This is a genomic window from Pseudomonas sp. LBUM1652, from assembly GCF_059716105.1.
This window is the reverse complement of the sequence record NZ_CP166804.1, coordinates 877,229-934,899: the sequence shown is the minus strand read 5'-3', so window position 1 is coordinate 934,899 and position 57,671 is coordinate 877,229. Positions and strand designations below refer to the sequence as shown.

Annotated in this window: 49 protein-coding genes and 3 tRNA genes (2 of these 52 running past the window's edge); 14 read left to right on the top strand and 38 right to left on the bottom strand. The window is 58.8% G+C overall.

What is annotated here, in order from left to right:
• A protein-coding gene (locus ACA069_RS04100) for a PepSY domain-containing protein (protein ID WP_497618189.1) crosses the window boundary here: on the top strand, window positions 1-1,216 show its 3' end. The gene continues 1,313 nt to the left of window position 1, outside the view; the window shows 1,216 of its 2,529 coding nt (coding positions 1,314-2,529); its start codon lies beyond the left edge, outside the window; the stop codon is at window positions 1,214-1,216.
• A gap of 296 nt (window positions 1,217-1,512) precedes the next feature.
• Window positions 1,513-1,881, top strand: a complete 369-nt coding sequence (locus tag ACA069_RS04095) for an endonuclease domain-containing protein (RefSeq protein WP_497616408.1) — start codon at window positions 1,513-1,515, stop codon at window positions 1,879-1,881.
• 262 nt (window positions 1,882-2,143) lie between these two features.
• On the opposite strand, the gene ACA069_RS04090 is transcribed toward ACA069_RS04095, so the two are convergent.
• The 4 genes from ACA069_RS04090 to ptsP all read right to left on the bottom strand — a co-directional run bounded on the left by ACA069_RS04090 (window position 2,144) and on the right by ptsP (window position 9,402).
• Window positions 2,144-3,685, bottom strand: coding sequence for an alkaline phosphatase D family protein (locus tag ACA069_RS04090; protein WP_497616407.1), 1,542 nt, complete (start codon window positions 3,683-3,685; stop codon window positions 2,144-2,146).
• Between the two features lie 169 nt (window positions 3,686-3,854).
• Window positions 3,855-5,588: a PTS fructose-like transporter subunit IIB gene (locus ACA069_RS04085; RefSeq protein WP_497616405.1), complete on the bottom strand. Its 1,734-nt coding sequence runs from the start codon at window positions 5,586-5,588 to the stop codon at window positions 3,855-3,857.
• A gap of 11 nt (window positions 5,589-5,599) precedes the next feature.
• Window positions 5,600-6,541, bottom strand: coding sequence for a 1-phosphofructokinase (gene pfkB / locus ACA069_RS04080; protein ID WP_497616404.1), 942 nt, complete (start codon window positions 6,539-6,541; stop codon window positions 5,600-5,602).
• Window positions 6,541-9,402 carry a phosphoenolpyruvate--protein phosphotransferase gene (ptsP, locus tag ACA069_RS04075; protein ID WP_497616402.1) on the bottom strand — a complete coding sequence of 954 codons (2,862 nt, stop codon included), beginning with the start codon at window positions 9,400-9,402 and terminating at the stop codon, window positions 6,541-6,543. The genes pfkB and ptsP overlap by 1 nt, the downstream gene beginning before the upstream one ends.
• A 305-nt stretch (window positions 9,403-9,707) precedes the next feature.
• Here ptsP and cra point away from each other — a divergent pair, with 305 nt between their 5' ends.
• Together cra and ACA069_RS04065 are read left to right on the top strand one after the other, a co-directional pair.
• The gene (gene cra, locus ACA069_RS04070; protein ID WP_497616400.1) at window positions 9,708-10,703 is read left to right on the top strand and encodes a catabolite repressor/activator; all 996 of its coding nucleotides are present in this window, start codon (window positions 9,708-9,710) and stop codon (window positions 10,701-10,703) included.
• 3 nt (window positions 10,704-10,706) lie between these two features.
• Window positions 10,707-11,483 (top strand): TatD family hydrolase, encoded by a 777-nt coding sequence (locus ACA069_RS04065; protein WP_497616399.1) that lies wholly within the window; start codon window positions 10,707-10,709, stop codon window positions 11,481-11,483.
• A gap of 16 nt (window positions 11,484-11,499) precedes the next feature.
• Here ACA069_RS04065 and ACA069_RS04060 read toward each other — a convergent pair whose 3' ends face one another.
• The 4 genes from ACA069_RS04060 to ACA069_RS04045 form a co-directional block, all read right to left on the bottom strand.
• Window positions 11,500-12,204 (bottom strand): methyl-accepting chemotaxis protein, encoded by a 705-nt coding sequence (locus tag ACA069_RS04060; protein WP_410457990.1) that lies wholly within the window; start codon window positions 12,202-12,204, stop codon window positions 11,500-11,502.
• Window positions 12,205-13,695: 1,491 nt separating this feature from the next.
• Window positions 13,696-14,535, bottom strand: a complete 840-nt coding sequence (ampE, locus tag ACA069_RS04055; protein ID WP_489879257.1) for a regulatory signaling modulator protein AmpE — start codon at window positions 14,533-14,535, stop codon at window positions 13,696-13,698.
• Entirely contained in the window at window positions 14,532-15,092 is a 561-nt protein-coding gene (gene ampD / locus ACA069_RS04050) for a 1,6-anhydro-N-acetylmuramyl-L-alanine amidase AmpD (protein WP_187676726.1), read from the bottom strand. Before ampD ends, ampE begins: the two co-directional genes overlap by 4 nt.
• Window positions 15,093-15,156: 64 nt before the next feature.
• On the bottom strand, window positions 15,157-17,340 hold the full coding sequence (locus tag ACA069_RS04045) for a DUF1631 domain-containing protein (protein ID WP_497616398.1): 2,184 nt from the start codon (window positions 17,338-17,340) through the stop codon (window positions 15,157-15,159).
• Between the two features lie 279 nt (window positions 17,341-17,619).
• Here ACA069_RS04045 and nadC point away from each other — a divergent pair, with 279 nt between their 5' ends.
• Complete coding sequence (nadC, locus tag ACA069_RS04040; protein ID WP_489879259.1) at window positions 17,620-18,468, top strand: carboxylating nicotinate-nucleotide diphosphorylase; 849 nt, start codon at window positions 17,620-17,622, stop codon at window positions 18,466-18,468.
• Between the two features lie 51 nt (window positions 18,469-18,519).
• On the opposite strand, the gene ACA069_RS04035 is transcribed toward nadC, so the two are convergent.
• The 17 genes from ACA069_RS04035 to rlmE form a co-directional block, all read right to left on the bottom strand.
• Window positions 18,520-18,825 carry a DUF6388 family protein gene (locus tag ACA069_RS04035; RefSeq protein WP_497616396.1) on the bottom strand — a complete coding sequence of 102 codons (306 nt, stop codon included), beginning with the start codon at window positions 18,823-18,825 and terminating at the stop codon, window positions 18,520-18,522.
• Between the two features lie 229 nt (window positions 18,826-19,054).
• Window positions 19,055-19,130: transfer RNA gene (locus ACA069_RS04030), tRNA-Thr, on the bottom strand.
• Window positions 19,131-19,261: 131 nt separating this feature from the next.
• Entirely contained in the window at window positions 19,262-21,367 is a 2,106-nt protein-coding gene (gene pnp / locus ACA069_RS04025; protein ID WP_187676722.1) for a polyribonucleotide nucleotidyltransferase, read from the bottom strand.
• A gap of 194 nt (window positions 21,368-21,561) precedes the next feature.
• Window positions 21,562-21,831, bottom strand: a complete 270-nt coding sequence (gene rpsO, locus ACA069_RS04020) for a 30S ribosomal protein S15 (protein ID WP_003177875.1) — start codon at window positions 21,829-21,831, stop codon at window positions 21,562-21,564.
• A 142-nt stretch (window positions 21,832-21,973) separates the two neighbouring features.
• Entirely contained in the window at window positions 21,974-22,891 is a 918-nt protein-coding gene (truB, locus tag ACA069_RS04015; protein WP_187676721.1) for a tRNA pseudouridine(55) synthase TruB, read from the bottom strand.
• Between the two features lie 4 nt (window positions 22,892-22,895).
• Window positions 22,896-23,297: a 30S ribosome-binding factor RbfA gene (gene rbfA / locus ACA069_RS04010; protein ID WP_095191053.1), complete on the bottom strand. Its 402-nt coding sequence runs from the start codon at window positions 23,295-23,297 to the stop codon at window positions 22,896-22,898.
• Window positions 23,298-23,456: 159 nt separating this feature from the next.
• Window positions 23,457-25,985, bottom strand: coding sequence for a translation initiation factor IF-2 (gene infB, locus ACA069_RS04005; RefSeq protein WP_187676720.1), 2,529 nt, complete (start codon window positions 25,983-25,985; stop codon window positions 23,457-23,459).
• A 27-nt stretch (window positions 25,986-26,012) separates the two neighbouring features.
• Window positions 26,013-27,494, bottom strand: a complete 1,482-nt coding sequence (gene nusA, locus ACA069_RS04000) for a transcription termination factor NusA (protein WP_187676719.1) — start codon at window positions 27,492-27,494, stop codon at window positions 26,013-26,015.
• 47 nt (window positions 27,495-27,541) lie between these two features.
• Window positions 27,542-28,000: a ribosome maturation factor RimP gene (rimP, locus tag ACA069_RS03995; RefSeq protein WP_305441326.1), complete on the bottom strand. Its 459-nt coding sequence runs from the start codon at window positions 27,998-28,000 to the stop codon at window positions 27,542-27,544.
• 139 nt (window positions 28,001-28,139) lie between these two features.
• Window positions 28,140-28,216, bottom strand: a tRNA-Met gene (locus ACA069_RS03990).
• 97 nt (window positions 28,217-28,313) lie between these two features.
• Window positions 28,314-28,399 (bottom strand) — tRNA-Leu (locus ACA069_RS03985).
• Between the two features lie 22 nt (window positions 28,400-28,421).
• On the bottom strand, window positions 28,422-28,808 hold the full coding sequence (secG, locus tag ACA069_RS03980; RefSeq protein ID WP_027610782.1) for a preprotein translocase subunit SecG: 387 nt from the start codon (window positions 28,806-28,808) through the stop codon (window positions 28,422-28,424).
• 4 nt (window positions 28,809-28,812) lie between these two features.
• Window positions 28,813-29,568: a triose-phosphate isomerase gene (gene tpiA, locus ACA069_RS03975; RefSeq protein WP_497616392.1), complete on the bottom strand. Its 756-nt coding sequence runs from the start codon at window positions 29,566-29,568 to the stop codon at window positions 28,813-28,815.
• Between the two features lie 65 nt (window positions 29,569-29,633).
• Window positions 29,634-30,971, bottom strand: a complete 1,338-nt coding sequence (gene glmM, locus ACA069_RS03970; protein WP_489879262.1) for a phosphoglucosamine mutase — start codon at window positions 30,969-30,971, stop codon at window positions 29,634-29,636.
• Window positions 30,972-30,987: 16 nt separating this feature from the next.
• Window positions 30,988-31,839: a dihydropteroate synthase gene (gene folP / locus ACA069_RS03965; protein WP_401272057.1), complete on the bottom strand. Its 852-nt coding sequence runs from the start codon at window positions 31,837-31,839 to the stop codon at window positions 30,988-30,990.
• An 8-nt stretch (window positions 31,840-31,847) separates the two neighbouring features.
• Window positions 31,848-33,755 (bottom strand): ATP-dependent zinc metalloprotease FtsH, encoded by a 1,908-nt coding sequence (gene ftsH / locus ACA069_RS03960; protein ID WP_489879283.1) that lies wholly within the window; start codon window positions 33,753-33,755, stop codon window positions 31,848-31,850.
• A gap of 202 nt (window positions 33,756-33,957) precedes the next feature.
• On the bottom strand, window positions 33,958-34,587 hold the full coding sequence (gene rlmE / locus ACA069_RS03955; protein ID WP_401272055.1) for a 23S rRNA (uridine(2552)-2'-O)-methyltransferase RlmE: 630 nt from the start codon (window positions 34,585-34,587) through the stop codon (window positions 33,958-33,960).
• Window positions 34,588-34,688: 101 nt separating this feature from the next.
• Between rlmE and ACA069_RS03950 the strand changes: the two genes are divergently transcribed.
• The gene (locus ACA069_RS03950) at window positions 34,689-34,997 is read left to right on the top strand and encodes a YhbY family RNA-binding protein (protein WP_016771761.1); all 309 of its coding nucleotides are present in this window, start codon (window positions 34,689-34,691) and stop codon (window positions 34,995-34,997) included.
• Between the two features lie 9 nt (window positions 34,998-35,006).
• Here the strand turns inward: ACA069_RS03950 and ACA069_RS03945 are convergent, their stop codons facing one another.
• From ACA069_RS03945 to grpE, 8 genes are all read right to left on the bottom strand, one after another.
• Entirely contained in the window at window positions 35,007-35,411 is a 405-nt protein-coding gene (locus ACA069_RS03945; RefSeq protein ID WP_489879263.1) for an MFS transporter, read from the bottom strand.
• Between the two features lie 28 nt (window positions 35,412-35,439).
• Window positions 35,440-35,916: a transcription elongation factor GreA gene (gene greA / locus ACA069_RS03940; RefSeq protein WP_187676712.1), complete on the bottom strand. Its 477-nt coding sequence runs from the start codon at window positions 35,914-35,916 to the stop codon at window positions 35,440-35,442.
• Window positions 35,913-39,134, bottom strand: a complete 3,222-nt coding sequence (gene carB / locus ACA069_RS03935; RefSeq protein WP_187676711.1) for a carbamoyl-phosphate synthase large subunit — start codon at window positions 39,132-39,134, stop codon at window positions 35,913-35,915. The genes greA and carB overlap by 4 nt, the downstream gene beginning before the upstream one ends.
• A 126-nt stretch (window positions 39,135-39,260) precedes the next feature.
• The gene (gene carA, locus ACA069_RS03930; protein ID WP_187676710.1) at window positions 39,261-40,397 is read right to left on the bottom strand and encodes a glutamine-hydrolyzing carbamoyl-phosphate synthase small subunit; all 1,137 of its coding nucleotides are present in this window, start codon (window positions 40,395-40,397) and stop codon (window positions 39,261-39,263) included.
• Window positions 40,398-40,654: 257 nt separating this feature from the next.
• On the bottom strand, window positions 40,655-41,461 hold the full coding sequence (gene dapB / locus ACA069_RS03925; protein ID WP_497616389.1) for a 4-hydroxy-tetrahydrodipicolinate reductase: 807 nt from the start codon (window positions 41,459-41,461) through the stop codon (window positions 40,655-40,657).
• A 9-nt stretch (window positions 41,462-41,470) separates the two neighbouring features.
• Entirely contained in the window at window positions 41,471-42,595 is a 1,125-nt protein-coding gene (gene dnaJ, locus ACA069_RS03920; RefSeq protein ID WP_038357478.1) for a molecular chaperone DnaJ, read from the bottom strand.
• Window positions 42,596-42,891: 296 nt separating this feature from the next.
• Entirely contained in the window at window positions 42,892-44,808 is a 1,917-nt protein-coding gene (gene dnaK / locus ACA069_RS03915) for a molecular chaperone DnaK (protein WP_401272168.1), read from the bottom strand.
• Between the two features lie 102 nt (window positions 44,809-44,910).
• Complete coding sequence (gene grpE, locus ACA069_RS03910) at window positions 44,911-45,477, bottom strand: nucleotide exchange factor GrpE (protein WP_103303213.1); 567 nt, start codon at window positions 45,475-45,477, stop codon at window positions 44,911-44,913.
• A gap of 240 nt (window positions 45,478-45,717) precedes the next feature.
• Between grpE and recN the strand changes: the two genes are divergently transcribed.
• Window positions 45,718-47,391: a DNA repair protein RecN gene (recN, locus tag ACA069_RS03905; RefSeq protein WP_497616386.1), complete on the top strand. Its 1,674-nt coding sequence runs from the start codon at window positions 45,718-45,720 to the stop codon at window positions 47,389-47,391.
• An 82-nt stretch (window positions 47,392-47,473) separates the two neighbouring features.
• Here recN and fur read toward each other — a convergent pair whose 3' ends face one another.
• Window positions 47,474-47,878, bottom strand: a complete 405-nt coding sequence (gene fur, locus ACA069_RS03900) for a ferric iron uptake transcriptional regulator (protein ID WP_187676705.1) — start codon at window positions 47,876-47,878, stop codon at window positions 47,474-47,476.
• A 97-nt stretch (window positions 47,879-47,975) separates the two neighbouring features.
• On the opposite strand from fur, the gene ACA069_RS03895 reads away from it, so the two are divergent.
• On the top strand, window positions 47,976-48,503 hold the full coding sequence (locus ACA069_RS03895) for an outer membrane protein assembly factor BamE (protein ID WP_187676704.1): 528 nt from the start codon (window positions 47,976-47,978) through the stop codon (window positions 48,501-48,503).
• Window positions 48,504-48,563: 60 nt separating this feature from the next.
• Here ACA069_RS03895 and ACA069_RS03890 read toward each other — a convergent pair whose 3' ends face one another.
• From ACA069_RS03890 to ACA069_RS03880, 3 genes are read right to left on the bottom strand one after another with little or no spacing between them, the layout of a single operon-like run.
• The gene (locus ACA069_RS03890) at window positions 48,564-48,878 is read right to left on the bottom strand and encodes an RnfH family protein (RefSeq protein ID WP_187676703.1); all 315 of its coding nucleotides are present in this window, start codon (window positions 48,876-48,878) and stop codon (window positions 48,564-48,566) included.
• Complete coding sequence (locus tag ACA069_RS03885) at window positions 48,871-49,305, bottom strand: type II toxin-antitoxin system RatA family toxin (protein ID WP_016986510.1); 435 nt, start codon at window positions 49,303-49,305, stop codon at window positions 48,871-48,873. The genes ACA069_RS03890 and ACA069_RS03885 overlap by 8 nt, the downstream gene beginning before the upstream one ends.
• Before the next feature lie 7 nt (window positions 49,306-49,312).
• A complete protein-coding gene (locus ACA069_RS03880) occupies window positions 49,313-50,716 on the bottom strand; it encodes a sodium-dependent transporter (RefSeq protein ID WP_401272163.1) in 1,404 nt (467 codons plus the stop codon).
• A 119-nt stretch (window positions 50,717-50,835) separates the two neighbouring features.
• Between ACA069_RS03880 and smpB the strand changes: the two genes are divergently transcribed.
• Window positions 50,836-51,318, top strand: a complete 483-nt coding sequence (gene smpB / locus ACA069_RS03875) for an SsrA-binding protein SmpB (protein WP_007915208.1) — start codon at window positions 50,836-50,838, stop codon at window positions 51,316-51,318.
• 98 nt (window positions 51,319-51,416) lie between these two features.
• Here the strand turns inward: smpB and ACA069_RS03870 are convergent, their stop codons facing one another.
• Window positions 51,417-52,184 (bottom strand): FCD domain-containing protein, encoded by a 768-nt coding sequence (locus tag ACA069_RS03870; protein ID WP_187676701.1) that lies wholly within the window; start codon window positions 52,182-52,184, stop codon window positions 51,417-51,419.
• A gap of 262 nt (window positions 52,185-52,446) precedes the next feature.
• On the opposite strand from ACA069_RS03870, the gene ACA069_RS03865 reads away from it, so the two are divergent.
• The 5 genes from ACA069_RS03865 to ACA069_RS03845 form a co-directional block, all read left to right on the top strand.
• A complete protein-coding gene (locus ACA069_RS03865; protein WP_497616384.1) occupies window positions 52,447-54,141 on the top strand; it encodes a lactate permease LctP family transporter in 1,695 nt (564 codons plus the stop codon).
• A gap of 150 nt (window positions 54,142-54,291) precedes the next feature.
• Window positions 54,292-55,116 carry a (Fe-S)-binding protein gene (locus ACA069_RS03860; RefSeq protein ID WP_401272165.1) on the top strand — a complete coding sequence of 275 codons (825 nt, stop codon included), beginning with the start codon at window positions 54,292-54,294 and terminating at the stop codon, window positions 55,114-55,116.
• Complete coding sequence (locus ACA069_RS03855; RefSeq protein ID WP_489879268.1) at window positions 55,113-56,567, top strand: LutB/LldF family L-lactate oxidation iron-sulfur protein; 1,455 nt, start codon at window positions 55,113-55,115, stop codon at window positions 56,565-56,567. Before ACA069_RS03860 ends, ACA069_RS03855 begins: the two co-directional genes overlap by 4 nt.
• Entirely contained in the window at window positions 56,567-57,238 is a 672-nt protein-coding gene (locus tag ACA069_RS03850) for a LutC/YkgG family protein (protein WP_187676697.1), read from the top strand. The genes ACA069_RS03855 and ACA069_RS03850 overlap by 1 nt, the downstream gene beginning before the upstream one ends.
• Window positions 57,235-57,671: the 5' portion of an FAD-binding and (Fe-S)-binding domain-containing protein gene (locus ACA069_RS03845; protein WP_497616383.1), read on the top strand. The gene runs 2,374 nt beyond the window's last position; the window shows 437 of its 2,811 coding nt (coding positions 1-437); the start codon lies at window positions 57,235-57,237; the stop codon falls past the right edge of the window. Before ACA069_RS03850 ends, ACA069_RS03845 begins: the two co-directional genes overlap by 4 nt.

The window sequence follows — 57,671 nt, the reverse complement described above, 5'->3', positions numbered from 1 at the left end:
TACCTTCGGCGACGGCGAAGCGCCGGACAGCGCCCGTGGTTTCGAACGCAAGGTGCTGGGCAAAGCCTCGACACTCGACAGCTTGAACTACGCGGTACTGGGCCTCGGTGATCGTCAGTATCAACACTTCTGCGGGTTCGCCCGTCGTCTGCACCAATGGTTGAGCGAGCACGGCGGCAAGACGTTGTTTGCCCCGGTGGAAGTCGACAGCGGCGATCCGTATGCCCTGCGTCACTGGCAAACCCAGCTGGGCCAACTCACCGGGCAAGCACCGGTCGACACCTGGCAGGCGCCGAGCTACGACAACTGGACGCTGGTCCGCCGTGAACTGATGAACCCGGACAGCAGCGGTTCGCCGGTTTATCTGTTGGGCCTGAGCGCACCGAATACCAGCAGTTGGCTGGCCGGTGATCTGGTGGAAGTGCTGCCACGCAACTGCCCGTGGATCATCGAGCACTTCCTAGACGGCCTCGGCATTCGGGGCGAGACCACGGTGAACATCAACGGCCTCGACGAACCGCTGGAAGTGGCATTGGCCTCGCGCCAACTGCCCGAGCACCGCGCGCATCTGGTGGGTCTGCATGCGCAGGCGCTGGTCGATGCCATGGTGCCGCTGGCCATGCGCGAATACTCGATCGCCTCGCTTGCCGCCGACGGCTTGCTGGAGCTGATCGTGCGTCAGGAACAACACAGCGACGGCAGCCTCGGCGTCGGCTCCGGCTGGTTGACCGAGCATGCGCCGGTGGGTGGCAGCATCAGCTTGCGGGTGCGCCGAAACAGCGGTTTCCACCTGCCGAATGAACCGGTGCCGATGATTCTGATCGGTAACGGCACCGGCCTTGCCGGGTTGCGCAGTTTGCTCAAGGCGCGGATTGCCGCCGGTCAACAGCGTCAGTGGTTGCTGTTTGGCGAACGTAATCGTGAATACGATTACCTGTGCCGTGCGGAGCTGGAAGAGTGGTTGATCAATGGTGATCTGGAGCGGCTGGATCTTGCGTTTTCGCGGGATCAGGCCGAGAAGATTTATGTGCAGGATCGGTTGCGTGAGTCGGCTGATGAGTTGAAGAAGTGGCTGGCGGACGGTGCTGTCATCTATATCTGTGGCAGCTTGCAGGGAATGGCATCAGGCGTGGACCAGGCACTCAACAAAATCCTCGGCGCCGCCGAAGTTGAACGGCTGATCGAACAGGGCCGTTATCGCAGGGACGTTTATTGAAATCACTGAAAAGCCCCTCACCCTAACCCTCTCCCGGGGGAGAGGGGACTGATTGGGAGATGCCGGAGAGTTATGCCGACCTGAACGCTCTGTGCCGAATCCATAATCGCCTTCGCGCGCTGTGCCAGATCCATTTCGCCATCCGCGTCTGTACCAAATCCATAATCGACTCGGTCTTTCAGGTCGATGTACAACCTGAAACAACTCCGTAGGCCCCCTCTCCCCATGGGAGAGGGCTGGGGTGAGGGTCGTGAACTACAGTGAAATCTCAAGCCACTTCACAAGGATCGTGAAGCATGCCAAACCGCCCCACACTCGCTCAATTCGCCCGCCATTTACGCACTCACCAAACCGACTGTGAACACCTGCTCTGGCAAAGAATACGTTCGCGCCAAATCGCTAATCTCAAGTTCCGCAGGCAATTCCCCTGCCCGCCCTATGTGCTGGATTTTTATTGTGTTGAGTTGAAACTGGCCATCGAATTGGACGGCGGTCAGCACTATGAAACGGCGGGTGTGATTCACGACCAGCGTCGGACGCTGTTCCTTCAACGTCAGGGCATTGAGGTTGTGCGGTTTAGCAATCTGGAAGTGATTCAGCAGATGGGGGATGTGCTGGAGCAGATCATCAGGATTGCGCAACGTCGAAAAAGCCCCTCACCCTAACCCTCCCGAAACGTCGGACCGCCCAAAGGGAGAGGGGACTGATCGGGGTATGCTCCAGAAATACGCCGACCTGAAAGCTCTGTGCCGAATCCATAATCGCCATTCGCGCGCTATGTCAAATCCATAATCAACCTGAAACTGCTTCACCAAATCCATAATCGACTCGGTCTCTCAGGTCGATGTATAACGCCAGACACCCCGGTCGGCCCCCTCTCCCTCAGGGAGAGGGCTGGGGTGAGGGTAGCTTTTGACTCCCCCCATCTCAAACCGGCTGCAACTTCTTCTCAAACACCGCCACCCCATCCAGATCCCGCAACACCACGCTCATCTCCCCGCTCTGCCCTTCAATATTCACCTCGCCAAAAAACTGAAACCCGGCAAACGGCGAAGTGTTCTGTGCCGGCGGTGCCTTCTCGAACACCACCTCAGGCCCAAACGTCGTATCCAGCGGATTAGGTCCAAAACTCCCGGCGTTCAATGGCCCCGCGACAAATTCCCAGAACGGTTCGAAATCCTGAAACGCCGCGCGATCGGGGTGGTAGTGATGCGCCGCGCAGTAATGCACGTCTGCCGTCAGGAAGACAAAATTGCGCACCTGCTGCGCCCGCAGAAAACCGAGCAATTCGGCGATTTCCAGTTCACGCCCCTGCGCCGGCCCCGGGTCGCCGTTCGCCACTGCTTCCCAGCGCGCCACGCCCGGGCTCACCTCGCCATCAGGCACACCAAGACCAATCGGCATGTCGGCGGCAATCACCTTCCATTGGGCTTTCGATTTCTTCAAGCCACGCTTGAGCCAGTCCAGTTGCTCACGTCCCAAGAACGGTTTCGCCGCCCCGAGGTTGTCGTCGTTGGCCTCACGATAACTGCGCATATCCAGCACAAACACATCAAGCATCGGCCCATAACTGATCTTGCGATAAATCCGCCCGCCACCGTCGGCCGTCTGTAAACGCATCGGCGAATATTCCAGCCAGGCCTTGCGCGCACGCCCGACCAGGGTGTGGATATCTTTTTCCTGATAACGCTCGTCGAGCTGTTTGCCGGGTGACCAGTTGTTGACCACTTCATGGTCGTCCCACTGCCAGATCTGCGGCACTTCGGCGTTGAAGCGGCGGATGTTTTCGTCCAGCAGGTTGTAGCGGTAGTTGCCGCGATAGTCGTCGAGGGTCTGGGCGACTTTGCTCTTGGCTTCGGTGGTGATGTTGCGCCACACCCGACCGTTTTCGGTGGTCAGCTGGGCCGGCACCGGGCCGTCGGCGTAGATGGTGTCGCCGCTGTGGATAAAGAAGTCCGGCAGGCGCAGGCGCATGGCTTCGTAGATGCGCATGCCGCCGATGTCCGGGTTGATGCCGAAGCCCTGGCCGACGGTGTCGCCGCTCCAGACGAAACGAATATTGCGCCGCGCCGTCGGGGCGCTGCGCAAGTGGCCGAGCCACGGTTCGCTGGCCACACCAGTGCGAGCGTCCTTGAAGTACACGCGATAGAAAATCGCCTGATCGGCGGGCAGCCCGGTGAGTTCAACACGGGCGGTGAAATCGCTGTGGGCATCGGCCAGCGCCGAGACGACGCGGCGTGGATTGCGAAACTGGCTGCGGGTGTCCCACTCGACCACCATCCGCGCCGGACGATCGCTGCGGCTCCAGATCATCGCGCGGTCGCCTTGCAGGTCGCCGGACTGCACGCCATCGGTGAGTTGCGGACGATCCTTGACCGACGCAATCACCGCCGGCGCCAGGCTCGGCATCAACAGACCGGCGCCGACGACTTGCATGACACGCCGGCGGCCCACATTGAAATCGCTCATGCTGTTCTCCCTGAAAAAAGGAAAACTAAAGCACGCCTATATGAACTCGCCATGACACCACTAACCATTGTGGGAGCGAGCCTGCTCGCGAAAGCGGTGTGCCAGTCAACATACATGTCGCTGGCAGATTGCATTCGCGAGCAGGCTCGCTCCCACAGTTTTTGTGGTTTCAGGCCTTGGCGGGTTCCATTGCCAGCTCCACGGCTTCAGGCCGTTTGACCGTCGCGTAAACCACCGCCGTCAACAAACTCCCCGCGACAATCGCCAGCAAATACAGCAGCGCATGATTGATCGCATTCGGGATCAGCATGACGAACAAGCCACCGTGCGGCGCCATCAGTTTGCAGCCGAAGTACATCGACAACGCACCGGTCAGCGCACCGCCAGCGATGCTCGCCGGGATCACCCGCAATGGATCTTTCGCGGCAAACGGAATCGCCCCTTCGGAGATAAAGCACAGCCCCAGTACGAAGGCAGCCTTGCCGGCCTCGCGTTCGGTCTGGGCGAACTTGCGCCGGGCGATGAACGTGGCGATGCCCAGACCAATCGGCGGCACCATCCCGGCCGCCATGGTCGCGGCCATCGGCGCGTAACTCTGCGAGGCCAGCAGCCCCACCGAGAACGCATACGCGGCTTTGTTGATCGGCCCACCGAGGTCGACGCACATCATGCCGCCGAGCACGATCCCAAGCAGAATCGCGTTGGTGGTGCCCATGCTGTCGAGAAACTGCGTGAGCGCCGCGAGCATGCCCGCCACCGGTTTGCCGACCACGTAGATCATCACCAGGCCGGTGAACAGGCTGGCGAACAACGGGATGATCAGAATCGGTTTCAGTGCCTCAAGACTTTGCGGCAACGCGACATAACGACTGATCGCCTTGGCCGCATAACCGGCGATAAACCCGGCGACGATCCCACCGATAAACCCGGCGCCCAAGGTGCTCGCCAACAGGCCGCCAATCATCCCCGGCGCCAGGCCTGGACGGTCGGCAATCGAGTAGGCGATGTAACCGGCCAGCAGTGGCACCATCAGCTTGAACGCGGTCTCGCCGCCGATCTGCATCAGTGCCGCCGCCAGCGTACCTTCCTCTTTGAACGCGGTGATACCGAAGACAAACGACAACGCGATCATCAAACCACCCGCCACCACCATCGGCAGCATGTACGACACGCCGGTCAACAGGTGTTTGTAGACGCCAGTTTTCTCCGACTTGGCCGGTGCCTTGCCGTCGCTGGCGGCGCTTTCCTGCTGGCCTTCGGCGAGGGCTTTTTTCAGCGTGGCTTCGGATTGCTTCAACGCAATGCCGGTGCCGCAGCGGTAGATTTTCTTGCCGGCGAATCGCTCGGTGGCGACGTCGATATCCGCCGCCAGCAGCACCACGTCAGCCTCGGCAATCGCTGTCGCGCTCAGCGGAGTTTTCGCACCGACCGAGCCCTGAGTTTCGACCTGCAATTCATAGCCCAGACGCTTGGCCGTTTGCTGCAACGCTTCGGCCGCCATGAAGGTGTGGGCGACGCCGGTCGGGCACGCGGTGATGGCGACGATGCGCGGCGCACGCTGCGCAACGGCAGCCGGGGCGGCTGCGCTGGCGACATAAATTTGGGCTTCTTCGGCACCACGACGCAGCACCGCTTCGACGTCCTGAAGGGCTTGCGCCGGGGCAATCTGAAAGACCCGTTTGCCGACGAAACGCGTCATGTCGACGTTACCGGTGGCGACCAGCAACACCCACTCCGCCGCTTCGATGGTCGCTGCCGACAATTCACGTTCCGGGTGCGCCGCGTCGACCACTTCGACGCTGGTGCTCCAACCCTGACGCTGGGCCGCCGCATCGAGCAAACGGGCGCACAGCACACTGGTGACCATGCCGTTGGGGCAAGCCGTAACAATGGCTAACTTCATGACAAACCCTCTTATTGTTCTGTCAGGGGGCGCACGCGCACGCCCTGTTCGAGCTGCGCCAGTTGCGCGGCGTCGTTGATGCCAAAACCGATCTGGGTCACCGCCATTGCGGCAATCGCCGTGGCCGTGCGCAAGGTTTGCTCCGGCGTGTCGGCACTGAGCAAACCGTGGAGCATGCCGGCCAATAGCGAATCACCGGCACCCACGGTGCTGGCGACGCTGACCTTTGGCGGCGAGGCATGCAGCGCCGAGCCGACGCTGAACCAGTTCACGCCGTCGGCGCCGTGGGAGATCACCACGTGTTCGATGCCTTGCCCGTGCAACTGCGCCGCTGCGTGAGCCTCGGCGGCGTGGGAAACCACTTCGCAACCGAGCGCATCGGCCAACTCTTCCGTATTCGGTTTGATCAGCCACGGACTGGCCTTGAGCGCTTCGCGCAATGCTTCGCCGCTGGAATCGAGGGCGACTTTCAGGCCGAGGGAATTCAGCCGTTCGATCAGGTCACGCAACCACCGTGCAGTCACGCCGCGCGGCAGACTGCCGGCGACCACGACCGCGTCGTGCCCCGGCGCAATCTGCACCAGACGATCGAGCAATGCCTGCTGCGCCGCTGCATCGACCACCGGCCCCGGGCCGTTGATGTCGGTGATACGGCCATCTCGCTCGGCGACTTTGATGTTGCTGCGCGTTTCGCCCGGCACACGGACAAACGCATCGACAAATCCACGCTTGGCGAACAGGGTCTCGAACGCTTGCAGATTGTCTTCGCCGAGAAAGCCGCTGACCGTCAGTTGATGGCCGAGGTCGGCCAGCACCTGCGCGACGTTCACGCCCTTACCGGCAGCATGGGTGTGCATCTCATCGCTGCGGTTGACCTGACCGGCAGCCAGTACCGGCAGCTCGACCGTGAGGTCCAGCGCCGGGTTGAGGGTCAGGGTGAGAATCTTGGCCATTACAGGGCCTCCACTAATGCACGCACTTCATTGGCGCTGCCCACGGTGAGGGCTTGTTGAGCAAGGGTTTGCGCCTGGGTCAGGCTGATTTCGCGGATGCGTGCTTTCACTTCGGCAATGCTGCGGCCGGACACGCTCAGCTCATCGACACCGAGACCGACCAGCACAGGTACTGCCAACGGATCGGCTGCCAGCTCACCGCACACGCCGACCCATTTGCCATGGGCATGGGCCGCACGCACGGTGATGTCGATCAGTTGCAGCACCGCCGGGTGCAAGCCGTCAGCCTGGGCCGACAGCGTCGGGTGACCACGGTCGATGGCCAGGGTGTATTGAGTCAGGTCGTTGGTGCCGACGCTGAAGAAGTCGACTTCCTTGGCCAGCACCGGCGCGAGCAACGCGGCGGACGGCACTTCGATCATGATCCCCAGTTGCAGATCGGCGACCGGGATTTCCAGACGCAGACGTTCGGTCATGTCGCGGGCCTGACGCCACTCTTCGACACTGCCGACCATCGGGAACATGATCCGCAATGGGCGGTTATCCGCCGAACGCAGCAAGGCACGCAATTGCGCTTCCATGATCTGCGGACGCTGCAAGGTCAGGCGAATGCCGCGCACGCCGAGGAACGGGTTTTCTTCCTTGGCAATCGGCCAATAGGGCAGCGGTTTGTCACCGCCGACATCCAGCGTGCGCACCACCAGCGGTCGACCAGCGAGGCCGTCGAGGACGCGGCGGTATTCGGCTTCCTGAGTCGCCTCGTCCGGCGCCTGCGGGTGGGCCATGAAAATCAGTTCGGTGCGCAGCAGACCGATGCCTTCGGCGCCCTGCTCCACCGCACTGATCACACCGGCGCTTTCGCCGATGTTGGCGAACACTTCTACCGCGTGACCGTCGGTGGTGTGCGCCGGTTGATGGCGTTGTTCGGCGGCTGCTTTGAGGCGTTGCTCACGGGTGTCGCGTTCTTCGGTGGCGCGTTGCAGGGTCGCCGCATCGGCGTCGACATGCAGACGACCGCGTTGGCCGTCGAGCAGCAACGGCGTGCCCGGCGCCAGCAGCAACACCGCAGCACCTGCACCGACCAGCGCCGGAATGCCGAGGGCACGGGCGACGATGGCGCTGTGCGCGGTGGCGCCGCCGCGAGCAGTTAGAATCCCTGCCACTCGCGCCGGATCGAGCCGCGCCACGTCGGACGGGCCGACTTCGTCCATCACCAGAATGTACGGTTGCTCAGGCTCGTTCGGCGTCTGCACGCCACACAGTTGCGCCAGCACCCGGCGGCCGATATCACGCAGATCCGCCGCCCGTTCGGCGAGCAAGGCGTCCTGCAGCGATTCCTGCTGTTTGGCTGCGGCTTCAATCACTGCCATCCACGCCGCTTCGGCGCTTTCGCCTTGCTTGAGGCGCGTGTCGACTTCGTCGGTCAGTTCCGGATCGTCGAGCATTTCCTGGTGGGTGATGAAAATCTCGCGAATGGCTTTGGCTTTGCTGCGTTCGATCAAGCCTTGAATGTCGCTGCGCACATCGCTCAGCGCTTGCTTGAGGCGCTCGCGTTCGACGGCGGCGGACTCGCCACGCAGCGGGTATTCGATGGTTTGCTGCACTTGAATGTGCGCCGGGCCGATGGCGATGCCCGGCGCAGCGGGAATCGCTTGCAACTGAGTGCCGGACGCCGGAGCGATCACGACTTCGGCGATATCGGCGATGACTTCGCGTTGCTGACTCACGGCCGGTAATGGCTCGACCTCTTCGCCAAGACCTTCTTCGATGGCCGCAAGCAATGCCGGCAACGCATCGGCAGCGATGCTTGGCTCGGCGATAAGCTCCAGCACCTGACCACGACGGGCGCCGAGGCTGAGCAGTTTGCTCAGGCTCTTCACCGACACGGCGCTGTCCTGACTGTCGACGATGCGTACACGAATCTCGCCGTCAAAACTCTTCGCCAGTTGCGCCAGGATTTTCGCCGGACGCGCGTGCAAACCATGGGCGTTGGCCAGCGCGATGCGTGCGCTCGGCCAGTCGGCAGGCAACTCGCCGCCGAGCACTTCAAGGACTTTGCGGCTGCTGGTGGCGCGGCCCAGTTCATGGCCGCGACCTTCGATCAACAATGCGCAGAGGCGTTCAAGCAGCGCCTGATGGGCTTCGCCAAGGCTGGCCAGGCAGAACAGACCGCTCAGCGGTTGACCGAGGTAGCGTATTGGCTTGTCCGGGGTGACGAAGGCCAGCCCCGGACGCTTCACGGTTTGTTCGCTGTGCAGCCACCACAAACCATCGCCCAGCGGCAGCGCTTCGACTTGCTGCAACACGCCGGCAAAACCGTTGCTCACGCAATCAGCCTGACGCAGCAGACGCGCCCCCCGCCAGACCAACTCTTCGAAATCGTCGGCAGCGACACCGAGGCCGATCATCTGTGCGTCCAGCGCCAATTCCTGCGGCGCGCCTTGCAGCAGTTTCAGCAGCGCTTCGGGGGAACTGGCGCGACGCAGGGCCTGGCCCAGATCGGTCTCGCCGAGGGCACGGGTCAGCAGTTGTAACAGGCGCAGGTGTTCGTCGGATTTGGCGGCGATACCGATGGCCAGATAAACGATCTGGCCGTCGCCCCAATCCACGCCCTCGGGAAACTGCATCAGGCGCACGCCTGTGGCGAACACCTGATCGCGGGTTTCGGGCGTACCGTGGGGAATGGCAATACCTTGACCGAGAAAGGTCGAGCCCTGGGCTTCTCGGGCCTGCAATCCGGCGAGGTATCCGTCGGCGACCAGTCCATCGGCGACCAGATGATTGGCCAGCAATTGCAGAGCAGCGGGTTTATCCACAGCCGATTGGCCCATGGATATCTGCTCTATAGTGAGCTCGAGCATGCGATCTCCTTTTTGGCACATGAAGGCGCCAGGTATTGTTTTGGATGGTTGCAGCTTAGGCGCTTGTCAGCCTCCTTTTCAGGGGCAGTTTTGGCGGTTTCACGGCAGAACCGGCCAAAAGCGTCTAAAACGTAGAAAATACGCTTGCTGAAACGTTTAATCTAGATTGATCGGCACGTTACTCGATAATGTCTCATCGTTGAAGTCCAACTTGTCGGATGCGTTGCGACAATGGTCGTCTGCCCGAATCGGGTAGGATTGGCGAAAATCTCGCCGTACGCTCGAAAAAACAAGGAAATACCGGGTTGAAACTCAGTGATATCGCGCGGTTGGCCGGAGTGTCCGTGACCACCGCCAGCTACGTCATCAATGGCAAGGCCGCACAGCAACGCATCAGCACCGCCACCGTCGAGCGGGTGCGTGCGGTGGTTGAGCAACACGGCTTCACGCCCAATCCACAAGCCGCCGGGTTACGCAGTCGGCATACCCGCACGCTGGGCTTTATCCTGCCGGATCTGGAAAACCCCAGTTACGCGCGGATCGCCAAACTGCTGGAACAAGGTGCGCGGGCGCGCGGCTATCAGTTGCTGATTGCCAGCTCCGACGATGCGCCGGACAGCGAACGCCAACTGCTGCAACTGTTCAAGGCGCGCCGTTGCGATGCGCTGATCGTCGCCAGTTGCCTGCCGGCCGGGGATGACAGTTACCGCCAGTTGCAGGCCAAGGGCCTGCCGATCATCGCCATCGACCGGGTCATGGAACCCGAGCATTTCTGCTCGGTGATCAGCGACGACCGCGAGGCCAGCCTGCACCTGACCCAGAGCCTGCTCGATCCTCAGTTGAAGCAGATCGTCCTGCTTGGCGCCCGCCCTGAGCTGAGTATCAGCCAGGAACGTACCGCCGGCTTCAAACAGGCCCTCGTCGATTTCAAAGGCGAAGTGCTGGTCGAGCATGCCGAATCTTTCAGCCGCGAATGTGGCAAGCAATTGATGGAAGAACTCCTGCAACGTCTGGGGCATTTACCGGACGCGCTGGTGACGACTTCCTACGTGCTGTTGCAGGGCGTGTTCGACGCGTTGCATGACTTCCCGCTCAAATCCCGTCCACTGCGCCTCGGCACGTTCGGCGACACGCAGTTGCTCGACTTCCTGCCGCTGCCGGTCAACGCCATGGCCCAGCAGCACCAGTTGATCGCCGACAAGGCGCTGGAACTGGCACTGGCCGCCGTCGAACAGTCGGAATACAAGCCAGGCGTGCAAGCCATCGCGCGTACCTTCAAGCAGCGTATTCACCGGGACTGAACCGTGGAGCTGATCGACAGCCACACCCACCTGGACTTCCCCGACTTCGACGCCGACCGTTCGCAGTTGCTCGCCGAAAGCCGCGCCCTCGGGGTGCGGCGGATGGTGGTGCTGGGGGTCTGTGAAGGTAATTGGCAGCGGGTGTGGGATCTGGTGCAGAGCGATCCCGAGTTGTACGCGACGTTCGGTCTGCACCCGGTTTACCTCGATCAGCACCGCCCCGAAGATGTAAAGGCACTCGGCGACTGGCTGACGCGGCTGCGCGGTCATCGGCAGTTGTGTGCGGTGGGTGAGATCGGTCTGGACTACTTCATCGAAACCCTTGACCGCGAGCGCCAGCAGGCGCTGTTCGAAGCACAACTGCAACTGGCGGCGGACTTTGCATTACCGGCGCTGATTCATGTGCGCCGCAGCCACGCGGCGGTGATTGCCACGCTCAAACGTTTTCGTTTGAAGCGGGCCGGGATCATCCACGCCTTTGCCGGCAGTCGCGAAGAGGCGCGCGAGTACATCAAACTCGGTTTCAAACTGGGTTTAGGTGGCGCGCCGACCTGGCCGCAGGCACTGCGCATGCATCGGGTACTGGCGGATCTGCCGCTGGATTCGATCGTGCTGGAAACCGATTCACCGGACATGGCGCCCGCGATGTTTCCCGGTCAGCGCAACAGCCCGGCGCATCTGCGAGCGATTTGTGCAGTGCTCGCGCAACTGATGAATATCAGCGCGCAGCAATTGGCTGCTACCAGCACTGCCAACAGCTGCGAAGTGTTCGGCTGGTAAGTTAGCTGCGTACACGCTACACGCGGAAGGCGCTGATCAGCTGTTTCAGTTCCACCACCTGCGCCGACAACGCCCGACTCGCATCTTCAGTCTGATGCGCGCCCTGCGCCGTGCGTTCGCCGGCACGGTTGATCTCGACGATGTTCTGGTCGATGTCATGGGCCACCGCTGTCTGCTGCTCCACCGCAGCGGCAATCTGCTGGTTCTGATCGACGATCATGCCCACCGCGCCAAGGATGTTTTCCAACGCCTGCTGAACCTTCTCCGACTGCCCGACCGTGCCGTTGGCCATCTGATGGCTGATGCCCATGGCCTTCACCGCCGCACCGACGCCGCCGTGGAGCTTGGCGATCATCTGCTCGATTTCTTCGGTCGACTGCTGCGTGCGTTTGGCCAACGTGCGCACTTCATCCGCGACCACGGCAAAACCGCGCCCCTGTTCCCCGGCGCGAGCGGCTTCGATCGCAGCGTTGAGTGCCAGCAGGTTGGTCTGTTCGGCGATGCTCTTGATCACTTCCAGTACGCGGCTGATCGACTGGCTGTCACTCGCGAGTTGATTGATCACCCGCACCGATTGATCGATCTCGCTGGCCAGCGCGGCAATGCTGCCCTGCTGCGACTCCACCAGACCACGACCATTGACGGTCTCGTCATTCACGCTGTGGGCGCTGCTCACCGCCGCTGCGGCACTGCGCGCCACCTCCAGTGAGGTCGCCGACATCTGGTTCATCGCCGTCGCCACTTGTTCTATCTGCGTGCGCTGCCCGGCAACGGCCTGATTGCTTTGCGCCGAGACGTTTTCAACCTGCGCGGCCTGACGTTCGACTTCGCCAACGGTGTGGCCAACGCGCTCGATCAAGTCGTGAATTTTCCTCACCGTGCCATTGAACACTTCGCCCAATTCACCCAGCTCATCGCGGCTGCTGGCCTTGAAGTTGACGGTCATGTCGCCGGCCGCAACCTTGTCCATCATCGCGCCAAGGCGTTTGAGTGTGGTGCGAGTCGAGGCGTAGAAACCGCCGTAGAGATAGAAAATCAGCACAAACACCACCGACAACGCCACAGCTTGCAAGACCATGTGCGTGCGGTTTTGCGCCAGACGCTGCTGCAGTTGCGTGTCGAGGAATTTCAGGGAGGCTTCGTCGAGCTGGTAGGTCTTGTCGATCAGCCCGGTGATCTGGTCGTAAAAGGCCTGCCACGGTGCGTCGAGGGTGTCGGCCATCACCACTTGCTCTTCGAACAATTCGCTGGCCTGTTTAAGCGACGCTTTACTCGTCTCGGCCTGAGCGCTGAGTGTTTCGTGCGCCGCTTTGCTGGAACCGAGGGCGTCTTGAAGCTTCAGGCCATATTCAGCTTGAAGCTTTTCGATCTGCACCAGCAGCTCATCAAAACGGGTGCTCGACGAACTGTTGAGAAAACCCTGCCCCAGCGAATACGACCCCATCGCCCGGCCTTCGCCGAGGGTCTGGGTAACGGCCGGTGTTATCAAGGTAACGAGTTCGCTGAGCTGACGGATGTCACCCTGATTGTCGCGACTCAGGCCAGCCTGACCGGTGATGATCTGGCTGAAAATCTGCGCACTGGCCAGCAACTTGCCGATCAAGGCACTTTTGCTTTGCAGGGAGTTTTCCGCTTGCTGGGCTTTGAACGCGGCAATCATTTCATCGCGTTTACCGTCAAACACTTTGATCTGCTCAGGATCGACGGTCATTGCCGTCAGCCCTTGCAGGCGCGCCAGAACAGCTTGTTCGAGGGTGGTGATCTGCGCTTCGACATTGCCAGCCTTGCCGGACTGGCCGAGGGTGACGTTGATCTGCACCAGGTTGTTGAGGGTTTCCAGATCCCGACGCAGGCTCAGGCTGCTGCCCAGCAGTTCGAGGCTTTGCAGCTCGACGCGGGTGCCCTGAAATTCGCGATAGGAATCGCGCACCAGATAGAAATTGGTCACCAGCATCGGCACCAGGAACAGCACGCTGATCAGGCTGAACTTCATGCCGAAGCTCAGACGGTTCATCAGCGAGACGGCGGGATAGAGCAAGCTCTTCACTGGAAGTCTCCCTTGGTTTTTCTTGTTTTTATTGGCAGGCGCGCAGAGACAGCAGATAGCCACCATCGGGCGCTATCTCTGTATAGCTCAAATCGGAGGGAGGTTTTGTAACTTAAGGTTAACGGTGGCGTGTGCCGAGGGAGTTTGCTCCCTCGGCACCATCAATCAGTGAATCAGCACCGTCCACAAGGCAAACCCGGCATACCACAGCACCGCCGCGCGCAGCAGCAATTCCCACAGGCAATCGAGGGTGTTGATGCCTTCAGGCCCAACGGCAGGAGCCGGGATCTCCCCCGCTGCCAATCCGACCTTGTTGATCAGTTGCGCAGCACTGATGTTCCAGTTCAGCAACTCATGCAGCATCACTCGGCTGACCGCGACGAAGTTGCCGACCAACGCAAAACTCGCCGCCAGCAAGCGCACAGGCACCCAGTCGAAGGCGTGGCGCAGTTGCGCGGCACGCTCGACCAACGCCGGGTTCTGACCGTGCTCTTCGGCCAGCGCCAACAAGCGATAGGCCAGGGCCGCCACCGGGCCGAGCACGAAATACCAGAAGATCACCGCGAAGAAGCTCTGGTAGGCCTGCCACAACAGATGCCCCTGCACCCGGTCGAGCAATTGCTCGCCGCTGTCGGCACAGATATCCAGATCACGCTTGGCCACATGCGCCGCCGCTTGCAGATCCTCGCGCCGCCAGGCATCGCGGAACGGCCCGAGCCCGCCGAGCAAGTCACCACGCCCCAGGCTGTAAATCACCACCAGCAAATGCACCGGCAGGGCCAGCAGGCCGTATGCCACGGGTTCCAGCACAACCAGCAACAGACCCAGCAACGCCAACGGCAGCAACACCAGAATCGTCAGCACCAGCCAGGGCTGTTTGGCCAGACGCTCGCTGCTTTCGAGTTTGTTCAGTTCGCGGATCCATCCGCCATCGCGTTGAACCCGATGGCGCAAGGCCGAGAATTTCTCGATCCAGACCGCCAGCAGTAACACCAGAAAACTCATTGTCCTTCCTCTTGTGCCAGGGCCGCGCGGTAACGCGCCCAGTCGAATGCCGGGCCAGGATCGGTCTTGCGCCCGGGTGCAATGTCGCTGTGTCCGCAAATACGTGCGCCGGTGATGGCCGGAAATGCGCTTTGCAACTGGCGGGTCAGCACGGTCAGCGCCTGATACTGCGCGTCGGTGAACGGCAGATCATCGGTGCCTTCAAGCTCGATGCCCACAGAAAAATCGTTACAGGTTTCGCGCCCCTCGAACATCGACACGCCCGCATGCCACGCCCGCTCAAGACAGGAGACAAACTGGGTGACCTTGCCGTCACGTTCGATCAGAAAATGCGCAGAGACCCGCAGGTCGGCAATCCCTGCAAAGTAGGGATGTTCGGTGACATCCAGACGATTCTGGAAAAATTCCTGCACCTTGCCGGTGGCGAACTGCGCTGGTGGCAGGCTGATGTTGTGGATCACCAACAGGGAAATTTCGCCCGCAGGGCGTTCATTGAAGTTGGGCGATGGGCAGGCCTGCACCCCGTGACACCACCCGCTAGCGGGATCCAACTGCATACCGATTCCTTCAACGCCGACTGTGTTGGCGCCCAGTATGCCGTGATCGGCCCCCGGCGCGCGATCACTTGGCGCGATTGAGTCGTCGCAGATTGCCGAGCACCGACTCCAGCGCGCGGTCGAACAGCAGGGTGTCATCGAGCGCGCGTACCGCACCGCGCTGGAATTCAAGGGCCAATCCGATGCGGCTGCGCTCCAGCACTTTCATCCCGGTGCGGTCGACAAAGACGTATTTGTCGGTGACGTCGATGATCGCCGCGAGTTTGCAGCGCAGGGTGTGTTCATCTTCTTCCTGAAACACTACCCAACTGCCCATACGCAGTTGATCGACCTGTTGCAGGCCTGCTTCGTCGCGGGACGAGCGCGCCGATGCCAGCGCCATCACGCCTTCATCTGAGGTTTGCAACCGGATCTGCTGCGACACCTCGATCAGCGCCGGCGCCGCTTCATCGGCCACAGTTGAAGGTTCAAGCACCCGTACGTGAAGCGCTTCCAGCTCGCTGAAGAATTCGCTGGTGGCAAACGGATCGAATGCCGATCTGCTCAAACCATCACGCAGCGATTTCAGCAACCCCGGTACCAGCGCCAACAAACGCATGCCGGACTCGGTATCGTCATGACGCTGCACACTCCAGATCAGTTGTTCCAGAGTCTGCACATCAGCCTGCCACTCGGCAGACTGCTCGCCATGCTTGAGACCAGTCAGCAGCAGCACTTTGCTCCAGGCGTTCTGGACGAATGTCACCACCGACGGTGGCAGGACTTTGCCCAACAGTGCCTGATTCAAAGCTTGCTCGACCCGTCGACGGGCCAGCTCGGTTTTCGCCCGACCTTCTTCGGCGTCCCGCAGACGCTGTTCGAGCAACTCGCTGCGACGGCGTTCATCACTGGTGAAGGCGAGGAAGTCGGCGAGCAATTCGGAAAAAATCGCCGGATCATCGATAAAGTCTGTGAGCAAGCGCTGCACCACCTGCTCGATTCGCAGGTACAAGCTGTCACGCGTCTCACCGTCGCAATCACCCCAACCCATCGCCGCTTCGGCAATTTCATTGAGCAAGCGACGCGCCGGATGGCTGCTGCGACTGAAGAAACTCTTGTCGAGCACCGCCACCTTGAGCATCGGAATCTGCAAACGGGCGATCAGTGCCTTGAGCGAGTCCGGGACATTGCGATCGTCAAGAATGCAGTCGAACACCATGGCAATCAGGTTGATCACGTCTTCATCAGCGCCGCCGACGATCCGCGATTTGCCACTTTTGACGCTGACCCGCGTAAGCAGTTGTTCAAGTTGGTTACGCAGGTCGAAGTCGTCCTGTGAAGCAAGCGCCGGCACATATTGCTGCAAGTGCGAGAGCAGGCGCAGCAGGTCGCGGGTGGAGATGGGTTGAGCCGCAGCGCTCGACTCCAGAATCGGCGCAACGCTGCCGCGCACGTGCAACAGCAACTCCTGCAACGCGGCAAAGACTTCCTGCACACCTTCGTCTGCTGGCGGCGGATCGTTACTTTCTTCGCTGTTCACGTCGGCCACTGCGCGATCGATAGCGCGGCGCGCGGGCACCGGTTTCAATTCGGGCAACACGCCGGTGGCGCTGAGCAACTGATTGGCTTCGGCATACAACTGTTCGGTGTCCGCCAATACATAGCGTTCGAACAGTTTGAGCAGGATCAGCTTGACCTTGATCTCCACGCCCAGGTTGCGCCCGGCCTGAAGGAAATATTCACAGAGCAGCGCCGGACCGAGCGGGTTGTGCTGGTCGTGGAGGGGATTGCCGAGCAATGCACTGAGACGCGCGGTCAGTTGATCGAGCGCGAAGCCATCACGCTTGAGCACGCGGCCGACCATGGTCTCTACGGCCACATTGCGCTCCATGTCATCGGTGCGCGGCGCGGATTCTTCGTATAGCAAAGTGCGCGGAAGCGCGTTGTGCGCAGAATCGTTTTGAGTGAGGCCGACAAAAGCCTCGAAGAACTGCTCAAGAAAGCCGCGCTCGATGTTTTTGCGCTTGAGGCGCAGGTCGCGCATGGCTTCGAAGAAAATGTTCTGTTCGACGTCGTTGCGCGCCCGGTCGGCCATTTCGAACAGGGTGTCGTCGGCGTTGTCGAACAGCTCCTGCAGACCGTGGCGCAATTGCTGAGCAGCCTTGTCGCGAACCTGAAGCAGAATCACAGGCAGGCGGGCGAGCGGCGAATGATTCGCCTGATCGGTAGCGGCCTTGTGCAAAGGCACTACTTTCCCGTCTTTGTGCATCCAAGCCTCCTGAAACGGTGATTCTTTCGTTGATCAGCAACATCGATGGCAACGTCAAAGCTATGACGTCAAACGCAAGGCGAATTATCTTGCAAAAGTTATCCCCGGCGCCATAGGCGTCAGGGTTTCCCCTATGCCCCGGACACCTTCCACTGACCACGTGCGAACACTGTTTGCTCAAAGAAAATCGACCAAATGCAATCAAGCAGGCGAGTTATCGCCTTGGGTTGGCTCGTGCCATGCCCCTATAATCGAATCACTTTGTTTGTGGAGCCCGTTATGCCGAATCTACGTCTCGCCGATTTGACCGCCGAAATCGAAGCCAACGTGCGCCGTGCGTTGCTCGAAGACATCGGCAGCGGCGACATCACCGCGCAACTGATCCCGGCCGAACGCCTGGCCAAAGCCACCATCATCACGCGCGACGACGCCGTCATCTGCGGCACTGCTTGGGTAGATACGGTGTTTCGCCAGCTCGATCCGCGTGTGGCGGTGCATTGGCAAGTGGTCGATGGCGAGCGGGTCAAACCCAATCAGCCACTGTTTCACCTGGAAGGCCCGGCCCGTTCGCTGTTGACCGGTGAACGCAGCGCCCTGAACTTCCTGCAATTACTCTCGGGCGTGGCAACCCGCGCGCAGTATCTGGCGGACTTCGTCGCCGAAACCCAGGTCAAGCTGCTCGACACCCGCAAGACCCTGCCAGGCCTGCGTCTGGCGCAGAAATACGCCGTGACCTGCGGTGGCTGCCACAACCATCGCATCGGCCTGTACGACGCGTTTCTGATCAAGGAAAACCACATCGCTGCCAGCGGTGGCATTGCGCAAGCCATTGAAGCCGCGCACAGGATTGCCCCGGGTAAACCGGTGGAAATCGAAGTGGAAAGCCTGGATGAGCTGAAAGAAGCTCTGGCGGCCGGCGCCGACATCATCATGCTCGACGAACTGAGCCTGGACGACATGCGCGAAGCGGTGCGCCTGAACGGCGGCAAGGCCAAACTGGAAGCCAGCGGCGGGATCAACGAAAGCACACTGTTGCCGATCGCCGAAACCGGAGTGGATTACATCTCGATTGGTGCGATGACCAAGGATGTGAAGGCGGTGGATCTGTCGATGCGTCTGAGCCTCTGAAGACTGCACGCCATAAAAAACGCCAGCCTGGTTGAGGCTGGCGTTTTTTTTTCAAACCACCAGATTGTTCATCTCGCAGTACTCTTCCCACTCGACGCCCAGTACGTCGGCAGCCTCTTTGTGCAATACGAGACGCTGAGCCTCGAACTCTTCAGGCGTGCTGGTGTACTTGAGCGTCAGTTCCCACGGCTGCAAACCCTGGGCCTCGGCTTCATCTTCGAATGCCCACTGGATCTGGTCTTTCTGATCATCGGCACTCAAGTCTTTGATCTCTGCAGCCAACTGAGGCGACTCCAGGAGATACTTTTTGAGTGCTTCTTCGTGTGTTGCTTCTTGGGTCAATTCTTTCGCGGTCATGGCGTTCTCGCTGATCTTAGGAATGGAAGATGGATCTGGATCATCAAGGATCTCTCTGACGCGGTTAGCCCGGCCTTCGGAACCATTCGGGATCATCTGAAAACTGCTAAGCGATGCTCATGCAGGCACCGAATATAGGACGTTTGCATGACGAATTACACGGCTCTTTACATCTCTTGCACAAAAAGCTGACCTGCGGAACATGAATCGGAGGGTGAAATTGCGGAGGTGGTGCCCGAGACAGGAATCGAACCTGCGACCTTCGCGTTACGAGTGCGCTGCTCTACCGGCTGAGCTACACGGGCGGTGGGCTAAACCTAGCACCGGTCCTGGACTCCGGCAACTTGACTGGGGCACTGTTGCTTTACAGCAGACAAAAAAATGCCCCACCGTTTCCACGGTGGGGCATTTTTATTGCGCTAAAGCGTTCGGGTGATTAAACGCCCGAAGCCTTGGCCGCTGCCACGTCTTTGATGGACAGCTTGATACGGCCGCGGTTGTCCACGTCCAGTACCAGCACTTCCACTTCCTGGCCTTCTTTCAGGATGTCGGTCACTTTCTCAACACGAGCGTCGCTCAGCATCGAGATGTGAACCAGACCGTCCTTGCCCGGCAGGATGTTGACGAATGCGCCGAAGTCGACGATGCGCTCAACCTTGCCGACGTAGATCTTGCCGATCTCGGCTTCAGCAGTGATACCCAGAACGCGCTGACGAGCTGCTTCAGCCGCTTCCTTGGTTTCGCCGAAGATCTTGATCGAACCGTCGTCTTCGATGTCGATCGAAGCCTTGGTTTCTTCGCAGATCGCACGGATGGTCGCGCCACCTTTACCGATAACGTCACGGATCTTGTCGGTGTCGATCTTCATCGCGATCATGGTCGGAGCGTTGGCCGACAGTTCGGTACGCGACTGGCCGATGATCTGGTTCATCTGACCGAGGATGTTCAGGCGCGCTTCCAGGGCTTGGCCCAGAGCGATTTCCATGATCTCTTCGGTGATGCCCTTGATCTTGATGTCCATCTGCAGCGCGGTCACGCCTTTGGCGGTACCGGCTACTTTGAAGTCCATGTCGCCCAAGTGGTCTTCGTCGCCGAGGATGTCGGTCAGGACTGCGAACTTGTCGCCTTCCTTAACCAGACCCATCGCGATACCGGCAACCGGTGCCTTCATCGGTACGCCAGCGTCCATCAGGGCCAGGGACGCGCCGCAAACGGAAGCCATCGAGCTCGAACCGTTCGATTCGGTGATTTCCGAAACCACGCGGATGGTGTACGGGAACACGTCAGCGGCAGGCAACATGGCCGAAACCGAACGACGGGCCAGACGGCCGTGACCGATTTCACGGCGACCAGCACCACCCATGCGACCACACTCGCCCACCGAGAACGGAGGGAAGTTGTAGTGCAGCATGAACGGGTCTTTTTTCTCGCCTTCCAGGGTGTCCAGCAACTGTGCGTCACGGGCGGTGCCCAGAGTCGCGACTACCAGAGCCTGGGTTTCGCCACGGGTGAACAGGGCCGAACCGTGAGTCTTCGGCAGAACGCCGACTTCGATGTTCAGCGGACGTACAGTGCGGGTGTCGCGGCCGTCGATACGTGGCTTGCCGTTTACGATGTTTTCGCGAACGGTGCGGTATTCGATTTCGCCGAATGCAGCTTTGACTTCGCTGGACGAAGGCTGGCCTTCTTCACCGGACAGCTTGGCAACCACCTGATCCTTCAGCTCACCCAGGCGAGCGTAACGGTCGGCCTTGATGGTGATGGTGTAAGCCTGGGAGATCGCTTCGCCGAACTCGGAACGGATTGCGTTCAGCAGTTCGGTAGCTTCTGGCGCAGGAGCCCAGGTCCAGGTTGGCTTGGCAGCTTCAGCAGCCAGTTCTTTAACGGCGTTGATCACAACCTGGAACTCGTCGTGAGCAAACAGTACCGCGCCCAGCATCTGGTCTTCGGTCAGCTCTTTGGCTTCCGATTCAACCATCAGCACAGCGTCGGAAGTACCGGCAACGACCATGTCCAGGCTCGAGGCAGCTTGCTGCTCGTAGGTCGGGTTCAGCAGGTAGCCGGTGCTTTCGTGGAAAGCGACACGAGCGGCGCCGATCGGGCCGTCGAACGGGATACCCGAGATGGCCAGGGCTGCCGAGGTACCGATCATCGCAGCGATGTCCGGATCGGTCTTCTTGCTGGTGGAAACGACGGTGCAGACAACCTGCACTTCGTTCATGAAGCCTTCTGGGAACAGCGGACGGATCGGACGGTCGATCAGTCGGGAAGTCAGGGTTTCTTTCTCGGAGGGACGGCCTTCACGCTTGAAGAAACCGCCAGGGATCTTACCGGCAGCGTAAGTCTTTTCCTGGTAGTGAACGGACAGAGGGAAGAAGCCCTTGCCCGGATCGGCTTGCTTGGCACCAACAACGGTCACCAATACGCTGACGTCGTCGTCAACGGTGACCAATACTGCGCCGGAGGCCTGACGGGCGATACGGCCAGTCTCGAGGGTAACGGTCGACTGACCGAACTGGAATTTTTTGATTACCGGGTTCACGGTGTCCTACCTTCTTTGTGGCTCTTGGGGGAACTGGTTTCTTGCGAAATTCTTGGGCAATGTCGGGAATCGGCCCAACGCCTGTCCAGGGTAAAACGTGTATCCAGATAAAACTTGAGGCTGGGAGCCTGCAAGGCGCCAGCGGTAAACCGCTGACGCCTGACAGACAACCAACCTCATAGCGCAATCGCTGATTAGCGACGCAGACCCAGGCGACCGATCAGAGTCTGGTAACGACCCAGATCCTTGCCTTTCAGGTAGTCCAGCAGCTTACGGCGCTGGTTTACCATGCGGATCAGACCACGACGGGAGTGGTGATCTTTACCGTTGGCCTTGAAGTGACCTTGCAGTTTGTTGATGTTGTGGGTCAGCAGTGCAACTTGCACTTCTGGCGAACCAGTGTCACCAACAGCTTGCTGGTAGTCAGCAACGATTTGAGCTTTTTCTTGAACGTCGAGAGCCATGAGGCAATCCTTTTATCAGGAAACTGTTTCAGGGAAACAGCTTCAACAGGCCAGGGACAAATCCCTGTATCTATAAATGAGTCGTGACCGTGCCTGTTAACAGCCACACTCGCCGACCTGCTGTTACACAGGCCGGTTCCGGTCATTCTGACCGAATCAAGCGACGTGGCGCGATACGCCCGTCTTCGCTCACTTCACCGATACCGATGAAGCGACCATTGTGATCCTGTACCCGCACCATGCCGAACTTCGGAGCATCCGGGGCACGTACCGGCTGGCCGTTGAGCCAGTAGAACGCGCTCGCTTCCGAGAAGTGCAACAGCGGCCAATCCTGCAGGCCGCTGTCCGATGGCATCAGGAAGCGGTCGACCGCTTCGTTGCCGCCTTCGGCATGTACCGCTTCGAGCTCTTCGAGGGTCACGGTCTGCGCCAGGGTGAAAGGCCCGGCCTGGGTACGGCGCAATTCTGCGACGTACGCACCACAACCGAGTTGCTCACCGATATCCTCCACGAGGGTGCGAATATAGGTGCCCTTGCTGCAATCCACCGCAAGTCGCGCAGTATCGCCTTCGAAGGCCAGTAATTCCAAGCGCGCAATAGTAACAGAACGCGGTTCGCGCTCCACTACTTCGCCTGCACGGGCCAGCTTGTACAGCGGCTGGCCATCACGCTTGAGCGCCGAGTACATCGGCGGTATCTGACTGATTTGGCCGCGAAATTTCGGCAAGACAGCCTCGACATCGGCGCGACCAACGGTCACCGGGCGTTCCTGCAAAACCTCACCTTCGGCATCCGCCGTGGTGGTGGTCTTGCCCAGTTGCGCCAGGGTTTCATAAGCCTTGTCGGAATCGAGCAGGTATTGCGAAAACTTGGTCGCTTCGCCGAAGCACAACGGCAACACACCGCTGGCCAGAGGATCGAGACTTCCGGTGTGCCCGGCCTTCTCGGCGTTGAGCAACCAGCGAACCTTCTGCAACGCGGCGTTGGAGGTGAACCCCAGCGGCTTGTCGAGCAGGATGATACCGCTGACGTTACGACGGATACGTTTGACCTGAGCCACCGAATTACTCCTTGGTGTCTTCAGGTTCAGCAACTGCCGGGTGCTGATTGTCTTCAGCAACGGCGCGCTCGATCAGGGCCGACAGGTGCGCACCCCGCACGACGGATTCGTCGTAGTGGAAGTGCAATTGCGGCACGCTTCGCAGCTTCATTTCGCGGGCCAGTTGCATACGCAGGAAACCCGCGGCGGCATTCAGGACCTTGATGCTTTGCGCGATATCTTCAGCATTGTCCTGCCCCATTACGGTGATGAAAATCTTTGCGTGACCGACGTCACGGCTGACTTCCACAGCGGTAATGGTGACCAGGCCGACGCGCGGATCTTTGACTTCACGACGGATCAGCTGGGCCAGCTCACGCTGCATCTGATCGCCGATACGTTGGGTACGGCTGTATTCTTTTGCCATGACTTGTTACCTGTTACTGCCCCACGGTGAAACCCGCAAGGTCTGAAAGCGGCAAACGCCCGGCCTGACAAAAGCCAGACCGGGCGTTGCGTTTAGAGTCCTGACGCCGTGGCGCGCATCTGCATGCGGCGGCTCGACGTGGCCCTTGAAGTGCGCGAGTTAGAGGCTGCGAGCAACCTGAACCTTCTCGAAGACTTCGATCTTGTCACCGACTTTGACGTCGTTGTAGCTCTTCACGCCGATACCGCATTCCATGCCGGCACGTACTTCGGAAGCGTCATCCTTGAAGCGGCGCAGGGATTCCAGCTCGCCTTCGAAGATAACGATGTCTTCACGCAGTACACGGATCGGACGGTTACGGTGCACAACACCTTCGATCACCATGCAGCCTGCGATCGCGCCAAACTTCGGCGAACGGAACACGTCACGCACTTCGGCGATACCCAGGATGTTCTCGCGAACATCGCTGCCGAGCATACCGGTCAGGGCTTTCTTGACGTCTTCGATGATGTCGTAGATCACGTTGTAGTAACGCATATCCAGACCTTCCTGCTCGACGATCTTGCGAGCGCCAGCATCGGCACGCACGTTGAAGCCAAACAGTACAGCGTTGGAAGCCAGTGCCAGGTTAGCGTCGGATTCGGTGATACCACCGACACCGCCGCCGACTACCCGCACTTGCACTTCGTCGTTGCCCAGGCCATTCAGAGCGCCCTGCAAAGCTTCCAGCGAACCACGGACGTCGGATTTGAGGACGATGTTGAGCGTCTTCTTCTCTGCCTGACCCATGTTTTCGAAGATGTTTTCCAGCTTGCCGGCGTGAGCGCGAGCCAGTTTGACTTCGCGGAACTTGCCTTGACGGAACAGAGCCACTTCACGGGCTTTCTTCTCGTCTGCAACTACGCTCATCTCGTCGCCAGCGTCCGGGGTACCGTCCAGGCCGAGGATCTCGACAGGGATGGAAGGACCGGCTTCCTTGATTGGCTTGCCGTTCTCATCGAGCATGGCGCGAACGCGGCCATAGTTCGAACCGACCAGAACCATGTCGCCTTGGCGCAGGGTACCGTCTTGAACCAGAACGGTTGCAACCGGGCCACGACCTTTGTCGAGACGCGATTCAACCACAACACCACGGCCAGGAGCCGATGGGGTCGCTTTCAGTTCGAGAACCTCGGCTTGCAGCAGAACAGCTTCGAGCAGTTCGTCCACGCCAGTACCGACTTTCGCCGAAACCGGTACGAACGGCGTATCACCGCCCCACTCTTCCGACGTCACGCCGTGAACCGACAGCTCACTACGGATGCGATCAAGATCAGCGCCCGGCTTGTCGATCTTGTTCACTGCAACCACCAGTGGAACGCCAGCCGCTACTGCGTGCTGAACAGCTTCAATGGTCTGCGGCATTACGCCGTCATCGGCTGCAACGACCAGAATCACGATGTCGGTCGCCTTGGCACCACGGGCACGCATTGCGGTAAACGCGGCGTGACCCGGGGTGTCGAGGAAAGTGACCATGCCGCGTTCGGTTTCAACGTGGTACGCACCGATGTGCTGGGTGATACCGCCGGCTTCGCCAGCAGCAACCTTGGCACGACGGATGTAGTCGAGCAGCGAGGTCTTACCGTGGTCAACGTGGCCCATTACGGTCACGACTGGTGCACGGGAGAACGACTCACCTTCAAACTTCAGGGACTCGGCCAGGGAATCTTCCAGAGCGGTGTCGCTGACCAAGGTCACTTTGTGGCCCAACTCTTCGGCTACCAGCTGAGCAGTTTCCTGATCAAGCACCTGGTTGATGGTCGCTGGAGTACCCAGTTTGAACATGAACTTGATGATTTCAGCAGCCTTGACCGACATCTGATTGGCGAGATCGCCAACGGTGATGGTCTCGCCGATCTGCACATCACGCACGACAGGGCCGGTTGGGCTCTGGAAACCGTGAGCGTTGCGCTTCTTCAGCTTGGCCTTGCCGCGACCACCACGACGGAAGCCATCGCTTTCTTCGTCGGTAGTACGTGGCGCGACACGTGGTGCTGGCGCTTTCTCTTTGACCGATGCGCGATGCGGAGCGTTTTTACGCTCGCCATCACCACCGCCACTGCGACGATTGTTGTCATCGGCACGTGGTTTGTCCGGACGGCGCTGTTCGTTCTGCTTGTTACGAACGTCAGCAGACGGTGCTGGAGCAGCGGCTACCGGTGCGCTTTCGCGTACTGGCTCAGCAACTGCGGCCGGCGCCGAAGCGGCGTCGTTAGTAGCGGCTTGCGCAGCAGCAGGCTGGCGGCGCGCTTCTTCTTCGGCGCGCTGCTTGGCTTCTTCTTCAGCCTTCTGGCGCGTAGCATTTTCTACTGCGCGACGCTCATCCAGTTCACGCTTGCGCTCGGCTTCGATTTCTTCCGGGCTGCGCTGTACGAAAACTTTCTTTTTGCGAACTTCTACGCTGATGCTTTTGCTACCAGCCACACGCAGGGTGCTGGTGGTTTTACGCTGCAGCGTGATCTTGCGTGGTTCTTCCACTTTCGCCTTGTGACTGCTCTTCAAGTGAGTCAGCAGGGATTGCTTCTCACTGTCAGTCACATTTTCTTCGGCGGCGGTGTGCGGCAGACCTGCCTCACGCATCTGCTGCAACAGGCGCTCTACCGGTGTTTTGACCTCATCGGCCAGTTGTTTCACCGTGACTTGCGTCATGCACTTCTCTCCTCAGGCCGCGCCTAATTACTCGAACCAATGGGCTCGGGCGGCCATGATCAACTTGCCGGCACGATCATCGTCAATGCCGTCGATGTCGAGCAGATCGTCAATAGACTGCTCGGCCAGGTCTTCGCGGGTAATTACGCCGCGCACCGCCAGTTCCATCGCCAAATCCTTGTCCATACCCTCAAGCGAGAGCAGGTCTTCGGCCGGATGGGCGTCTGCCAGCTTTTCCTCAGTAGCGATGGCTTTGGTCAACAAACGATCCTTGGCACGAGCGCGAAGCTCGTTGACGGTGTCTTCGTCAAAGCCGTCGATGTTGAGCATTTCTTCCAACGGTACGTAGGCAATCTCTTCCAGGCTGGTGAAGCCTTCATCTACCAGCACCTGTGCCAGATCTTCGTCGACTTCCAGCTCGTCGATGAAGTTGCGCAGGATGTCGCCGGTTTCTGCTTGCTGCTTAGCCTGGATGTCCGATTCGGTCATCACGTTCAGGGTCCAGCCAGTCAACTGGCTTGCCAGACGCACGTTCTGACCACCACGACCGATGGCCTGAGCCAGATTGTCTGCGCCAACGGCGATGTCCATGGCGTGGGCATCTTCGTCAACGATAATTGCCGCAACCTCGGCCGGGGACATGGCGTTGATTACGAACTGAGCCGGGTTGTCGTCCCACAGGACGATATCAACACGCTCACCGCCCAACTCACCCGACACTGCCTGGACGCGCGAACCGCGCATACCGATGCAAGCGCCCTGCGGGTCAATGCGTTTGTCCTTCGAGCGAACGGCGATCTTGGCGCGCGAACCCGGATCACGGGACGCAGCCATTACTTCGATCAGGCCTTCGGCAATTTCCGGCACTTCGATGCGGAACAGCTCGATCAGCATTTCCGGCGCGGTACGCGACAGGATCAACTGCGGGCCTCGGTTCTCGGTGCGGATTTCCTTGAGCAGCGCACGCAGACGCACGCCGACACGGAAGGTTTCGCGAGAGATGATGTCTTCACGGGCCAGCAACGCTTCAGCGTTATTGCCCAGATCGACGATCACGTTGTCGCGGGTGACTTTCTTCACGGTGCCGGAGATGATTTCTCCCAGGCGCTCGCGATAGGCGTCAACCACTTGAGCGCGCTCGGCTTCACGCACTTTCTGCACGATGACTTGCTTCGCAGTCTGCGCAGCAATGCGGCCGAACTCGATAGAATCGATTTTTTCTTCAACGACGTCGCCAACCTTGGCACCAGGATGCGTTTCGGCAACCTTGGTTGGCCAGGTTTCGATAGCCGGATCGTCGAGATCATTCTCTTCGACGACCGTCCAGCGACGGAAAGTTTCGTAAGAACCGGTGTGGCGGTTAATTTCCACACGCAGGTCAACTTCGTCTTCAAAACGCTTTTTGGTAGCAGTGGCTAGGGCCAGCTCCAGCGCTTCAAAAATTACGCTTGCCGGTACGCCCTTTTCATTGGATACCGACTCAACAACCAGCAGTACTTCTTTGCTCATCGTACGCCTCGCCTTTCGCAAGCCATTGGATCCGCGGGATCCGCGTCTCAGTCAAAACTGGGAATAATGTTGGCCTTGTCGATCATATCGATCGGCAACAGGAACTCATGGTCATCTACCTGCACCACGACGTCCTGCTCTTCTACACCGCGCAGAAGGCCCTGAAAGTTGCGTCGACCTTCAAAAGGCGAGCGCAGCTTGATCTTCACTTGTTCACCGGCAAATTTTGCAAACTGCTCAATAGTGAACAGTGGGCGCTCCATGCCAGGCGAGGAAACTTCGAGGGTGTATTCAACAGAGATCGGATCTTCAACATCCAGAACACCGCTGATCTGACGGCTGACAATGGCGCAATCGTCCACCAGCACGCCACCCTCTTTATCGATATAAACGCGCAACATCGAGTGACGACCTTGAGCCGAAAACTCGATACCCCAGCATTCATAGCCTAGGGCCACGACCACCGGGGCCAGCAAGGCCTGCAACTCTTCTAGCTTGCTCGACACCTGAACCCCCTAGTGCATGATATGTGCATGCTATGCAAAATAAAAAAATGGGCATAACGCCCATCCTTGAAACGCCGTCGAACAGCGGCGTTGAAAGTGTCCAGCTAACAAAAAGCCCCTTAAAAGGGGCTCCTAAAACTGGTTGCGGGGGCCGGATTTGAACCGACGACCTTCGGGTTATGAGCCCGACGAGCTACCAGACTGCTCCACCCCGCGACAAAGCTGGGGCGGAAGTATACGACCGATCCCTTATAGGGTCAATGTAACCTTCCACCTGCAAGAAAGCCCGCAACAGCGGGCTCTCCTGACTAATTGGTACCGAGAAGGGGACTCGAACCCCTACACCCTATGGGCACAACCACCTCAAGGTTGCGTGTCTACCAATTCCACCACCTCGGCAAAACTACTTTTGAAACCCTTCTTACTTCTGCTCTTGAGCTGGAGGTACGTCAGTCGCTGGAGTAGCCGACTTTTGCTCTTGAAGCACCGGTACATCATCAGAAGCCGGTTGTTGTTGCTTAGGTACTTCCAACACTGCTGGATCTGGCAATCCTGCTTGAGTCAGCTGATGAGCCTTCTCTTTAGCAAAGTAACCTAACCCCAGGCTGGTTATGAAGAAACCGGCGGCAAGTATAGCAGTAAACTTACTAAGAAAGGTAGAGGAACCTTGGCTTCCGAACACAGTATTTGAAGCACCTGCTCCGAAAGACGCACCAGCATCCGCACCTTTACCCTGCTGCAGCAAAACCAGAGCAACTACGCCCAATGCACCCAGCAGATGAAAAACGACTACGACTGTTTCCAGCATTTTTTCAGTTTCCCGCGGCGCGACAGATCGCACCGAACTCATCTGCATTCAGGGAAGCCCCACCAATGAGCCCCCCATCGATATCCGGCATGCCGAACAGTTCGACCGCATTGGCCGCCTTCACGCTGCCGCCGTATAGAAGCCGCACACCTCGTGCGACTTCAGAATTCTCTGCCGCCAACTGCTCACGAATGGCTTTATGCACATCCTGAGCCTGTTGCGGCGTTGCAGTCAGTCCGGTACCAATGGCCCAGACAGGCTCGTAAGCAATGACTGCCTTGGCAAAGGCACCTACACCCAACTCCTCGATGATGCTGCCCAGCTGACGCCCGACAACCTCAAGAGTTTTACCAGCTTCGCGCTGCTCGAGGGTCTCCCCTACGCACAACACCGGGATTAAGCCACATGCCTGTGCCGCTGCGAACTTGCGATTCAGCATTGCGTCTCGCTCGCCCATTATCTGACGGCGTTCGGAATGCCCGACAAGTACCAGGGAACAACCTGCATCCACCAACTGACTCGGCGCAATCTCACCAGTCAACGCACCTTGCATGGATTCCACCGCAGAGTTCTGCGCGCCGACCGTAATCGACTTGCCTTTCAAGCCATCAACCACTTGATTGATATACAAGCAAGGCGGGAATACCGCGACATCAACACCGCTAGGCAAGGCCAGATGACGAAGGCCGTTGATCAGCTCAGCGACGCTGGCGCGGGTACCGTGCATCTTCCAGTTACCAGCTACCATAGGGCGACGCATGCTGTACCTCGTCGGTCAAAGTGGGCGCAGATGTTACCCAACACAATCATGGCTTGCAAGCCGAATCAGGCAGAAACTTCAGTTACCAGTTTTGCCAGTTCTTCGGCGTAACTGCGAACCTGAGCTTCATCCTCGCCTTCGACCATTACGCGCACCAGAGGCTCTGTGCCAGACTTGCGCAAAAGCACACGGCCGCGCCCCGCCATTGCCTGGGTTACACGCGCACTGGCTTCCTTGACAGCCGGATGCTCCAGCGGGCTTTCGCCACCACCAAAACGCACATTGATCAGCACCTGAGGGCACTTGCGCAGTGCTTGCCGGGCTTGCGCCAGACCTTGATTACGCGTCTTGAGCGACATCAGCACCTGCAGTGCAGCGATGATCGCATCGCCAGTCGTGGTGTGATTGAAGCAAACGATGTGCCCCGAGTTCTCACCACCGACCAGCCAATTGCGCTCCAGCAACTCGGCTATCACATAGCGGTCGCCGACATTGGCACGAATAAATGGAATCGAAAGTTCAGCGAGGGCCAATTCCAGACCGAGGTTACTCATCAGAGTACCGACCACGCCACCCTGCAACTTGCCACGCTCATGCAGATCACGCGCAATGATGAACAACAAGTCATCACCATCAACGATTGTGCCAGTGTGATCGACCATCAGAACCCGATCGCCATCGCCATCAAAAGCGATGCCCAGATCAGCGTGCTCAGCCAGGACGGCCGCCTGCAACTGCCCCATATGGGTTGAGCCACAGTTGTCGTTGATGTTCAGACCATTGGGCTGGGCCGACAACACGACAACTTCCGCGCCAAGCTCACGAAAAACGCTTGGGGCAACTTTATAGGTAGCACCGTGGGCGCAGTCGATGACAATCTTGAGACCGGAAAAGTTGGTCCCTGTCGGCACGCTACTCTTGCAGAATTCAATGTAACGACCGGACGCATCGTTGATTCGCGAAACCTTGCCGATCTTGCTCGACTCAACCACGGTCATTGGCGTATCGAGCAACTCCTCAATCATCAGCTCCAGCTCATCCGGCAGCTTGGTGCCTTTACCGGAGAAGAACTTGATGCCGTTATCATCGTGCGGATTGTGCGAAGCGCTTATTACAATTCCGGCCTCAGCCTGGAACGTGCGCGACAGGTAAGCAATCGCCGGCGTCGGCATCGGGCCGAGCAGCATCACATCAGCACCTGCCGATGTCAGGCCAGCCTCAAGGGCCGATTCGAACATGTAGCCGGAGATTCGCGTGTCCTTGCCGACCAGCACCTTGCACGCGCCCATCTTGCGGAACGCCATGCCAGCAGCCCAACCGAGTTTAAGCATGAAGTCAGGAGTAATCGGGTATACCCCGACTCGGCCACGAATGCCGTCAGTACCAAAGTATTTCTTGCTCATAAGTGCTCCATCATTCTTATTCGGCTGATTCGACGGCCGCGATCATTCTCACCACGTCCACCGTCTCCGCTACATCATGGACGCGCAATATACGCGCGCCTTTGACAGATGCCAGTGCCGCGAGTGCCAGACCACCATGCAGACGCTCACCTACCGGGCGATTAAGCGCCTGGCCGATCATGCTCTTGCGTGAAACACCGACCAGCAATGGCCGGCCCAGCGCATGCAGGGCTTCCATATGCTTGAACAAGCTTAGATTGTGCTGCAGGGTTTTGGCGAAGCCAAAGCCCGGATCGAGAACGATCCGGTCTGCGGGGATACCCGCCAGCGCACATTGAGCCATGCGCTCAGCGAGAAACTCACCCACTTCCCGCGTGACATCCTGATACTGCGGATTGTTCTGCATATCACCCGGCTCACCGAGCATATGCATGAGGCAGACCGGCAAACCCGTTGCCGCCGCCGCATCCAGTGCGCCATCGCGCCGGAGCGACCGCACATCGTTGATCAAACCCGCGCCCAGCCGCGCAGTTTCGCGCATCACGGCGGGGGTCGACGTATCTACCGAGATAATTACATCGAGTTCGCGATTGATCAGCTCAACGATTGGCGCCACGCGTTCTAGCTCTTCCAGCGGCGAAACCGCTCGCGCGCCGGGACGAGTGGACTCACCACCCACATCGATCAGCGTCGCACCAGCCGCAACCATAGACTCGGCATGGCGCAAGGCCGCGTCGAGTTGGCTGTAGCGGCCGCCATCGGAGAACGAATCGGGAGTGACATTGAGAATACCCATGACATGCGTCCGGGCCAAATCAAGAACCCGGTTGCCGCAAGGCAACCGGGTCAGGGACTGTACAGAAGTCATTAAAAACCTTAAACGTCAGCAGCCGGACCGCCAATCGGTGTTTCCGGACGCTCATCCTGAACAACCGGAGGCGGCGGCGTACCAGTGCCTCCCGACCAGTCGCGAGGCTCGCGAGGCGGACGACCAGCCATGATGTCGTCGATCTGCTCGGCATCAATCGTTTCGTACTTCATCAGCGCATCAGCCATGGCATCAAGCTTGTCACGGTTGTCCGTGAGGATCTGCTTGGCAGTGCCGTAGCACTGATCAATGATGCTGCGCACTTCGGAGTCGATCAGTTTGGCTGTCTCACCGGAGAAGCTTGCAGCCTGGCCACCGCCGCCGCGACCAAGGAATACTTCACCCTCTTCTTCGGCATACATCAGCGGACCGAGTTTTTCCGACAGGCCCCACTTGGTCACCATGTTCCGCGCAATCTGGCTGGCACGCATGATGTCGTTGGAAGCACCCGTGGTCACACCATCGAAGCCAAGGGTCATTTCCTCAGCAATACGGCCGCCATACAGGGAGCAGATCTGGCTGATCAACGCACGCTTGGACAGGCTGTAGCGATCTTCTTCCGGAAGGAACATGGTCACACCCAACGCACGACCGCGCGGAATGATCGAAACCTTGTAGACCGGATCATGCTCAGGCACAACACGACCAACAATGGCGTGGCCAGCTTCGTGGTAAGCAGTGTTCTGCTTCTCTTTCTCGGACATGACCATCGATTTGCGCTCGGCGCCCATCATGATCTTGTCTTTGGCCAGCTCGAACTCTTTCATCTCGACGATGCGCTTGCCGGCGCGAGCCGCAAACAGCGAGGCTTCGTTGACCAGGTTGGCAAGGTCGGCACCGGAGAAGCCCGGAGTACCGCGAGCGATAACGGCCGGAGCAACGTCGTCGCCCATTGGCACTTTACGCATGTGAACCTTGAGGATCTGTTCGCGACCACGAATATCCGGCAAACCGACCACGACCTGACGGTCGAAACGGCCCGGACGCAGCAATGCAGGGTCGAGTACGTCAGGACGGTTGGTCGCAGCGATTACGATGATGCCGTCATTCATTTCGAAGCCGTCCATCTCAACCAGCAACTGGTTGAGGGTCTGCTCACGCTCGTCGTGCCCACCACCCATACCGGCGCCACGATGACGACCGACGGCGTCGATTTCGTCGATGAAGATGATGCATGGCGCGTGCTTCTTGGCCTGCTCGAACATGTCGCGAACGCGGCTCGCGCCGACACCCACGAACATTTCAACAAAGTCGGAACCGGAGATGGTGAAGAAAGGCACCTTGGCTTCACCGGCAATTGCCTTGGCCAGCAAGGTTTTACCGGTACCCGGAGGGCCCACCATCAGCACACCGCGAGGAATGCGACCGCCCAGACGCTGGAACTTGCCCGGATCACGGAGGAACTCAACCAGCTCACCAACTTCTTCCTTGGCTTCGTCGCAACCGGCAACGTCAGCCAAAGTGGTTTTCACCTGATCTTCGGACAGCAGACGCGCCTTGCTCTTGCCAAAGCTCATCGGCCCGCCCTTGCCACCGGCGCCGCCCTGCATCTGGCGCATAAAGAACATGAACACCGCGATGATCACCAGGATCGGGAAGCTGGCCACCAGAAGCTGGGTCCAGATGCTTTGCTGCTCAGGCTGCTTGCCTTCGACCACAACATGGTTGTCGACCAGGTCGCCGATCAGGCCATTGTCCTGAATCGCCGGACGAATGGTCTTGAAGCTATCGCCATCGTTGCGCTTGCCGGTAATCACATAGCCATCAACCGCTACGCGCTCGACCTTGCCATCCTTGACCTGCTGGATGAAGTCGGAATAGTTGAGGGTCTGCGGCTCGTTAGGGCTGGAGAAGTTGTTCATCACTGTCACCAGGACAGCCGCGATGATCAACCACAGGATCAGATTCTTTGCCATATCGTTCAATTAACTACCCTCTGAAGCAAGCTCCGCTACTGGCGCGCGCTTCGCATGATATTCACCGGCCTAACTTACTACATTACCTACAACTCTGGCAGGCGCCGTCTGTAACCCTTTGTGAAACACTTTCTACACAATATTCGCTTATGCACGCAGGGCAAAATACGAAAAACCTATCACCCCGCACAAAAACCTCGTTTTATTCACTGCGACCGCGGTAGCCCCAAGCCAACATGTATTGCTCGCGGGAACTGCCACGGGAAGAGTCAGGCTTGATCATCTGGATCTTGTCGAATTTCCGACGAGCATCCTTCAGGTAAACATCAAACCCTTCGCCCTGAAAAATCTTGATCACGAAATTTCCACCCGGCTTGAGTATTCGTTCCGCCAGATCAAGCGCCAGCTCGCAAAGAAACATGGCTTTTGGCATGTCCACCTCAGGCGTACCACTCATATTGGGGGCCATATCGGAAATCACAAGGTCAACCTGCGAATTACCCACAGCTTCAAGGATCCGCGCGAGCACTGCGTCTTCGGTGAAGTCACCCTGGATAAAAGTCACGTCCGGAATGCTGTCCATTTCCAGGATGTCCGAAGCGATCAGACGCCCCTGACCACCGATCAGCCGACTGGTAACCTGCGACCAGCCACCGGGCGCAGCCCCGAGGTCGACAACGCTCATGCCAGGGCGGATCAGCTTGTATTTCTCCTGGACTTCCAGAAGCTTGTAACTCGCACGCGAGCGGTAGCCATCCTTCTGCGCCTGCTTCACGTAAGGATCATTGACATGTCTTTTCAGCCAACCAAGGCTTGTCTTGGAACGCGCCATTGGGCACCTCGATGATAAGGGTCGTGATTAATTGGGCGGATCCACGAACCCTCGGGTAAAATGGCCGCCATTTTACAGAATCCAGACGAAAGGGTCAGATTATGCCGCTCACTCCAGAGCAGAAGAAACAGTACAAATCCATTGGCCATCACCTGAAACCGGTTTTGACTGTGGCTGACAACGGTTTGACTGAAGGTGTGCTAGCCGAACTTGAACGCGCCTTGGCGGATCACGAGCTGATCAAAATCAAGCTCAACATCCTCGATCGCGAGTCACGCCTCGCGCACATTGCAGAGCTGTGCAAGGTCGGCAAAGCGGATCTGGTACAGGTCATCGGCAAGATGGCACTGGTTTACCGCAAGAACTTCAGCGCCAACAAGCAACTGTCGAACGTTCATCGCTTCAAGTGATGAAAAGGGTCAAGGGTGTGCTTCGCGCACCCTGCCACTCCATCCCGGCACCGGCTGCATCACCAGCACCAGCCCGGAAAACCCCAGAACCAGATAACTGAACACCTGCCAGCGCTGCGCATCCGGCCAGCCGATTCGTACTGCGATAAACATCGCGCACGCATACAACGCCATCAACAGCACCTGCCCGCGAAAATCCCGCCATAGACTGCCAAGGCCCTCGGCCTGTACCAGCACCAAAGCCTGAAAAATAACGCATGCGGCGGAAAAACCCACCACCAGCACTTCAAATGCACTGGCGACTTCATCGATCAGCAGCGGCGCCAGGCCAATCCTGCCCAACACCGGCTGCAAACCGAAATGAATCAACCAGAGACCACCGACCCACAGCATCTGGGTCAGCTGCCAAAGCATGGCGCCCGCATGCAGCGGGCGCCCGGTTTCAGATGTGACGGACTTCGACAATCTCGTACTCGATAACGCCACTTGGCGTTTTCACGGCAACCACGTCGCCCTCTTCCTTGCCGATCAAGGCGCGGGCCAGAGGCGAACCGACCGAAATCTTGCCGAGTTTGAAGTCAGCCTCATCCTCACCCACGATGTGGTAAGTGACGCTTTCATCCGTCTCGACGTTAGCGATTTCCACGGTAGTACCGAAAATCACTTTGCCGGTGTGAGGAATTGTTGTGACATCAATAACGACCTGATTCTGAATCCGGCCTTCAATGTCACGAATCCGCGCTTCGACCATGCCTTGCTGTTCGCGGGCGGCATGGTATTCAGCGTTTTCCTTCAAATCACCCAACTCGCGGGCCGTACCGATGTCCTGGCTGAGCTTCGGACGGACGACCTTGGTCAGGTGAGCGTGTTCTTCTTCCAGGGCTTTCGCGCCCTGGACGGTCATTGGGTACTTGATCATGCCTTCAATCCTGCGTGTAGATCCTGCAAGCGACGCACGGTCTTTTCCGGACCGAACTTCAGCGCTTCACAGATAGCTTCGCCCGCCGCAATGGTGGTGGTGCAGTAAATCTTGTGCTGCAAGGCATTACGGCGAATGGAGTAAGAGTCAGCGATCGACTGACGACCTTCAGTGGTGTTGATGATCAGCGTGACTTCGTCATTCTTGATCATGTCGACCACGTGCGGACGACCCTCGGTCACCTTGTTCACACGGCGCACTTTCAGGCCTGCAGCTTCGATCAGCTTGGCAGTACCGGCAGTGGCAACCACTTCGAAGCCCAAGTTGATCAGATCACGGGCCACGCCTGCAACCAGCGGTTTGTCATCGTCGCGCACACTGATAAACGCAGTACCGCCGGTCGGCAGCACTTCGCTCGCGCCCATCTGGGCCTTGGCGAATGCTTCACCGAAGGTGTCGCCGACACCCATCACTTCACCGGTCGACTTCATCTCTGGGCCGAGGATCGGGTCAACGCCAGGGAATTTGGCGAACGGGAAGACCGCCTCTTTCACGCTGTAGAAGTTCGGAATGATTTCTTTGGTGAAGCCGATTTCTTTCAGGGTTTTACCGGCCATCACGCGAGCCGCGATCATCGCCAGGGAAACACCGATGCACTTGGAGACAAACGGCACGGTACGCGAAGCGCGCGGGTTGACTTCGATGACGTAGATGTCTTCGCCTTGCAGCGCCAATTGCACGTTCATCAGGCCGACAACACCCAACTCCAGGGCCATTTTCTTGACCTGCTCGCGCATCTCGTCCTGGATATGCAGCGGCAGCGAGTACGGCGGCAGCGAGCACGCGGAGTCACCGGAGTGAACGCCGGCCTGCTCGATGTGCTGCATGATCGCGCCGATCACGACATCAGTACCGTCGCAGACTGCGTCAACGTCCATCTCGATGGCGCAGTTGAGGAAGTGGTCGAGCAGCACAGGGCTGTCGTTCGACACTTTCACCGCATCACGCAAGTAGCGTTTGAGTTCTTCTTCTTCGTAAACGATTTCCATCGCCCGGCCGCCCAGTACGTAGGACGGACGCACGACCAGCGGATAACCGATCTTGCTGGCGGCACGGATCGCTTCGTCCTCGCTACGCACGGTGGCGTTTGGCGGCTGACGCAGGTTCAGACGCTCAACCATTTGCTGGAAGCGCTCACGGTCTTCGGCGCGGTCGATGGCATCAGGGCTGGTGCCGATGATCGGCACACCGGCGGCTTCCAGGGCACGAGCCAGTTTCAGCGGAGTCTGGCCACCGTACTGGACGATCACGCCTTTCGGCTTCTCGACACGAACGATTTCCAGCACGTCTTCCAGGGTTACCGGCTCGAAGTACAGACGGTCAGAAGTGTCGTAGTCAGTGGAAACGGTTTCCGGGTTGCAGTTGACCATGATGGTCTCGTAACCGTCTTCGCGCAGAGCGAGCGCAGCGTGAACGCAGCAGTAGTCGAACTCGATACCCTGACCGATACGGTTTGGACCACCGCCCAGAATCATGATCTTGTCGCGACCGGACGGCGCAGCTTCGCACTCTTCCTCGTAAGTCGAGTACAGGTAAGCGGTATCGGTGGCGAACTCGGCCGCGCAGGTGTCAACGCGCTTGTAGACCGGGAACACATCCAGCTTGTGGCGGTGAGTACGCAGGTTTTTCTCGGTGACGCCCAGCAGCTTGGCCAGACGCTGATCGGAGAAGCCTTTGCGCTTGAGCTTGAACATCAGGTCGCGGTCGATAGCGGACAGACCGAGGGTCTTGACCTTCTCTTCGTCTTTGATCAGATCTTCGATCTGCACCAGGAACCACGGGTCGATCATGTTCATGCCAAAGATTTCTTCGACGGTCATGCCGGCGCGGAAAGCGTCGGCCACGTACCAGATACGCTCGGCGCCCGGCACAGTCAGCTCACGCTTGAGCACGCTCATGCTTTCCGGGTTGCTCAGGTCGAGTTTCTCGTCCAGACCGCAAACGCCCACTTCCAGACCGCGCAGGGCTTTCTGCAGGGATTCCTGGAAAGTACGGCCGATGGCCATGACTTCACCCACCGACTTCATCTGAGTGGTCAGGCGTGCGTCAGCCTTGGCGAACTTCTCGAAGGCGAAGCGCGGCAGCTTGGTGACGACGTAGTCGATGGACGGCTCGAAGGACGCCGGGGTCTTGCCGCCGGTGATGTCGTTCGACAGTTCGTCGAGGGTGTAACCCACAGCCAGTTTGGCCGCGACTTTGGCGATCGGGAAACCGGTGGCTTTCGAAGCCAGCGCCGAGGAACGCGATACGCGCGGGTTCATTTCGATCACGACCATACGGCCAGTGTCAGGGCAGATACCGAACTGCACGTTGGAACCGCCGGTCTCGACGCCGATCTCGCGCAGTACCGCCAGAGAGGCGTTACGCAGGATCTGGTATTCCTTGTCGGTCAGGGTCTGAGCCGGAGCCACGGTGATCGAGTCACCGGTGTGCACGCCCATCGGGTCGAAGTTTTCGATCGAGCAGACGATGATGCAGTTGTCCTTTTTGTCGCGGACAACTTCCATTTCATATTCTTTCCAGCCGATCAGCGATTCGTCGATCAGCAGCTCTTTGGTCGGCGACAAGTCCAGACCACGTGCGCAGATTTCTTCGAACTCTTCGCGGTTGTAAGCGATACCGCCGCCAGTGCCGCCCATGGTAAAGGACGGACGGATGATGCACGGGAAGCCCAGGGTTTCGAGAACCGCGTTGGCTTCTTCCATGCTATGGGCGATACCGGAACGCGGGCACGCCAGGCCGATGGATTTCATCGCCTTGTCGAAACGCGAACGGTCTTCAGCCTTGTCGATGGTGTCGGCGTTGGCGCCGATCATTTCCACGCCGAACTTCTCCAGAACGCCTTCGCGCTCCAGATCCAGGGCGCAGTTAAGAGCGGTCTGGCCGCCCATGGTAGGCAGCACGGCATCCGGACGTTCTTTTTCGATGATCTTGGCAACAGTCTGCCACTTGATCGGCTCGATGTACGTGGCGTCAGCCATGTCCGGGTCGGTCATGATGGTGGCCGGGTTGGAGTTCACCAGGATGACGCGATAACCCTCTTCGCGCAGGGCTTTGCAAGCCTGGGCGCCGGAGTAGTCGAATTCGCAGGCCTGGCCGATAACGATCGGGCCAGCGCCGAGAATCAGGATGCTTTTAATGTCTGTACGTTTTGGCATGGGTTTGTCACTCAAATCCGCAGGTCAGTCGGCAAGCCGTCTTGATCGATTTCTGAAGTCTCGAAGGGGCCGCCGGGTTCGGGGCCGCCCTCGAGGGGCTTCTCTCTACAGTCTCAAGGCGAACGCTTAGCGTCGCTTGGCCATCTCGTTGATGAAGCGGTCGAACAGTGGCGCTACATCGTTCGGGCCCGGGCTCGCTTCAGGGTGGCCCTGGAAGCTGAACGCGCTCTTGTCGGTGCGCTCGATGCCTTGCAGGGTGCCGTCGAACAGCGATTTGTGGATCGCCCGAACGTTGGCTGGCAAGGTCGCTTCGTCTACCGCGAAACCGTGGTTCTGGCTGGTGATCATCACGACGCCAGTGTCCAGATCCTGCACCGGGTGGTTGGCACCGTGGTGGCCGTGACCCATTTTCAGGGTCTTGGCACCGGAAGCCAGAGCCAGCAGTTGGTGGCCGAGGCAGATGCCGAATACCGGAATTTCGGTTTCCAGCACGTCCTTGATCGCCTGGATCGCGTAGTCGCACGGCTCCGGATCACCAGGACCGTTGGACAGGAACACGCCATCCGGCTTCAGTGCCAGCACGTCAGCAGCCGGAGTTTGTGCCGGCACGACGGTCACGCGGCAGCCGCGCTCGACCAGCATGCGCAGGATGTTGACCTTGACGCCGTAGTCGAAGGCAACCACGTGGTATGGCAGCTCGGAAGCTTCGATGGTCGCGTGGCTGTCGGTTTTCAGATCCCAGACAGTCGAACGCCATTCGTATTGCTTCTTGGTGCTGACGACTTTCGCCAGATCCATGCCTTTCAGGCCCGGGAAGCCTTGGGCAGCGGCAATCGCAGCTTCTTCGGAGATGTTGTCACCGGCCATGATGCAGCCGTTCTGTGCGCCTTTCTCACGCAGGATGCGGGTCAGGCGACGGGTGTCGATACCGGCGATTGCCACAACATTGTTGGCTTTCAGGTAGTCAGACAGGGACATCGTGTTACGCCAGTTGCTCGCTACCAGAGGCAGGTCACGGATGACCAGGCCAGCGGACCAGACGCGGTCGGACTCGGCGTCTTCCGGCGTGGTGCCGGTGTTGCCGATGTGCGGGTAAGTCAGGGTAACGATCTGTTGGGCGTAGGAAGGATCGGTAAGGATTTCCTGATAGCCGGTCATTGCGGTGTTGAACACCACCTCACCAACGGTTTGACCGTCGGCTCCAATGGCTTCGCCGCGAAAAATGCTGCCATCAGCAAGGGCAAGTATGGCTGGCTTAGTCAAGAAGACCTCCCGTAAATAACGCATGAAAGGGCGATCGCAGGTTGTAAAAAAGCGGAGTGACGTATGGACACGTCACCCCGCTTCTTCACTGAATTATTCTGCGCGCTTTTAGTGGACACACTAAAGCTGTAGCTTACAGAAAAAGGCTTTTTTGGTCCACCGCTAAAGAGCCTTAAAGGCCGGAGAATGCGACAGGAAGTCGCTCAGCGGAGAAAAACCAGCGCAAACAGGGCGTTTGCGCCGGATTCGATAACGGCTCAACGCAGGTCGAGCACATCCTGCATGTCATAAAGACCCGGCTCACGACTCTCCAGCCACAAGGCTGCACGTACCGCGCCCTTGGCGAAGGTCATGCGACTGGAAGCCTTATGAGTGATCTCCAGGCGCTCGCCTTCGCAGGCAAACAGCACAGTGTGATCACCGACGACATCACCACCACGAACAGTGGCAAAACCGATGGTTTCACGCTCGCGCACACCGGTATGACCTTCACGACCGTAGACGGCAACTTTCTGCAAGTCACGATCCAGCGCACTGGCAATGACCTCGCCCATGCGCAACGCGGTCCCCGACGGCGCATCGATCTTGTGTCGGTGATGCGCTTCGATGATTTCGATGTCCGCCTCATCACCCAACACGCGTGCCGCCATGTCGAGCAACTTCAGCGACAGATTGACGCCAACACTGAAGTTGGCGGCGAACACGATTGGAATATCCTTGCCCGCCTCGACCAGCAACTGCTTCTGCGCAGCATCCAGACCCGTAGTGCCGATGACCATGGCCTTGCCCGCCTTACGGCAGAACGCCAGGTTCTTCAGCATCACTTCCGGAAGCGTGAAGTCGATCAACACATCAAACTCATCAGCGACCGCTTCCACATGACCGGACAGCGGCACACCAATTCGCCCCAGCGAAGCCAACTCACCGGCATCCACCCCGATCAGCGTGCTGCCAGGACGGACGACAGCGGCAGTCAAACCGGTCAGAGGCGCGCGCTGCTGCACGGCCTCAACCAGAATCTTACCCATGCGCCCGGCGGCGCCCATCACTGCAATACGTCGCATGCCGACTCCTTACAAATCGCCGAAGAAGCGCTTCACACCGTCGAACCAACCGGTGGTTTTCGGGGAATGGCTGTTGTCGTCCGCCAAAGAACTGCGGAACTCTTCCAGCAATTCGCGCTGACGACGGTTCAGGTTGACCGGGGTCTCGACCGCTACACGGCACATCAGATCGCCCGCACCACCGCCACGCACCGGCGCCACGCCTTTGCCGCGCACGCGGAACTGCTTGCCGGTCTGAGTGCCTTCAGGGATTTTCAGCTTGACGCGACCGTCGAGGGTCGGGATTTCCAGCTCGCCACCCAGCGCCGCGTCAACGAAGCTGATCGGCACTTCGCAGAACAGATGCTTGCCGTCACGCTGAAAGATGTCGTGTTCGCGGACGTTGATGACCACGTACAGATCGCCAGTCGGGCCGCCTTGAGTACCCGCCTCGCCTTCGCCGGACAAGCGAATGCGGTCGCCAGTATCGACGCCGGCCGGCACTTTGACCGACAGGGTTTTGTACTCTTCGACGCGGCCGTCACCGTGACAGGAATCGCACGGATCGGAAATGATCTTGCCCTGGCCGTGGCAGCGCGGGCAGGTCTGCTGCACCGAGAAGAAGCCTTGCTGCATGCGCACCTGACCGATGCCACCGCACGTCGGGCACGTCGAAGGCGACGAGCCTTTTTTGGCGCCCGAGCCATCACATGGTTTGCAATTGACCAGCGTCGGCACACGGATATTCACGCTCGTGCCGCGCACGGCCTCTTCCAGATTCAGCTCCAGGGTGTAGCGCAAGTCGCTGCCACGCTGAGCGCCGCCACGGGAACCGCCGCGACCGCCACCAAAGAAATCACTGAAGACATCACCAAAGATGTCAGAGAAGTTCTGACCGCCGAAACCTGCACCGCCACCACCCATGCTCGGGTCGACACCGGCATGACCGTACTGGTCGTAAGCTGCACGCTTGCTGGAATCGGACAGCACTTCATAGGCCTCGTTGGCCTCTTTGAACAGTTCTTCCGATGCTTTGTCATCGGGATTACGGTCCGGGTGATGCTTCATCGCCAGACGACGATAGGCCTTCTTCAGATCCGCATCGCTTGAGCCACGCTCAACACCCAACACTTCGTAATAGTCACGCTTTGCCATAAGTCTTTGCACTCTTGAGGACGTCCGGCAAACCCCTCCTGAGGATCGCCAAACTCGCTGAGCCCCAATACAGGCCCGGACCCAACTCACGTCAATTCAACGATCCTGGTCTTTGATTCATGCGGTACTTTCGGCGCGAAAAGCAGGAGCATTTTCGGCCATACCACCAGCATTCGAACCTTGTCGCATACTGTAAAAATTCGCGTATTCCAGATACGCCAACGCGGGAGCAAGCTCCCGCGCGGCGACATCCTACCAGTCACCGCCTAAAGGCAGTCAACCGGCCGACCAACAACTTACTTGGGGTCTTTGACTTCTTCGAACTCGGCATCGACAACATCGTCAGTCTTTTCAGCTTTCTCGCCGTGCGGTGCTGCGCCTTCAGCAGGCTGAGCCTGTTCGGCGTACATCTTCTGAGCAACCGGAGCGGAGACTTTCGACAGCTCTTCAACCTTCGCTTCGATGGCAGCCTTGTCGTCGCCTTTAACAGCAACTTCCAGAGCAACCACAGCAGCCTCGATCGCAGTCTTCTCTTCGGCGGTAACTTTGTCGCCCGCTTCGGTGATCATTTTGCGAGTCGAGTGAACCAGTGCATCACCCTGGTTACGGGCAGCGGCCAATTCTTCGAACTTGCGGTCTTCGTCAGCGTTAGCTTCGGCGTCACGCACCATGCGCTCGATTTCTTCGTCGGACAGACCGGAGTTGGCCTTGATCACGATCGACTGGGTCTTGCCGGTCGCCTTGTCTTTCGCACCGACGTGCAGGATGCCGTTGGCGTCGATGTCAAAGGTCACTTCGATCTGCGGCACGCCACGTGGAGCAGGTGGAATGTCGGCCAGGTCGAACTTGCCCAGGGACTTGTTCTGTGCGGCTTGCTTACGCTCGCCCTGCAGGACGTGAATGGTCACCGCGCCCTGGTTGTCGTCGGCAGTCGAGAACACTTGCGATTTCTTGGTAGGAATCGTGGTGTTTTTCTCGATCAGCGCAGTCATCACGCCACCCATGGTTTCGATACCCAGGGTCAGCGGGCTGACGTCGAGCAGCAGTACGTCTTTCACGTCACCGGCCAGAACAGCGCCCTGGATAGCAGCGCCCATGGCAACAGCTTCGTCCGGGTTGACGTCTTTACGCGCTTCTTTACCGAAGAAATCGGTAACCAGCTTCTGCACCAGCGGCATACGGGTCTGACCGCCGACCAGGATCACGTCGTTGATCGCGCCAACGTCCAGGCCTGCGTCTTTCATGGCAATGCGGCAAGGTTCGATGGTGCGCTGAACCAGGTCTTCAACCAGCGCTTCGAGCTTGGCACGCGAGATCTTCACGTTCAGGTGCTTAGGACCGGTCGCGTCTGCAGTGATGTACGGCAGGTTGACGTCGGTCGACTGAGCAGAGGACAGCTCGATCTTGGCTTTTTCAGCGGCTTCTTTCAGGCGCTGCATGGCCAGCGGGTCACCCTTAAGGTTCATGCCGCTTTCTTTCTTGAATTCGTCAACGAGGTAGTCGATCAGACGAATGTCGAAGTCTTCACCGCCCAGGAACGTGTCACCGTTGGTGGCCAACACTTCGAACTGATGCTCGCCGTCAACTTCAGCGATCTCGATCACGGAAACGTCGAAAGTACCGCCACCCAGGTCATAAACGATCACAGTGTGATCGCCCTTGGCCTTGTCCATACCGTAAGCCAGAGCGGCTGCGGTTGGTTCGTTGATGATACGTTTTACGTCCAGACCGGCGATGCGGCCGGCGTCTTTGGTCGCTTGGCGCTGGCTGTCGTTGAAGTAGGCCGGAACGGTGATCACCGCCTCAGTCACTGGCTCGCCGAGGTAGTCTTCGGCGGTCTTCTTCATCTTTTTCAGAATTTCAGCCGAGATTTGTGGCGGTGCCATTTTCTGGCCGTTCACTTCAACCCAGGCGTCGTTGTTGTCAGCCTTGACGATCTTGTAAGGGACCATCTGGATGTCTTTCTGCACAACTTCTTCGTCGAAACGACGACCGATCAGACGCTTTACCGCGTACAGAGTGTTGTGCGGGTTAGTCACTGCCTGACGCTTGGCAGACTGACCGACCAGGATTTCGCCATCGTTGGCGTAAGCGATGATCGACGGCGTGGTACGCGCGCCTTCAGCGTTTTCAATAACTTTTGCTTTGCCGTTTTCCAGCACGGAGACGCAGGAGTTGGTAGTCCCCAGGTCGATACCGATAATTTTGCCCATGTTCACTCTCCCGAAACTTTGGATTTGGATGCCGCAGCAGTGGTGGCTAACTGCGGTAGCACTTAAACGCTTGACTTCTAAATGGGGGCCTTGCGACTAATTTCAAGCCTTCTCGTCAATCGAAGGCGAAATTGGCGCCGGCGCCTTGCTGACCACAACCATGGCCGGACGCAACAGGCGACCGTTAAGTTGGTAGCCCTTTTGGAACACCTTCAGGACACTGTTTGGCTCGACGTCGGCACTTTCCTGCATGGCCATCGCCTGATGCTGAACGGCGTTGAATGGTTCGCCATGCGGATCGATCGCTTCGAGCTGATAACGCTTGAGGGTGTCGTGGAACATTTTCAGGGTCAGCTCGATGCCTTCACGCATCGGACGGATGCTTTCGTCGTCCGGGTTCGACAGCTCGAGGCCGCGCTCCAGGCTGTCGACGATCGGCAGCAGGTCGCCGGCGAACTTTTCCAGCGCAAACTTGTGCGCCTTTTCCACGTCCTGCTCGGCACGACGACGGACGTTCTGCAGATCGGCAGCGACACGCAGAGACTGATCCTGCGCGGCGGCCAATTGCTCTTCGAGCACTTGTACACGGGTCGCCAGGTCGTCACCCGAACCCTCGGGCGCCTGATTGGCTTCTGGGTTTTGCTTATCTACTGTCTGTTCGTCAGCCATAGAATTCTCCTTTCAATATCGTCCGCGAGTTCGACTCGCGCTTCTGCCCCGATATATGGGGCCGCAAAATCAGGCTTCAAGGGCCTTCAACGATTAACCCTACAAAAAAGTGCCACATTCTCATTCCTCGATGCACTAAGCAGAAATTGCGTTCAAGCAAATCGAGCTAAGGGAGGGCATTGTCAGTCCGAAACAAAACACTGTATAAATAACCAGACCTAAAGCCTGGGAGCGGCCTTTATGCTGGTGCACCTGTCCGTACATAACTACGCCATCGTTGAACATCTCGATCTCGAACTTGATCGCGGGATGAGCGTGATCACCGGGGAAACCGGCGCCGGCAAGTCGATCATGCTCGACGCCCTGGGCCTGACCCTTGGCGATCGCGCCGACAGTGGCGTGGTTCGCCCGGGCGCCGACAAGGCCGATATCCTCGCGACCTTCGATCTTGCCGACATCCCCGAGGCCAGTGCCTGGCTGGCCGAGCGCGATCTGGACATCGACGGCCCGTGCATCCTGCGTCGGGTCATCACGTCTGAAGGACGTTCTCGCGGCTATATCAACGGCACGCCCTGCCCGCTTGGCGATCTCAAGGCACTCGGCGAACTGATGATCGACATCCATAGCCAGCATGAGCACCAGTCCCTTCTGAAAACCGATACCCATCGTCGCCTGCTCGACGAATACGCTGGCGCGAACGATCTCGCCCGCCAGGTGCAACTGGCTGCACAGCGCTGGCGGCAGACTCGCCAGGAGCTGGAGCGACTCTCCAACTCCGGCGATGAACAACGCGCCCGCCATCAACTGCTCAGCTACCAGCTCGAAGAACTGGAAAACCTCGGCCTCGGTGATAACGAACTCGAACAGCTGGAGCAGGAACACAAAAACCTGACCAACGCTGAAACCTTGCTTGGCATTTGCCGGCAAGTCGTCGAGCAGTGCAGCGAAAGTGACTCCGGCAATGTACTGAACGCTCTGACCGCCAGCCTCAATCGCCTGTCGAGCGTGAACAATTCCGTTGGTGCGCTTGGCGAAGCCAGCAGCTTGCTGACCAGCGCACAAATACAGGTTGAGGAAGCGGTCGGTGAACTCAATCGTTTCCTCGACAACTTCGATGCCGATCCGGCACGCCTGCAATATCTGGAAGAGCGCCTCGACGCTATTTACACGCTGGCACGCAAACACCGGATCCAGCCGACCGAAGTCGGAGAGATGCAGCAGAAACTGCTGGATGAAATCGAAAGCCTTAATGCCAATGACGAGTCCATTGAGCGACTGGGCGAAGAGCTGGCCTCCTATGCCCGTCACTATCAGGAAAAAGCGCGAGAACTGAGTGATTTGCGCCATCAGGCTGCCGGCAGCCTTGCCAGCGCGGTGGAACAAGAGATTCAACGTTTGGGCATGCCCGGCGGTCGCTTCACTATCGAGCTACGCGCCAATAGCAGCGATGAACTGCTGCCCAACGGACTCGAACAGGTCGAATTGCTGGTCAGCGCCAACCCTGGCCAGCCACTCAAGGCACTGGCGAAAGTGGCGTCCGGTGGCGAGCTGTCGCGGATCAGCCTGGCGATTCAGGTCATCACTGCACAGACCTCGCGCATTCCGACACTGGTGTTCGACGAAGTCGACGTGGGCATCGGCGGCCCTACCGCTGAGATTGTCGGCCAGTTGTTGCGCCGGCTAGGTGAACGCGGACAGGTGCTGACCGTGACGCACTTGCCGCAAGTGGCGGCGCAGGGGCATCAGCATCTGTTCGTGCACAAGGTACGCGGCGAACAGGCGACGCATACAGCCGTCTCCAAGCTGAGCAAGAACGACCGTATAGAAGAAGTGGCGCGGATGCTGGGCGGAATCGATCTGACCAAAGAATCCCTGGCTCACGCCAAAAAGATGGTCGTTACCGCAAAAGCTTAAATTTCACACACAGCAGAAAGCACGAAGGCGACCCACGGGTCGCCTTCGCTCGTTTCGCGAACCTGAAATTCGCGCGACATGCTTACTTTTTCTTGCGTACGTACAGCACCAGGTTGTGATCCACCAACTCGACACCGTGCTCGTCGGCAATTGCCTTCTGAAGCTTTTCGATTTCAACGCTGACGAATTCGACAACCTCACCGGTTTCCACGTTGACCATATGGTCGTGGTGTCCACCGTCGGCCAATTCGAAAACCGCGTGGCCACCGTCGAAGTTGTGACGGACCACGAGGCCAGCCGCTTCGAACTGGGTCAGAACACGGTAAACCGTGGCCAGACCGACGTCCTCGCCAGCTTCCATCAACGCCTTGTAGACGTCCTCGGCACTCATGTGACGCTGCTCGGTAGAGTCGAGCATTTGCAGGATCTTGACCCGTGGCAGGGTCACTTTGAGGCCGGCTTTGCGTAGTTCGCTATTTTCAACCATGGTCAGCTTTCTCGCGATGCTGCTTCGCAGCTTCTCTTAATGCGGGTATGATCGGCGTTTACGTTGTCCCAGCCAAGATAGTGGAAGTCGCCCACCGATGCAAAACACCAAGCTCTTGCTAACCAGTTTCACCTTTGTGGGACTGCTCGCACTCGCCGGTTGTTCATTCCCCGGGGTTTACAAAATCGACATCCAGCAGGGCAATGTCGTCACGCAGGACATGATAGACCAGTTACGCCCGGGAATGACCCGGCCGCAAGTACGGTTTATCATGGGCAACCCCCTGCTTGCCGACACGTTCCATGCCGATCGCTGGGATTATCTGTACAGCCTGCAACCGGGTGGCGGTGAACGCCAACAGGAACGCGTCAGCGTTATTTTCAACTCAAACGACCAGCTTGTCAGTCTGTCCGGTGACTTTATGCCGGGCGTCAGCCGTGACGAAGCCATTCTCGGCAAGGACAGTGGCACGACCGTGACCGCTCCTGCTGAAAACGCCGAGAAGCCAACACCGGAAAAACCGGTAAAGCCAGGTTCCTTGCTGGATCAGATCCAGAAGGACGTCGATGGTGTAGAAACCGTTCCGGTTCCGACACCAGAGCCGCTGGACACCTCGCCGCAATAATTTGCGACGCAATAAAAAACCCGGAATTCCGGGTTTTTTATTGCCTGTCGTTTAGCCGACCTACTGATTTCTAGCTTTCGCCTCGGCAGCCTTGGCCGCACGCAGGCGCCGCACTTCTTTCGGATCAGCGAGCAAAGGACGATAAATTTCAATGCGATCCCCTGCCCGAATCAGGCGAACCTGCGGATCGGCAATCACTTTGCCGAAGATTCCCAACGGGCATTCAGTCAGATCAAGCTCAGGGAACTCGTCACCAATCCCGGACTTGATCAAGGCCTCACGCACAGTATTCCCTTCGGGGACACTCACCGCACGCAAGACCTGACGATCAACGGCCGCATACACGACCTCTATCTCGATCACTGACTCAACCATGCATCTGCTTGGCGCGCTGACAGAACGCATCCACCAGCGTATTCGCCGCCTGATTGAACAGCGGCCCCAGAGTGGCACGCACCAAAGGGCCCGCGTAGTCGAACGAAAGATCCAGACTGATCTTGCAGGCCTTCTCGTTCAACACCTTGAACACCCAGACGCCATGTAACTGATTGAACGGGCCTTCTTCGAGGTTCATCTCGATCGACTGCCCCGGCACCAACGTGTTGCGCGTCACGAAATGCTGACTCAGACCGCCCTTGGCCACGCCGACACTGGCGCGCATATGCTCCGGCGAGCTTTCCAGCACTTCGGCGGACGAGCACCACGGCAAGAACTCAGGGTAACGCGCCACGTCGTTGACCAGGTCATAAAGGAACTGGGCCGGGTAAGGCAGCAATGCTGATCGTTGAATATGTGTCGTCATGTAAGCGTTACTTCCAGAGCTGAGCGGCAAACACTACAACTATGCCGATAGGCGCCACGTAGCGCATCAAGAACAAGGACAGACCAAACAGTACCGGGTTACGGATCGACAACTCGTCACGCACCGCTTCACGCCCCATCACCCATCCGGCGAATAGCACGAAGCACAGTCCGCCGAGCGGCAACATGATCCGCGAGGTGAAGAAGTCGATCACACCGAAGAAGTCCAGACCGCTTGCCGCACCCCATTGGTAGAGATGGAACATCCCGCCTTCGTTCACGAAAAATTTGGCTTCCTTCCAGATATTGAAGGAGAAAACAGTGCCCAAACCTACGAACCAGCAAACGAATGCCAGCCAGAAAGTCACCCAGGCGCGGCTGACTTTGGTGCGTTCGACCAGATAAGCCACCATCGGCTCAAGCAGAGAAATGGCCGAACTCCAGGCCGCAACCGCGACCAGCACGAAGAACACCACGCCCATCAACTGACCAAACGCTACGTTACCAAAGGCAAATGGCAAGCTGACGAACATCAGGCCAGGGCCTTCGCTCGGGTTCAGGCCGGCGGCGAACACAATCGGAAACAAGGCCAGACCAGCCACCAGCGAAACGAAAGTATCGAGCAGCGCGACACCGACGACCGTACCGGATAACGATGCATCCTTGGGCATATAAGCGCCGTAGATCATGATCGAGCCGACACCCACGCTCAGGGAAAAGAACGCGTGGCCCATGGCTGGCAGCAGTCCGTCGAGGACTTTTTCGGGGTGGAAGTCGAACATGAAATGCACGCCTTCCATGAAGTGGCCGGTTGTCATGCTGTAGCCCAGCAACACCAGGATCATCACAAATAGCAGCGGCATCATGATCCGCAGACTGCGTTCAAGCCCCGCAACCACGCCTTTGGCAATCACCACGGCCGATAGCAGCATGAAAATCGTGTGCCAAAGTGTCAGGCGCCATGGGTCGGCGATGACATTGCCGAAATACGCACCAACCTGATCCGGGGTCACCCCCTGAAAGTCCCCGCGGCCCATATCGACGATGTAGTCCAGCGACCAGCCGCCCACCACACTATAGAAAGACAGGATCAGCAGCGCCGTAATCATCCCGGCAAAGGCGCCCCACGACCATTTCGCCGAGTGCCCGGCTTCCAGTGCCAGCACCTTCAAGGCATTCGCCGGACTCTGCCGCGCACGCCGGCCGATCAGGGTTTCAGCCAGCATTACCGGAATGCCGATCAGTGCGATGCACGCCAGAAACATCAGTACAAACGCACCGCCGCCGTAGACCCCGACCATGTAGGGGAACTTCCAGATACTACCCAGTCCCACGGCCGAACCGGTCGCGGCGAGTATGAATACCCAGCGGCTAGCCCAACTGCCGTGGACAGAAACCTTGTCTGTCGACATCGTTTATCACGCCCAAGCGTTAGAAAAAGAGGCCGCATTGTCCGGGATTCACTCAACCTGCTCAAGCACGCAGCATCACCGTAGCCGACGGCCGTTTATCTCCATATAATGCCGCCCCTATGGCTAAACAGAAGAAACACCCAACAGGGACCATCGCGCAGAACAAAAAGGCGCGACACGATTACTTCATCGAGCATAAGTTCGAGGCTGGTCTGGTCCTGGCCGGCTGGGAAGTAAAAAGTCTGCGGGCAAGCAAGCTGCAACTGGTCGACAGTTACGTGCTGCTCAAGGATGGCGAAGCGTGGCTGCTCGGCAGTCACATCACGCCTCTGATGACCGCCAGCACCCACGTCATCGCCGACCCGGTGCGCACACGCAAATTGCTGCTCAACCGCCGCGAACTGGAAAAGCTCGCCGCCGCTGTGCAGCAAAAGGGTTACGCCTGCGTATGCCTGTCCTGGTACTGGAGCAAGCACATGGTCAAGTGCGAGATCGCTCTGGGCAAGGGCAAAAAGGAATACGACAAGCGTGACACCGAGCGCGAACGTGATGCGGGTCGTGAGCTGCAGCGTGCGGTGCGCAACAAGGGCAAGGAAGACTGATCTTTCTGCTTGAGTTGTGTGACGCCAGCAAAAGATCGCAGCCTTCGGCAGCTCCTACATAGAGCTAACGCGGGCTGCGATTTTTTGCTTTTAAAAAGCTACATCCCCTTGCGCCGCTCCGCCCGAGCCATGCGCTGAACCTCTTGCCGCACCTCTTCCAGCACTTCCTGCACATACAAAATGTGTCGACTGGAAACTTCACGCGCCTGCTCTGCACGCCCTTCGATAATCGCCAGATACAATTCCCGATGCTGAGTGATCAGCATGTCGCGGGTTTCCGTACGCTGCTTGTACATCCCGCCGATGTTGGTCACGACGTTGCGTTTGAGCAGATCAAACAACCCGCGAATGGTGTGCAGCAACACCGCGTTATGACTGGCCTCGGCAATCGCCAAGTGAAATTTCGCATCCGCCGCACCCTCCTCCGTCCGGCTCACTTCGTCGTGACGCGAATAGCAGTCCTGTAACTCTTCAAAGGCCGCAGTCAGCCGCTCGCGATCCACGTCGGTGGCGCGTAATGCGGCGTAATAGGCGCACGATGCTTCCAGAGTATGGCGAAACTCCAGCAAGTCACGCTGTGCCTCGGGATTGCTTTCGAGCAATTGCAGCAGTGGATCGCTGAACGTCGAACCCAGACTTTCCACCACATAATTGCCGCCACCCTGACGGCTGACCAGCAGACCTTTGGCCGCCAGTTTCTGAATCGCTTCGCGCAATGACGGACGTGATACGCCAAATTGCTCGGCCAGTGCGCGTTCCGCCGGAAGCCGCTCACCGGACTTCAGCGTGCCCTCAAGGATCATCCCCTCGAGTCGCTCGACAATATCGTCAGACAAACGGCGCTGACGTATCTGATCAAACCCCATAACTCATTTCTCCACGATCCCGATCGCTTGCCGGGGCCTCTATTCTGGCCTATCGGCGCCTTGGCCACACCTACCAGACGACACCCGCTCAAACCGGATCAGATGCAATCTGCTCCGCTTATTCGACAAAAGTTTCAGGGCGACAAATTGACACACCGACATCAAGGCTTTTACCCTAGCCAACAGCGATTGTAAATTGGTCTTACCAATTATCCAAATACGCTGACAGTGCCTGACCAACAACAATTAGGGGCCACCCCATATGCAAACCTGGCAACAGCTCTACAGCCCGCTCGGCAGTCTCGGCGTTTCCGCACTCGCGGCCGTCATCCCCATCGTTTTCTTCTTCCTCGCCTTGGCGGTGTTTCGTCTCAAGGGCCATGTGGCCGGCAGCATCACGCTGGCCTTGTCGATTGCCGTGGCGATCTTCGCGTTCCAGATGCCGGTCGATATGGCCTTCGCCGCCGCTGGATATGGCTTCGCCTACGGCCTTTGGCCGATTGCCTGGATCATTGTCGCGGCGGTATTCCTCTACAAACTGACGGTCAAAAGTGGTCAGTTCGAAGTTATTCGCAGCTCGGTACTCTCGATCACCGACGACCAGCGCTTGCAGGTATTGCTGATCGGTTTCTGCTTCGGCGCATTCCTTGAAGGTGCCGCCGGCTTCGGTGCGCCGGTGGCGATCACCGCTGCCCTGCTTGTCGGACTCGGCTTCAACCCGTTGTATGCCGCAGGTCTGTGCCTGATCGCCAACACCGCGCCGGTTGCCTTCGGCGCCCTGGGGATTCCGATCATCGTTGCCGGACAAGTCACTGGCATCGACGCATTCAAGATCGGCGCGATGACTGGCCGCCAACTGCCACTGCTGTCGTTGTTCGTGCCGTTCTGGCTGGTGTTCATGATGGACGGCATGCGCGGCGTGCGTGAAACCTGGCCGGCCGCACTGGTCGCGGGCCTGAGCTTTGCCATCACTCAATACTTCACGTCGAACTTCATCGGCCCCGAACTGCCGGACATCACCTCGGCCCTGGCCAGCCTGATTTCCCTAACTCTGTTCCTCAAAGTCTGGCAGCCGAAACGCACCGCAGGCGCGCAAATCGCCGGCGCCACATCCAGTGCAGCGATTACCGCCAGCGTCGGTGGTTTCGGGCAGAAACGCACCACCGTGGCGTCGCCTTACAGCCTCGGGGAAATTTTCAAAGCCTGGTCGCCGTTCCTGATCCTCACCGTGCTGGTGACGATCTGGACGCTGAAGCCTTTCAAAGCCATGTTCGCAGCCGGCGGGTCGATGTACGCCTGGGTATTCAACTTCGCGATCCCACACCTTGATCAACTGGTGATCAAGACTGCACCTATCGTGGCCGCGCCAACCGCGATCCCGGCGGTATTCAAACTCGACCCGATTTCCGCGACCGGCACCGCGATTTTCTTCTCTGCACTGATCTCAATGCTGGTACTGAAGATCAATTTAAAAACTGGTCTTACCACTTTTAAAGAAACCTTTTACGAACTGCGCTGGCCGATTTTGTCGATTGGCATGGTGTTGGCGTTCGCCTTCGTCACCAACTATTCCGGCATGTCTTCGACCATGGCCCTGGTGTTGGCGGGAACCGGCGCAGCCTTCCCGTTCTTCTCGCCGTTCCTCGGTTGGCTCGGCGTCTTCCTGACCGGTTCCGACACCTCGTCCAACGCCCTGTTCAGCTCCTTGCAAGCCACCACTGCACACCAGATTGGCGTCAGCGACACTCTATTGGTCGCCGCGAACACCAGCGGCGGCGTGACCGGCAAGATGATCTCGCCACAATCGATCGCCGTGGCCTGCGCTGCGACCGGTCTGGTGGGCAAAGAATCGGATCTGTTCCGCTTCACACTCAAGCACAGCCTATTCTTTGCAACGATTGTCGGCCTGATCACTTTGGCTCAGGCCTACTGGTTCACCGGCATGCTGGTGCACTAACCCTACAGGCAACACGGAAATAACCGACGCCGGTTCGTGATTCCGGCGTCAGCAATTCACAACCCGGTCTGTAAGGCTGCTGAAAGCAACGCTCTTTATATTCAGCAGCCGCAACAGACGGATAACCGGGCCCACCCGGAGACACGCCTGATGAGCGAGCTTTATTACAACGCTGTGCCGAACGCGACCCGCGTTGCACCGCCACTGCCCGAACCTCGGCAATACCCCAGCGAGAAACCGTCGCGGGTCTATCTGTTCGGGACGTGCGTGGTCGACCTGTTCTACCCCGAAGCCGGGATGGACGCGATCCACTTGCTGGAACGCGAAGGCATTCGGGTTGAATACCCGCAAGGGCAGAGTTGTTGCGGACAACCGGCCTACACCTCGGGTTACACCGAGCAGGCGCGGACCGTGGCGCGCTCGCAACTGGCGCTGTTTGCCGGGGATTATCCGGTGGTGGTGCCATCGGGTTCTTGCGCGGGTATGTTGCGCGAGCATTACGCCGACTTGTTCAAGGACGAGCCGCAAACCTTGAAACAGGTTCAGGCCCTTGCGGCGCGGACCTATGAATTGGCCGAGTTCCTGCTGTTTGTCTGCAAGGTGCAGCTCAAGGACAGCGGCGAACCGGTGAAAGTGGCGCTGCACACGTCGTGTTCGGCACGTCGCGAGATGAACACCCACCTGCACGGCCGCGAGTTGTTGGCGCAGCTGAGCAACGTGGAACGGGTCAATCACGATCACGAAAGCGAATGCTGTGGCTTCGGTGGGACATTCAGCGTCCGTATGCCAGACATTTCCGGCGCGATGGTGGCTGACAAGACCCGCGCGTTGAAGGAATCCGGCGCGCACAAGGTGCTGAGTGCCGACTGTGGCTGTTTGATGAACATCAACGGCTCGCTGGAGAAACAGCAGGAAGCGTTGCGCGGCCAACATCTGGCCAGTTTCCTTTGGCAGCGAACCGGAGGTGCGAAATGAGCACCTCGACGATTATTCCTACGGTCGCCGTAGAAGAAGATTTCCGCACCCGGGCGCACAACGCCTTGGGTGATGCGCAGCTACGGAATAACTTCCGTACCGCGATGGATTCACTGATGACCAAACGGGCAGCGTCTTTCAGCGATGCCCACGAAAGAGAACATTTGCGTGCTTTGGGCAACTCGATCAAAGCCCGCGCGCTCTCCAAGTTGCCCGACCTGCTCGAGCAACTGGAACAGAACCTGACCCGCAACGGTGTGACAGTGCACTGGGCGGAAACGGTGGACGAAGCCAATGGCATCGTCTTATCGATCATCCGCGCTCACGAGGCGCGGCAAGTGATCAAGGGCAAATCGATGGTCAGCGAAGAGATGGAGATGAACCATTTCCTCGAGGCTCAAGACATTGAATGTCTGGAGTCCGACATGGGGGAATACATCGTCCAGCTCGACCACGAGAAGCCTTCACACATCATTATGCCGGCGATCCACAAGAATGCCGGTCAGGTCGCGTCCTTGTTCCACGACAAACTTGGCGTGGAATACACCAAGGACGTTGACCAACTCATTCAGATCGGTCGCAGAGTCCTGCGGCAGAAATTCTTCGAAGCGGACATCGGCGTCTCCGGCGTCAACTTCGCCGTGGCCGAAACCGGCACCCTGCTGCTGGTGGAAAACGAAGGCAACGGCCGCATGACCACCACCGTGCCGCCGGTGCACATCGCTGTCACCGGTATCGAAAAAGTCGTGGAAAACCTGCGCGACGTGGTGCCGCTGCTGTCGCTGCTGACCCGTTCGGCGCTGGGTATCCCGATCACCACCTACGTCAACATGATCTCCGGACCACGCAAGGATCATGAACTCGACGGCCCGCAAGAAGTGCATCTGGTCCTGCTCGACAACGGGCGCACCCAGGCCTTCGCCGACAGCGAATTGCGTCAGACCCTGAACTGCATACGCTGCGGCGCGTGCATGAATCATTGCCCGGTCTACACCCGAATCGGTGGCCACGCCTATGGCGAGGTTTACCCCGGGCCTATCGGCAAAATCATCACCCCGCACATGGTCGGTCTGGCGAAAGTCCCGGATCACCCGAGCGCCTCCTCCTTGTGCGGCGCCTGCGGCGAAGTGTGTCCGGTAAAAATTCCTATCCCTGCTTTGTTGCGTCGCCTACGCGAAGAGAACGTCAAAGCCCCGGACAGCCCACATCAAGTGATGCGCGGCCAGGGCAGCAAGTATTCGCGCAAGGAGCGCTTCATCTGGAACGCCTGGGCCAAGCTCAACAGCTCGCCAACGCTGTATCGGCTATTCGGCTTCTTCGCCACGCGCCTGCGCGCCCTCACTCCGAGCAACGTCGGTCCATGGACGCAGAACCACAGCGCGCCGAAACCCGCCGCCCGATCACTGCATGACATGGCCCGCGAGCACCTGGCCAAACAGGGAGACCGCTGATGAGCGCCAAGCAAAATATCCTCGGCAAGCTACGTAAAAGCCTGATCGGCGCCACGCCGATAGCCGACAACTTCGATATCGAACTGGTGACCCAGCCTTACACCTACAGCGCCGAACAACGCATTCCACAACTGCGCAAATTGATGGAATCGGTACACACCGAGATTCACCTGAGCACTGGCGAAGAGTGGCCAGCGCTGCTCGCGCAATTGCTGCGCGACCGCCAGTTGCCGAGTCTGTTGATCGCACCGACAACACCCCACGGGCGACGCATCACACAACACTGGGCGAACAATCCCGATCTGCCGGCACTGAAATCCTACGACCGGCCGATGGAAGAATGGAAAGCCGAGTTGTTCAACGACACGCCGGCCAGCCTCACTGGCACCCTCGGCGCCATTGCCGCCACTGGCAGCCTGATTCTCTGGCCGACCCGCGAAGAACCACGGCTGATGAGCCTGGTGCCGCCAGTGCATTTCGCCCTGCTCAAGGCCAGCGAAATCCGCGACAATTTCTATCAGGTGCAGCAGGAATTCGAATGGGCGCAAGGCATGCCGACCAATGCCTTGCTGGTGTCGGGCCCGTCGAAAACCGCTGACATCGAGCAAGTGCTGGCCTACGGCGCCCACGGCCCGAAAGACCTGGTGGTTCTGATTCTGGAGGACCAATGACGTTACCGGCGAATTTCCTGCGCGATGTGCAACAACTGATTCCGGCAGATCGCCGCTTCGATGATCCGCTGTCGACATTGGCCTTCGGCACCGACGCCAGTTTCTATCGACTGATTCCGCAACTGGTGATCCGCGTCGAGTCTGAAGACGAAGTGGTGGCGCTGCTGCAACTGGCCCAGCGCGACCGTGTCCCGGTGACCTTCCGCGCCGCAGGCACCAGCCTGTCCGGGCAGGCAATCAGCGATTCCGTTTTGATTGTGCTTGGGGATAACTGGAACGCTCGCGAGATACGCGGCGAAGGCACGCAAATCCGTCTGCAACCGGGAGTGATCGGCGCACAAGCCAATGCGTGGCTGGCTCCGTTCGGGCGCAAGATCGGCCCGGATCCGGCGTCGATCAACGCCTGCAAAATCGGCGGAATCGTCGCCAATAA

Excerpts from the sequence above, each read along its gene's own strand:
- ACA069_RS04095 (WP_497616408.1), top strand. The coding sequence starts at position 1,513 with ATGCCAAACCGCCCCACACTCGCTCAATTCGCCCGCCATTTACGCACT.
- ACA069_RS04090 (WP_497616407.1), bottom strand. The coding sequence starts at position 3,685 with ATGAGCGATTTCAATGTGGGCCGCCGGCGTGTCATGCAAGTCGTCGGC.
- ACA069_RS04085 (WP_497616405.1), bottom strand. The coding sequence starts at position 5,588 with ATGAAGTTAGCCATTGTTACGGCTTGCCCCAACGGCATGGTCACCAGT.
- pfkB (WP_497616404.1), bottom strand. The coding sequence starts at position 6,541 with ATGGCCAAGATTCTCACCCTGACCCTCAACCCGGCGCTGGACCTCACG.
- ptsP (WP_497616402.1), bottom strand. The coding sequence starts at position 9,402 with ATGCTCGAGCTCACTATAGAGCAGATATCCATGGGCCAATCGGCTGTG.
- ACA069_RS04060 (WP_410457990.1), bottom strand. The coding sequence starts at position 12,204 with ATGTCGGCGACCTCACTGGAGGTGGCGCGCAGTGCCGCAGCGGCGGTG.
- ampE (WP_489879257.1), bottom strand. The coding sequence starts at position 14,535 with ATGAGTTTTCTGGTGTTACTGCTGGCGGTCTGGATCGAGAAATTCTCG.
- ampD (WP_187676726.1), bottom strand. The coding sequence starts at position 15,092 with ATGCAGTTGGATCCCGCTAGCGGGTGGTGTCACGGGGTGCAGGCCTGC.
- ACA069_RS04045 (WP_497616398.1), bottom strand. The coding sequence starts at position 17,340 with ATGCACAAAGACGGGAAAGTAGTGCCTTTGCACAAGGCCGCTACCGAT.
- nadC (WP_489879259.1), top strand. The coding sequence starts at position 17,620 with ATGCCGAATCTACGTCTCGCCGATTTGACCGCCGAAATCGAAGCCAAC.
- ACA069_RS04035 (WP_497616396.1), bottom strand. The coding sequence starts at position 18,825 with ATGACCGCGAAAGAATTGACCCAAGAAGCAACACACGAAGAAGCACTC.
- rpsO (WP_003177875.1), bottom strand. The coding sequence starts at position 21,831 with ATGGCTCTCGACGTTCAAGAAAAAGCTCAAATCGTTGCTGACTACCAG.
- rbfA (WP_095191053.1), bottom strand. The coding sequence starts at position 23,297 with ATGGCAAAAGAATACAGCCGTACCCAACGTATCGGCGATCAGATGCAG.
- infB (WP_187676720.1), bottom strand. The coding sequence starts at position 25,985 with ATGACGCAAGTCACGGTGAAACAACTGGCCGATGAGGTCAAAACACCG.
- nusA (WP_187676719.1), bottom strand. The coding sequence starts at position 27,494 with ATGAGCAAAGAAGTACTGCTGGTTGTTGAGTCGGTATCCAATGAAAAG.
- secG (WP_027610782.1), bottom strand. The coding sequence starts at position 28,808 with ATGCTGGAAACAGTCGTAGTCGTTTTTCATCTGCTGGGTGCATTGGGC.
- tpiA (WP_497616392.1), bottom strand. The coding sequence starts at position 29,568 with ATGCGTCGCCCTATGGTAGCTGGTAACTGGAAGATGCACGGTACCCGC.
- glmM (WP_489879262.1), bottom strand. The coding sequence starts at position 30,971 with ATGAGCAAGAAATACTTTGGTACTGACGGCATTCGTGGCCGAGTCGGG.
- folP (WP_401272057.1), bottom strand. The coding sequence starts at position 31,839 with ATGACTTCTGTACAGTCCCTGACCCGGTTGCCTTGCGGCAACCGGGTT.
- ftsH (WP_489879283.1), bottom strand. The coding sequence starts at position 33,755 with ATGGCAAAGAATCTGATCCTGTGGTTGATCATCGCGGCTGTCCTGGTG.
- rlmE (WP_401272055.1), bottom strand. The coding sequence starts at position 34,587 with ATGGCGCGTTCCAAGACAAGCCTTGGTTGGCTGAAAAGACATGTCAAT.
- ACA069_RS03950 (WP_016771761.1), top strand. The coding sequence starts at position 34,689 with ATGCCGCTCACTCCAGAGCAGAAGAAACAGTACAAATCCATTGGCCAT.
- ACA069_RS03945 (WP_489879263.1), bottom strand. The coding sequence starts at position 35,411 with ATGCTTTGGCAGCTGACCCAGATGCTGTGGGTCGGTGGTCTCTGGTTG.
- greA (WP_187676712.1), bottom strand. The coding sequence starts at position 35,916 with ATGATCAAGTACCCAATGACCGTCCAGGGCGCGAAAGCCCTGGAAGAA.
- carB (WP_187676711.1), bottom strand. The coding sequence starts at position 39,134 with ATGCCAAAACGTACAGACATTAAAAGCATCCTGATTCTCGGCGCTGGC.
- dapB (WP_497616389.1), bottom strand. The coding sequence starts at position 41,461 with ATGCGACGTATTGCAGTGATGGGCGCCGCCGGGCGCATGGGTAAGATT.
- dnaJ (WP_038357478.1), bottom strand. The coding sequence starts at position 42,595 with ATGGCAAAGCGTGACTATTACGAAGTGTTGGGTGTTGAGCGTGGCTCA.
- dnaK (WP_401272168.1), bottom strand. The coding sequence starts at position 44,808 with ATGGGCAAAATTATCGGTATCGACCTGGGGACTACCAACTCCTGCGTC.
- grpE (WP_103303213.1), bottom strand. The coding sequence starts at position 45,477 with ATGGCTGACGAACAGACAGTAGATAAGCAAAACCCAGAAGCCAATCAG.
- recN (WP_497616386.1), top strand. The coding sequence starts at position 45,718 with ATGCTGGTGCACCTGTCCGTACATAACTACGCCATCGTTGAACATCTC.
- fur (WP_187676705.1), bottom strand. The coding sequence starts at position 47,878 with ATGGTTGAAAATAGCGAACTACGCAAAGCCGGCCTCAAAGTGACCCTG.
- ACA069_RS03895 (WP_187676704.1), top strand. The coding sequence starts at position 47,976 with ATGCAAAACACCAAGCTCTTGCTAACCAGTTTCACCTTTGTGGGACTG.
- ACA069_RS03890 (WP_187676703.1), bottom strand. The coding sequence starts at position 48,878 with ATGGTTGAGTCAGTGATCGAGATAGAGGTCGTGTATGCGGCCGTTGAT.
- ACA069_RS03885 (WP_016986510.1), bottom strand. The coding sequence starts at position 49,305 with ATGACGACACATATTCAACGATCAGCATTGCTGCCTTACCCGGCCCAG.
- ACA069_RS03880 (WP_401272163.1), bottom strand. The coding sequence starts at position 50,716 with ATGTCGACAGACAAGGTTTCTGTCCACGGCAGTTGGGCTAGCCGCTGG.
- smpB (WP_007915208.1), top strand. The coding sequence starts at position 50,836 with ATGGCTAAACAGAAGAAACACCCAACAGGGACCATCGCGCAGAACAAA.
- ACA069_RS03870 (WP_187676701.1), bottom strand. The coding sequence starts at position 52,184 with ATGGGGTTTGATCAGATACGTCAGCGCCGTTTGTCTGACGATATTGTC.
- ACA069_RS03865 (WP_497616384.1), top strand. The coding sequence starts at position 52,447 with ATGCAAACCTGGCAACAGCTCTACAGCCCGCTCGGCAGTCTCGGCGTT.
- ACA069_RS03860 (WP_401272165.1), top strand. The coding sequence starts at position 54,292 with ATGAGCGAGCTTTATTACAACGCTGTGCCGAACGCGACCCGCGTTGCA.
- ACA069_RS03855 (WP_489879268.1), top strand. The coding sequence starts at position 55,113 with ATGAGCACCTCGACGATTATTCCTACGGTCGCCGTAGAAGAAGATTTC.
- ACA069_RS03850 (WP_187676697.1), top strand. The coding sequence starts at position 56,567 with ATGAGCGCCAAGCAAAATATCCTCGGCAAGCTACGTAAAAGCCTGATC.